The organism is Salipiger bermudensis HTCC2601, assembly GCF_000153725.1.
Lineage (GTDB): Bacteria > Pseudomonadota > Alphaproteobacteria > Rhodobacterales > Rhodobacteraceae > Salipiger > Salipiger bermudensis.
Window position 1 is genome coordinate 3,515,359 of sequence record NZ_DS022276.1, and the last position, 55,236, is coordinate 3,570,594.

53 protein-coding genes, 1 tRNA gene and 1 pseudogene (1 of these 55 only partly in view) are annotated in these 55,236 nt (G+C 65.7%); 24 read left to right on the forward strand and 31 right to left on the reverse strand.

Annotation, left to right across the window (positions count from 1 at the left end):
* A partial coding sequence (locus R2601_RS16610) for a uracil-xanthine permease family protein (RefSeq protein WP_007800409.1) occupies positions 1-808 on the forward strand: 808 nt, incomplete at its 5' end.
* Between the two features lie 178 nt (positions 809-986).
* Here the strand turns inward: R2601_RS16610 and R2601_RS16615 are convergent.
* On the reverse strand, positions 987-2,846 hold the full coding sequence (locus R2601_RS16615) for an ABC-F family ATP-binding cassette domain-containing protein (protein ID WP_007800410.1): 1,860 nt from the start codon (positions 2,844-2,846) through the stop codon (positions 987-989).
* Positions 2,847-3,063: 217 nt separating this feature from the next.
* Between R2601_RS16615 and ndk the strand changes: the two genes are divergently transcribed.
* Entirely contained in the window at positions 3,064-3,486 is a 423-nt protein-coding gene (gene ndk / locus R2601_RS16620) for a nucleoside-diphosphate kinase (RefSeq protein WP_007800411.1), read from the forward strand.
* A gap of 90 nt (positions 3,487-3,576) precedes the next feature.
* Here ndk and R2601_RS16625 read toward each other — a convergent pair whose 3' ends face one another.
* From R2601_RS16625 to R2601_RS16635, 3 genes are all read right to left on the reverse strand, one after another.
* Complete coding sequence (locus tag R2601_RS16625; protein ID WP_050768459.1) at positions 3,577-3,984, reverse strand: DUF4112 domain-containing protein; 408 nt, start codon at positions 3,982-3,984, stop codon at positions 3,577-3,579.
* Positions 3,985-3,989: 5 nt separating this feature from the next.
* Positions 3,990-4,160 (reverse strand): YqaE/Pmp3 family membrane protein, encoded by a 171-nt coding sequence (locus R2601_RS26065; protein ID WP_007800413.1) that lies wholly within the window; start codon positions 4,158-4,160, stop codon positions 3,990-3,992.
* A 110-nt stretch (positions 4,161-4,270) separates the two neighbouring features.
* A complete protein-coding gene (locus tag R2601_RS16635; protein ID WP_007800414.1) occupies positions 4,271-4,615 on the reverse strand; it encodes a TfoX/Sxy family protein in 345 nt (114 codons plus the stop codon).
* A 260-nt stretch (positions 4,616-4,875) separates the two neighbouring features.
* On the opposite strand from R2601_RS16635, the gene R2601_RS16640 reads away from it, so the two are divergent.
* Entirely contained in the window at positions 4,876-5,475 is a 600-nt protein-coding gene (locus R2601_RS16640) for a biotin transporter BioY (protein WP_040544839.1), read from the forward strand.
* Between the two features lie 116 nt (positions 5,476-5,591).
* On the forward strand, positions 5,592-6,338 hold the full coding sequence (locus R2601_RS16645; protein ID WP_007800418.1) for a heme-dependent oxidative N-demethylase family protein: 747 nt from the start codon (positions 5,592-5,594) through the stop codon (positions 6,336-6,338).
* Here R2601_RS16645 and R2601_RS16650 read toward each other — a convergent pair.
* The 5 genes from R2601_RS16650 to R2601_RS16670 form a co-directional block, all read right to left on the reverse strand.
* Complete coding sequence (locus R2601_RS16650) at positions 6,328-7,089, reverse strand: hypothetical protein (protein WP_007800420.1); 762 nt, start codon at positions 7,087-7,089, stop codon at positions 6,328-6,330. The two genes, R2601_RS16645 and R2601_RS16650, sit on opposite strands and share 11 nt — an antisense overlap.
* Positions 7,090-7,239: 150 nt before the next feature.
* On the reverse strand, positions 7,240-8,052 hold the full coding sequence (locus tag R2601_RS16655) for a lytic murein transglycosylase (RefSeq protein ID WP_007800421.1): 813 nt from the start codon (positions 8,050-8,052) through the stop codon (positions 7,240-7,242).
* Between the two features lie 163 nt (positions 8,053-8,215).
* A complete protein-coding gene (locus R2601_RS16660; RefSeq protein ID WP_007800423.1) occupies positions 8,216-9,067 on the reverse strand; it encodes a hypothetical protein in 852 nt (283 codons plus the stop codon).
* A 559-nt stretch (positions 9,068-9,626) separates the two neighbouring features.
* Complete coding sequence (glnA, locus tag R2601_RS16665; protein WP_007800424.1) at positions 9,627-11,033, reverse strand: type I glutamate--ammonia ligase; 1,407 nt, start codon at positions 11,031-11,033, stop codon at positions 9,627-9,629.
* A gap of 65 nt (positions 11,034-11,098) precedes the next feature.
* The gene (locus R2601_RS16670; protein WP_007800427.1) at positions 11,099-11,437 is read right to left on the reverse strand and encodes a P-II family nitrogen regulator; all 339 of its coding nucleotides are present in this window, start codon (positions 11,435-11,437) and stop codon (positions 11,099-11,101) included.
* Between the two features lie 173 nt (positions 11,438-11,610).
* Between R2601_RS16670 and R2601_RS16675 the strand changes: the two genes are divergently transcribed.
* A complete protein-coding gene (locus R2601_RS16675) occupies positions 11,611-13,212 on the forward strand; it encodes a bifunctional ADP-dependent NAD(P)H-hydrate dehydratase/NAD(P)H-hydrate epimerase (RefSeq protein WP_040545464.1) in 1,602 nt (533 codons plus the stop codon).
* A 316-nt stretch (positions 13,213-13,528) separates the two neighbouring features.
* Here R2601_RS16675 and trpE read toward each other — a convergent pair whose 3' ends face one another.
* The 4 genes from trpE to R2601_RS16695 form a co-directional block, all read right to left on the reverse strand.
* Positions 13,529-15,043, reverse strand: a complete 1,515-nt coding sequence (gene trpE, locus R2601_RS16680) for an anthranilate synthase component I (protein ID WP_007800430.1) — start codon at positions 15,041-15,043, stop codon at positions 13,529-13,531.
* 8 nt (positions 15,044-15,051) lie between these two features.
* Positions 15,052-16,899: a peptidyl-prolyl cis-trans isomerase gene (locus R2601_RS16685; RefSeq protein WP_007800432.1), complete on the reverse strand. Its 1,848-nt coding sequence runs from the start codon at positions 16,897-16,899 to the stop codon at positions 15,052-15,054.
* 36 nt (positions 16,900-16,935) lie between these two features.
* Complete coding sequence (locus R2601_RS16690; RefSeq protein ID WP_007800434.1) at positions 16,936-18,138, reverse strand: aminotransferase; 1,203 nt, start codon at positions 18,136-18,138, stop codon at positions 16,936-16,938.
* An 81-nt stretch (positions 18,139-18,219) separates the two neighbouring features.
* Positions 18,220-18,642 (reverse strand): winged helix-turn-helix transcriptional regulator, encoded by a 423-nt coding sequence (locus R2601_RS16695; protein ID WP_007800436.1) that lies wholly within the window; start codon positions 18,640-18,642, stop codon positions 18,220-18,222.
* A gap of 92 nt (positions 18,643-18,734) precedes the next feature.
* On the opposite strand from R2601_RS16695, the gene R2601_RS16700 reads away from it, so the two are divergent.
* Complete coding sequence (locus R2601_RS16700; protein WP_007800437.1) at positions 18,735-19,604, forward strand: SDR family oxidoreductase; 870 nt, start codon at positions 18,735-18,737, stop codon at positions 19,602-19,604.
* A 67-nt stretch (positions 19,605-19,671) separates the two neighbouring features.
* Here R2601_RS16700 and gpt read toward each other — a convergent pair whose 3' ends face one another.
* Entirely contained in the window at positions 19,672-20,196 is a 525-nt protein-coding gene (gene gpt / locus R2601_RS16705; protein WP_007800438.1) for a xanthine phosphoribosyltransferase, read from the reverse strand.
* Between the two features lie 12 nt (positions 20,197-20,208).
* A pseudogene (fabI, locus tag R2601_RS16710) lies at positions 20,209-21,014 on the reverse strand (enoyl-ACP reductase FabI).
* Positions 21,015-21,115: 101 nt separating this feature from the next.
* Here fabI and pdxH point away from each other — a divergent pair.
* The 5 genes from pdxH to R2601_RS16735 all read left to right on the forward strand — a co-directional run bounded on the left by pdxH (position 21,116) and on the right by R2601_RS16735 (position 27,139).
* Positions 21,116-21,721: a pyridoxamine 5'-phosphate oxidase gene (pdxH, locus tag R2601_RS16715; protein WP_007800440.1), complete on the forward strand. Its 606-nt coding sequence runs from the start codon at positions 21,116-21,118 to the stop codon at positions 21,719-21,721.
* Between the two features lie 106 nt (positions 21,722-21,827).
* Positions 21,828-22,370, forward strand: coding sequence for a cold-shock protein (locus tag R2601_RS16720; protein WP_007800441.1), 543 nt, complete (start codon positions 21,828-21,830; stop codon positions 22,368-22,370).
* Positions 22,343-22,819, forward strand: coding sequence for a DUF192 domain-containing protein (locus tag R2601_RS16725; protein ID WP_007800442.1), 477 nt, complete (start codon positions 22,343-22,345; stop codon positions 22,817-22,819). The genes R2601_RS16720 and R2601_RS16725 overlap by 28 nt, the downstream gene beginning before the upstream one ends.
* A gap of 57 nt (positions 22,820-22,876) precedes the next feature.
* A tRNA-Pro gene (locus R2601_RS16730) sits at positions 22,877-22,953 on the forward strand.
* 538 nt (positions 22,954-23,491) lie between these two features.
* On the forward strand, positions 23,492-27,139 hold the full coding sequence (locus R2601_RS16735) for a vitamin B12-dependent ribonucleotide reductase (protein ID WP_007800443.1): 3,648 nt from the start codon (positions 23,492-23,494) through the stop codon (positions 27,137-27,139).
* Between the two features lie 172 nt (positions 27,140-27,311).
* On the opposite strand, the gene R2601_RS16740 is transcribed toward R2601_RS16735, so the two are convergent.
* Positions 27,312-27,662: a hypothetical protein gene (locus tag R2601_RS16740; protein ID WP_007800444.1), complete on the reverse strand. Its 351-nt coding sequence runs from the start codon at positions 27,660-27,662 to the stop codon at positions 27,312-27,314.
* Positions 27,663-27,848: 186 nt separating this feature from the next.
* On the opposite strand from R2601_RS16740, the gene R2601_RS16745 reads away from it, so the two are divergent.
* Positions 27,849-28,784 (forward strand): AEC family transporter, encoded by a 936-nt coding sequence (locus tag R2601_RS16745; protein ID WP_007800446.1) that lies wholly within the window; start codon positions 27,849-27,851, stop codon positions 28,782-28,784.
* A gap of 10 nt (positions 28,785-28,794) precedes the next feature.
* On the opposite strand, the gene R2601_RS16750 is transcribed toward R2601_RS16745, so the two are convergent.
* Positions 28,795-30,306: a class I adenylate-forming enzyme family protein gene (locus R2601_RS16750; RefSeq protein ID WP_007800447.1), complete on the reverse strand. Its 1,512-nt coding sequence runs from the start codon at positions 30,304-30,306 to the stop codon at positions 28,795-28,797.
* A gap of 65 nt (positions 30,307-30,371) precedes the next feature.
* Between R2601_RS16750 and R2601_RS16755 the strand changes: the two genes are divergently transcribed.
* Positions 30,372-30,992 carry a helix-turn-helix domain-containing protein gene (locus R2601_RS16755; RefSeq protein ID WP_007800449.1) on the forward strand — a complete coding sequence of 207 codons (621 nt, stop codon included), beginning with the start codon at positions 30,372-30,374 and terminating at the stop codon, positions 30,990-30,992.
* Positions 30,993-31,035: 43 nt separating this feature from the next.
* Here the strand turns inward: R2601_RS16755 and R2601_RS26685 are convergent, their stop codons facing one another.
* The 7 genes from R2601_RS26685 to R2601_RS16785 all read right to left on the reverse strand — a co-directional run bounded on the left by R2601_RS26685 (position 31,036) and on the right by R2601_RS16785 (position 37,016).
* On the reverse strand, positions 31,036-31,224 hold the full coding sequence (locus R2601_RS26685) for a hypothetical protein (RefSeq protein WP_144266924.1): 189 nt from the start codon (positions 31,222-31,224) through the stop codon (positions 31,036-31,038).
* Positions 31,225-31,310: 86 nt separating this feature from the next.
* Positions 31,311-31,550: a hypothetical protein gene (locus R2601_RS16760; RefSeq protein WP_144266925.1), complete on the reverse strand. Its 240-nt coding sequence runs from the start codon at positions 31,548-31,550 to the stop codon at positions 31,311-31,313.
* Positions 31,551-31,701: 151 nt separating this feature from the next.
* Positions 31,702-32,991, reverse strand: a complete 1,290-nt coding sequence (locus tag R2601_RS16765) for a branched-chain amino acid ABC transporter permease (RefSeq protein ID WP_007800451.1) — start codon at positions 32,989-32,991, stop codon at positions 31,702-31,704.
* Entirely contained in the window at positions 32,988-33,998 is a 1,011-nt protein-coding gene (locus tag R2601_RS16770) for a branched-chain amino acid ABC transporter permease (protein WP_007800452.1), read from the reverse strand. The genes R2601_RS16765 and R2601_RS16770 overlap by 4 nt, the downstream gene beginning before the upstream one ends.
* 50 nt (positions 33,999-34,048) lie before the next feature.
* Positions 34,049-34,873, reverse strand: coding sequence for an ABC transporter ATP-binding protein (locus R2601_RS16775; protein WP_007800453.1), 825 nt, complete (start codon positions 34,871-34,873; stop codon positions 34,049-34,051).
* A 76-nt stretch (positions 34,874-34,949) separates the two neighbouring features.
* The gene (locus R2601_RS16780; protein ID WP_040544842.1) at positions 34,950-35,729 is read right to left on the reverse strand and encodes an ABC transporter ATP-binding protein; all 780 of its coding nucleotides are present in this window, start codon (positions 35,727-35,729) and stop codon (positions 34,950-34,952) included.
* Between the two features lie 99 nt (positions 35,730-35,828).
* Complete coding sequence (locus R2601_RS16785; protein ID WP_007800455.1) at positions 35,829-37,016, reverse strand: ABC transporter substrate-binding protein; 1,188 nt, start codon at positions 37,014-37,016, stop codon at positions 35,829-35,831.
* A 153-nt stretch (positions 37,017-37,169) separates the two neighbouring features.
* On the opposite strand from R2601_RS16785, the gene R2601_RS16790 reads away from it, so the two are divergent.
* The gene (locus R2601_RS16790) at positions 37,170-38,258 is read left to right on the forward strand and encodes a PQQ-dependent sugar dehydrogenase (protein ID WP_040544844.1); all 1,089 of its coding nucleotides are present in this window, start codon (positions 37,170-37,172) and stop codon (positions 38,256-38,258) included.
* A 6-nt stretch (positions 38,259-38,264) separates the two neighbouring features.
* On the opposite strand, the gene R2601_RS16795 is transcribed toward R2601_RS16790, so the two are convergent.
* Entirely contained in the window at positions 38,265-39,275 is a 1,011-nt protein-coding gene (locus tag R2601_RS16795) for a GlxA family transcriptional regulator (RefSeq protein ID WP_007800457.1), read from the reverse strand.
* A 205-nt stretch (positions 39,276-39,480) separates the two neighbouring features.
* Here R2601_RS16795 and R2601_RS16800 point away from each other — a divergent pair, with 205 nt between their 5' ends.
* On the forward strand, positions 39,481-40,851 hold the full coding sequence (locus R2601_RS16800; protein ID WP_040544846.1) for a class II 3-deoxy-7-phosphoheptulonate synthase: 1,371 nt from the start codon (positions 39,481-39,483) through the stop codon (positions 40,849-40,851).
* A gap of 160 nt (positions 40,852-41,011) precedes the next feature.
* A complete protein-coding gene (locus tag R2601_RS16805; RefSeq protein WP_007800461.1) occupies positions 41,012-41,449 on the forward strand; it encodes a DUF4174 domain-containing protein in 438 nt (145 codons plus the stop codon).
* Positions 41,450-41,572: 123 nt separating this feature from the next.
* On the opposite strand, the gene ggpS is transcribed toward R2601_RS16805, so the two are convergent.
* From ggpS to R2601_RS16820, 3 genes are read right to left on the reverse strand one after another with little or no spacing between them, the layout of a single operon-like run.
* Entirely contained in the window at positions 41,573-43,087 is a 1,515-nt protein-coding gene (ggpS, locus tag R2601_RS16810; RefSeq protein ID WP_007800463.1) for a glucosylglycerol-phosphate synthase, read from the reverse strand.
* Positions 43,088-43,092: 5 nt separating this feature from the next.
* Entirely contained in the window at positions 43,093-43,869 is a 777-nt protein-coding gene (locus R2601_RS16815) for an HAD-IIB family hydrolase (protein ID WP_007800466.1), read from the reverse strand.
* The gene (locus R2601_RS16820) at positions 43,866-44,999 is read right to left on the reverse strand and encodes an NAD(P)H-dependent glycerol-3-phosphate dehydrogenase (RefSeq protein WP_083793946.1); all 1,134 of its coding nucleotides are present in this window, start codon (positions 44,997-44,999) and stop codon (positions 43,866-43,868) included. Before R2601_RS16820 ends, R2601_RS16815 begins: the two co-directional genes overlap by 4 nt.
* Positions 45,000-45,437: 438 nt before the next feature.
* Here R2601_RS16820 and R2601_RS16825 point away from each other — a divergent pair, with 438 nt between their 5' ends.
* Positions 45,438-46,349, forward strand: a complete 912-nt coding sequence (locus R2601_RS16825; protein WP_007800470.1) for a UTP--glucose-1-phosphate uridylyltransferase — start codon at positions 45,438-45,440, stop codon at positions 46,347-46,349.
* Between the two features lie 137 nt (positions 46,350-46,486).
* Here the strand turns inward: R2601_RS16825 and R2601_RS16830 are convergent, their stop codons facing one another.
* Positions 46,487-47,194, reverse strand: coding sequence for a PAS domain-containing protein (locus R2601_RS16830; protein ID WP_007800471.1), 708 nt, complete (start codon positions 47,192-47,194; stop codon positions 46,487-46,489).
* A 244-nt stretch (positions 47,195-47,438) separates the two neighbouring features.
* Between R2601_RS16830 and R2601_RS16835 the strand changes: the two genes are divergently transcribed.
* From R2601_RS16835 to R2601_RS16845, 3 genes are read left to right on the forward strand one after another with little or no spacing between them, the layout of a single operon-like run.
* The gene (locus R2601_RS16835; RefSeq protein WP_007800473.1) at positions 47,439-48,329 is read left to right on the forward strand and encodes a YicC/YloC family endoribonuclease; all 891 of its coding nucleotides are present in this window, start codon (positions 47,439-47,441) and stop codon (positions 48,327-48,329) included.
* Positions 48,330-48,333: 4 nt separating this feature from the next.
* On the forward strand, positions 48,334-48,975 hold the full coding sequence (gmk, locus tag R2601_RS16840) for a guanylate kinase (RefSeq protein ID WP_007800476.1): 642 nt from the start codon (positions 48,334-48,336) through the stop codon (positions 48,973-48,975).
* Positions 48,972-49,493 (forward strand): gamma carbonic anhydrase family protein, encoded by a 522-nt coding sequence (locus tag R2601_RS16845; RefSeq protein WP_007800478.1) that lies wholly within the window; start codon positions 48,972-48,974, stop codon positions 49,491-49,493. The genes gmk and R2601_RS16845 overlap by 4 nt, the downstream gene beginning before the upstream one ends.
* A gap of 21 nt (positions 49,494-49,514) precedes the next feature.
* Here R2601_RS16845 and R2601_RS26070 read toward each other — a convergent pair whose 3' ends face one another.
* Positions 49,515-50,027 (reverse strand): hypothetical protein, encoded by a 513-nt coding sequence (locus tag R2601_RS26070; RefSeq protein WP_224886302.1) that lies wholly within the window; start codon positions 50,025-50,027, stop codon positions 49,515-49,517.
* Positions 50,028-50,391: 364 nt separating this feature from the next.
* Here R2601_RS26070 and R2601_RS16855 point away from each other — a divergent pair, with 364 nt between their 5' ends.
* Positions 50,392-51,432 (forward strand): ATP-binding protein, encoded by a 1,041-nt coding sequence (locus R2601_RS16855; protein ID WP_007800482.1) that lies wholly within the window; start codon positions 50,392-50,394, stop codon positions 51,430-51,432.
* Here the strand turns inward: R2601_RS16855 and R2601_RS16860 are convergent.
* Positions 51,415-52,086 carry a hypothetical protein gene (locus tag R2601_RS16860; protein WP_144266926.1) on the reverse strand — a complete coding sequence of 224 codons (672 nt, stop codon included), beginning with the start codon at positions 52,084-52,086 and terminating at the stop codon, positions 51,415-51,417. The genes R2601_RS16855 and R2601_RS16860 overlap by 18 nt on opposite strands.
* A gap of 276 nt (positions 52,087-52,362) precedes the next feature.
* Between R2601_RS16860 and R2601_RS16865 the strand changes: the two genes are divergently transcribed.
* From R2601_RS16865 to pstA, 3 genes are all read left to right on the forward strand, one after another.
* Positions 52,363-53,403, forward strand: a complete 1,041-nt coding sequence (locus tag R2601_RS16865; RefSeq protein ID WP_007800485.1) for a substrate-binding domain-containing protein — start codon at positions 52,363-52,365, stop codon at positions 53,401-53,403.
* Between the two features lie 97 nt (positions 53,404-53,500).
* Positions 53,501-54,955, forward strand: a complete 1,455-nt coding sequence (pstC, locus tag R2601_RS16870; RefSeq protein ID WP_007800487.1) for a phosphate ABC transporter permease subunit PstC — start codon at positions 53,501-53,503, stop codon at positions 54,953-54,955.
* Positions 54,952-55,236, forward strand: partial view of a phosphate ABC transporter permease PstA gene (gene pstA, locus R2601_RS16875; protein ID WP_007800490.1) — the 5' end (the start) only. The gene runs 1,074 nt beyond the window's last position; 285 of the gene's 1,359 nt are visible here — the first part of the coding sequence; the start codon lies at positions 54,952-54,954; the stop codon falls past the right edge of the window. The genes pstC and pstA overlap by 4 nt, the downstream gene beginning before the upstream one ends.

Sequence of the window (55,236 nt, forward strand, 5' to 3'; positions counted from 1 at the left end):
TCTCGTTCTGACCTTCACCGGCAGCCCGATGCTGCGCATCTCGGCGATCATGGTCGGACTCGTGGTCGGCACCATCGTGTCGATGGTCTTCGGCATGGTGGATTTCTCGAGGGCCGGGGAGGGCGAGCTGATCGCCATCCCGCAACCGTTGAAATACGGGCTCGATTTCGACATCGGCCTGTTCCTCCCCATCGCCTTCATCTTCCTCGTGACGGCGATCGAGACCTCGGGCGACCTGACGGCCAACTCGGTGATCGCGGGCCAACCGGTCAAGGGGCCTCTCTACCTGCGCCGGATCAAGGGCGGCATTCTCGCCGACGGGGTCAACTCGGCGCTGGCGGCGCTTTTCAATACTTTCCCCAATACGACGTTTTCGCAGAACAACGGCGTCATCCAGATGACCGGTGTCGCGTCACGGCACGTGGGGATGTATATCGGCGGATTCCTCGTGCTGCTCGGGTTCTTTCCCTTCGTGGGCCAGCTCTTCCTGCTGATCCCGAAGCCGGTGCTGGGCGGCGCGACGCTGGTGCTCTTCGGCACCATCGCGGTGGCCGGCATCCGCATCCTCGCCACCCAGGAGATCGACCGTCGCAAGGTCTACATCATGGCGGTAAGCTTCGGTCTTGGCCTCGGGGTGACGCTGGTGCCGGAGGCAACGCAGAACCTGCCGGCCTTCCTCAAACAGGTGGTGGCAACGCCGATCACACTGGCCGGGCTCTCGGCAATCCTCCTGTCGTTGGCGATCCCCGAGACCAAGGAGACCACCGAGGCGGTCGATGAGCCCTCGGAGGACGGCGCCACCGCCTGACGCGGCACCTGGCGACGGGGGCAACAGGGGGCGCTGCCCCCTCTTGGCCTGCGGCCAATTCACCCCCGAGGTATTTTTGAACCAAAGAAGCCAGGGGCGCAGCGCTCTTGGCTTCTCTTCGTCAAAAATACTCCCGCCGGAGGCATCCGAGGTCTGCCCGAAGGCGACGCGGTCGGGCTCAGGCGGTTTCGGCGGTCTCGAGCTTCTGCAGCGCCGCTTCCCAGAGCGCCTCGGCGCGATGCAAGCCGTCCATGACCTCGGCGTATTTCTTGTTCCAGGTATCGAGCTCGCCGGCGCGGGCAGCCTCGTAGAGCGCCGGGTCGGCGAGCTTCTTGGCGAGCTTCTCGCGCATCTCCTCGATCTTCTCCACCCGCGCCTCGCATTTGCGTACCTCCGAGCGCAGCGCCAGGATCTGGTCCCGCGAGGGCTTCGGTGCCTTGGGCGCGGCGGCTTTCGCCTTCTCGGGCTTCGCGGGCTTGTCCTGCGTCAGCAGCAGCGCCCGGTAGGCGTCGAGATCGTCCTCGTAGGGCTTCACCGTGCCGTCCTTCACCAGCCACAGCCGGTCGGCCACAAGGCTCAGGAGGTGCATGTCGTGGCTGACCAGGATCACCGCGCCGGAGTATTCCGTCAGCGCCTCGACCAGCGCCTCACGGCTCTCGATGTCGAGGTGGTTGGTCGGCTCGTCGAGGATCAGCATGTGCGGCGCGTCGAGCGTGGCGAGAAGCAGCGACAGGCGCGCCTTCTGCCCGCCCGAGAGCCGGCCCACCTCAGTCTCTGCCTGCGCTGCCATCAGCCCGAAGCCCGCGAGCTGGGCGCGGAGCTTTGGCGGCGCGGCCTCGGGGCGCTCGCGCTGCAGGTGCTGCAGAGGCGTCTCGTCGAGATGCAGCTCGTCGACCTGGTGCTGGGCGAAATAGCCGATGCGCAGCTTTGAGCTGCGGACCATCTTGCCGTCCATCAGAACCAGCCGATCTGCGAGAAGCTTCGATAGCGTCGACTTGCCCTGGCCGTTGCGGCCCAAGAGCGCGATGCGGTCGTCCTGGTCTATGCGCAGGTTCAGCCGCGACAGCACCTGCCGATCGCCATAGCCCGTGGCGCCGCCTTCAAGCGCCACGATGGGCGGTGAGAGCTGGTCGGGCTGCGGGAAGCTGAACACCCGCTTGGCGGCCTCCTCGGGCGCGGTGATGGTGTCCATCCGCGCGATCATCTTGAGACGCGCCTGCGCCTGCTTGGCCTTCGAGGCCTTGGCGCGGAACCGGTCGACGAAGCTCTGCAGGTGGGCCTTGCGCTCCTCCTGCTTCTTCGCTGCGGCCGCCTGCACCGCGCGGCGCTCTGCCCGGGTGCGGGCGAAGGTGTCGTAGCCGCCCTGGTACAGCGTCAGCTGCCGGTCCTCGAGATGCAGGATCGCGCCCACCGCCCGGTTCAGCAGCCCGCGGTCGTGCGAGATCACGATCACCGTATGCGGATAGCGGGTGAGATAGCTCTCGAGCCACAACGCGCCTTCGAGATCGAGATAGTTCGTCGGCTCGTCGAGCAGGAGCAGGTCGGGCTGTGCAAAAAGCACCCCGGCCAGCGCCAGCCGCATCCGCCAGCCGCCGGAAAAATCCGAGCTCGGGCGTTGCTGGTCGGCCTCGTCGAAGCCCAGACCCTTGAGGATCGAGGCCGCGCGGCCCTCTGCCGACCAGGCATCGATATCGGCCAGCCGGGTCTGCACCTCGGCGATGCGATGCGCGTCGGTGGCGGTCTCGGCCTCGGCCATCAGAGCCGCACGCTCGACATCGGCGGCCAGCACCGTCTCGATCAGCGACATGTCCGAGGCCGGCGCCTCCTGCGCCACTCCGCCGATGCGGGCGCGCTCGGGCATGCCGATCTCGCCGCCGTCGAGCGTCAGCTCGCCGCGGATCAGCCGGAACAGCGTGGTCTTGCCGGCGCCATTAGGGCCAACGAGGCCGACCTTGTGGCCGGCGGGAATCACCGCGGAGGCGCCCTCGAACAGGGGCCGCCCCTCGACGGAATAGGAAATGTCATCGATCCTGAGCATGCCCGCGCTCTAGCAGAGGCGCAGCGGCACGGAAATCCCCCATGATCTTCTCTTGGCTTGAAATATCCCGGGGAGCGCGAGGGGCTGGCCCCTCGCAGGCCGAAACCTGCCGCCGCACGGGGTGGCTCGGGTCTTTCCAAGACCTCGCGTGCATGGTAACGCCCACATCAGAAAATACCGGCCGGGCCAGATGCCCGGCCTTTCAATGGAGACAGACATGGCCCTCGAACGGACCTTTTCGATCATCAAGCCCGATGCCACCCGCCGCAACCTGACCGGCAAGATCAATGCCAAGTTCGAGGAGGCGGGCCTCCGCATCGTCGCACAGAAGCGCATCCACCTGACCAAGGCGCAGGCCGGCGAGTTCTACAAGGTGCACGCCGAGCGTCCGTTCTACGACGAACTCTGCGAGTTCATGGCTTCCGAGCCGGTCGTGGTGCAGGTGCTGGAAGGGGAAGGCGCGATCGCCAAGAACCGCGAAGTGATGGGCGCCACCAACCCGGCGGACGCCGCAGAAGGCACCATCCGCGCAGAGTTCGCCGAGTCGGTCGGGGAGAACTCGGTGCACGGCTCCGACGCGCCGGAGACCGCCGCGGAAGAGATCGCCTACTTCTTCTCGGGCCTCGAACTGGTCGGCTAAGCCGTCCTTTCGGATCCGTCACAAGACGCGAAACGGGCGCCCAGAGGGGCGCCCGTTTTCTTTTTGCCTTCCGGCAGAGTCCGGCAGATCTCAGGCCAGCTCGGCCCCTTGATAGTCGGGTGCCTCGGCCCGGCCTTCTCCGGCGGTTCGGTGGTATTCCTCCGCCCAGCGGCGCAGCAGCGCTGCGTTGCGCATATTGGCCTTGTAGCCGATGTCCATAATGTCGCCGATCAGCGGCAACAGGCCAATGGCCCAGTCCACGGCCACGTTCCACCCCATCTGCACAACCAGCGACTTGGGCGCACCGAGCTCTCGGGCCTCGTTGACGATCCAGACCGCCGGTGCCAGCGCCAGCGTGTCGCCGATGCCCGGAACGAGGCCGATGATCGAATCCCATCCCAGCCGGATCCCGGTGAAGGGCAGGCGGAAAGCCCGGTCGAGGCGGCGTGCATAGCGCTCGACGCGCTCGACCCGTTCAAAGGTGTCACGACGCGACATGGCGATCACGCGTGCTCGGGCGTCCGGGCGATGATCCAGACGGCGTGGACGATGCCGGGGATATAGCCCAGAAGCGTAAGCAGGATGTTGATCCAGAAGTGCTTGCCAAGACCCACCTGCAGGAAGACGCCGAGCGGCGGCAGGAGGATGGCGACGATGATGCGGATAAGGTCCATGGGGACGGGCCTCCGTTGCGTGTTACGTTTGGCCAATTAACGTGAATACCCCGTCGCGGGTTCCGCCCCGGGCCGGCAGCAGCGTCCGCTTGGGCGGACGAGAGGCCGCCTCAGCCGTCCTTGCGCCGCGCAATGACGCCGATCTCGTCAAGCACCGCCTCGATCCCCAAAAGCGCCTCGCTACGGCCCGAAACCTCGGCGCAGAGCGCATCGAACCGCGCCCTCAGATCGTCTTTCTCCTTGCCCCGGCAATCGTTCCAGGGCCGGCCCTGAAGCGCCATGTGCAGCACGTAGTAGCTGATGAAATGCGGCCTGGTGCCGGTGCGCAGCATCCGGCCGTAGGCGTCATGCGCCCCGAGCTCGCGCAGCGTTTCGGCATCGGGAATGCCAGCGCGGGCGCAGGCCGCCTCGACGGCGGGGCCGAGATTGCGGATGGAGGAAACCGGCGTGGACATCTGCGCCTCGCGCTGAGCTATGGACCGCACAAGACCTGACACCGCGAGACGTCCGGGGCAAGCCCGGCCGGGACGACAGACGCAGGGCCCGGGCGCAAAGATCGAACGCAGAGATCGGGCGCCGGGCAGGGCAGGCGCTTTGCGGCTGCAAAGCACGAGTTTGCAAATTAAGCGTGCATGACGGCTTCGTGACGGCTTGCGGTGTGCATCACCTTGGTGCAAAACCTGAGGCAATGGAGATGAAACAAGGGGGACACCCGATGACCATCGCACAGAACCGCTCCGTTCTGGTGGAAAGCTTCGGTGCCACGGAAGGCACCGCCCTGCGCCTCAAGCAGGCCGCCCTCGTGGTGGCCGGCATCGCCTTCCTGGCGATCATGGCCAAGATCAAGGTGCCGATGTGGCCGGTGCCGATCACCATGGGCACCTTCGGCGTGCTGACCCTCGGCGCCGCCTACGGCGCGCGGCTCGGCCTGGTGACCATCCTCGGCTACATGCTGGTGGGCGCGCTCGGCTTCGACGTTTTCGCCGGGAGCACGGCCGAGCTCAACGGCTTTGCCTACATGATGGGCGGCACCGGCGGCTACCTCGTGGGCTATGTCATGGCGGTGCTGCTGCTCGGCACGCTGGCGCGCGCCGGCTGGGACCGCTCGGCCCCCAAGATGGCGGGTGCAATGCTGCTCGGCAACGCCCTGATCTACGTGCCCGGCCTGATCTGGCTCGGCATGCTCTACGGCTGGGACAAGCCGATCCTCGAGTGGGGCCTGACCCCGTTCCTCGTCGGTGACGCGGTGAAGCTGGCGCTGGCCGCGCTGATCCTGCCGCTGGCCTGGAAGGCCATGGGCCGCGCCCGCGGCTGAGCCTTCGCCTCAGAGGAAAGCAAATCAAGCGGCGCGGGGGCTTCCCGCGCCGCTTTTCGTTGACCGCGACGCTGCCGCATCTTGCGGTGCCCTTGCGGTGGCGCTAGCCCTTTGCCATGACCCTGCAAGAGCGCGTTCCCTTCGATCTCTCCACCTCGCGGCCGCTGCCCAATATCGGCCCGGTCGCCATGTCCGACTGGCTGCTCGTCGACGAAGCCTACGCCGGGCAGATGGCGACCCGCGAGCATCTGCTCGACACCAATCGCGACGCGGTGCTCGCACTTTCGGAACGCGCCCGCCCGGCGGCGGACGAGCTGCTGGGTTTCGTGCTCTCGCATCTGCCGGAGGGCTTTTGCCGCGACGGCGAGCGCGTCACGCGCCCGGACGGAGGCCAGGTGACGCTTGATCGTGCTGACCCGATGGGGACGCTGGGACGACTGGTGCAGGAGGATCTCTGCCTGCTCGAGAAGGCAGAGGGCGAGGCCGAGCACGTGCTGACCGGGGCGGTGCTGTGCTTTCCCGCCGGCTGGCGGCTGGCGCAGAAGGTGATGCGCCCGCTGGTCGAGATCCACGTGCCGATCCCCGAGTATGACGACGCCATTGCCGCGCGGGTGCAGCGCCTGTTCGACGGGGTGCAGCCCGGACGCCCGTTGATGCGTTTCAACCGCCTCTGGTATGACGATCCGACGCTGTTCCAGCCGGGGCCCCGACGCGACAACGACGATCGCTCGGACCCGAGCACCGCTGCCTACTTCCGTTCCGAGCGCCAGTGCCTCGTCCGCCTGCCCGAAACGCGCGCCGTGGTGTTCTCGATCCACACCTATGTGATGGAGCGCGCGCGGGCGCTCGCGCTCAGCGCATGACCTGATAGAGGATGTCGCGCAGGAACTCGGTGTTCTGAAGGGCGACCAGCAGCGCCACGACCGCCGTGACCTGTGCGATGATACGCAGATCCATGCGACGCCACAGGCTCCAGAGCAGACGCGGCGCGCGCAGCGGTACAAGCACGACCCCAAGCCCGAGCTTGCGCCGTTTGGACGGCGAGCGGGTCGAGGCTCTTTCGGGTGCCTGCCTGCGTTCGACGACAGGAGCGACGACAGCGGCGGGTTGCGGTTCAACGGGTTCGGGCGCGTCGTCGAGCTCCATCATGTCGCGCAGGTGCTCGGACAGGGCGAAGTCCATGTGGGGCGGCTGAGACGGGCTGTAGGCGCTCTCGGCCACCTGAGGGGCGAACATCTCGCGAAAGTCATCGGGTTCGATCAGGGTCTCGCAATCGTACCAGTCGATTGTCTCGACCGGGATATGCGAGAGCATGCCGCGGACGGTTTGCGCCAAGATCCGGCGGGCGAGCGTGTCGTCGCCTCTCTCGTCCTTGCGATGCAGAATGCGGACCGACAGGTAGGGCGCGTCGTCGGGAATGCGCTGGACCCTTACCGCCACGCCGAAATGGTCGGCCATCAGCGCCGCCCGTTTCTTGGACCGCCGGATCGCTCGGCCAGATGCGGAATCGAGACGTCGCAACACCTGCGCCGCATCGCTGAGCAACTGCCGGTCGTTCAGCGCGATGTCGTGGGTCAGAAAAATGCCCGCGTGCGGTGTCTCGATGTGGTCCAAACCGTCGGACTCCCTGAACTCGTTCAGTGATTACGATTTGGAAATTATATAGCAAATCTGGCATATCGGGGACGGGGCGATGGCGTTAATACGACATTAACCATCGTCACCCCGTCCGCCGATCTTCCTCTGGTTGCAGCTCGTCGCTGCTCAGCGGTCGATCCGCTCGGCCGCGAGGGCGATTGCCTGCTGGTAGACCGTCGCCGCGTTCCACTCGTTCAGCACGCGGAAGTTTGCGGTGCCCTGCTGGTAGGGCTGGCCTGGGCGCCAGCCTTTCTGGCGCAGGAAGTTGGCGGTCGAGGCCAGCGCGTCCCACTCGTTGTAGAAATCGACACGGCCGTCGCCATTGCCGTCGACGCCGTAGCGCATGGCATTGCCCGGCAGGAACTGGGTGTGGCCGAGCTCGCCATGGGCGGCGCCTTTCTGGGTCGGCGACAGCATTCCTCGATCGACCATCTGAAGCGCCGCGAGTGCGTGCGGGGTGAAGAACGAGGACCGGCGGCAATCATAGGCCACGGTGCTGATCGACGAGACCACCGGCACGTTGCCCATGGTGCGGCCAAAGCCGGTCTCCATGCCGTGGATCGCCACGAGGATGCCCGCAGGGACGCCGTAGCGCTGCTCGACCGCGGCGTAGAATTGCGGGTTGCGCTGGATCCGTTTGCGCCCGGTGGCGGCAAACCCGTCGAGCGAGCCGAGGCGGATCCGGATGAAATCGTTGAGCGCGTATTTCACACCCTTCTGATTGCGGTCCGCCGAGATGGTGGTGGTGGAATACTGCGCGTTCATCAGCGCCTGGATGCCGCGTTGGCCAACGCCGGCGCGCTGCGCCTCGGCCGCGAACGCCTGCTTCCACGCGTTGAAGCCACTGGCGTTGTTGCCGCATGTGGCGGCCTGCACCGTGCCTGCCGTGGCGAGCCCGAGGGTGACGGCTGCGGCAAGTCTGAATACCCGGCGGAACATTCTAGGTTCTCCAATTCTCTCTGAGTTGGAGATGACGGTAGCTCAGCCCCGAAAAGGGGCAAACAGAAATGTCCCAGCGCCATGCCTATGCCGGAAAACCGCCGATAGGACGGCCTCCTTGGGCCGAGCCCCAAACCAGGGGCCCGGCGCCGCAAGACGGGGATCAGTAGGTGCCAAGCAGGCCGGCCGCGACGCCGGTGGCGTCGAGGGCCACGAAGAGACCGGCGATCCCGGTGGCCAGCATGCGGCGCTGCTGCGGGAAGGCGCTGGTGGCATTGTAGGCGAGAAGCGGCACGGCCAGAGGCAGCGAGATCGTGGCAACGCCCACCGAAAGCGCCCAGCTCGAGGCACTGGCAGCCTCCGCGGTTTCCGGCACTTCGCGCGGCAGATCGGCCATCTCGGCCTTCTGCACCGGTGCCAGCAATGCGCTGCGCAGGCGGCGGTCATAGGCCTGGTAGTGCGCCTCCTTCCGCTTGTGCTGCGTGGTGGGCTGGCGGCGGGATTTCTTGGCCACGGGCAAGGTGCGGGCCAGCACGTCCTTCTGGGTCAGGCGCTCGGTGCGAGCGTGGCCATGCTCGAGGCGGACGCGGCGCGGACGCAGGCGCTCGGGCTCGGCGGGCGCCACCGGTCCCTGCGCGGCGCAGGCGGGCTTGAGTTCGGTGATGAAGCGGTCACGCGGCAGGCGGAGGTCGGTGCCGGCCCAGATCACGTGCGACACCGGAAGTGCTTCGACAAGCGCGAAGAGCACGTGGGCCAGCGGCGTGAGCACAGCTTGCTCGTCGCTCGGGGCCGAGACATGCAGCATGGCCTCGTCAGCCTCGTGATGGACGCTGACCGTCCAGTCGCCTGTGCAGGTGGCAAAGCGCAGCGTGACGGTATCTGTACGGTCGCAATCGGCGACGGAAAAATCGTTATGTGTCAGGGCATCGCGCATGATCTGCTGGATCTCGTCGAGAACCACGATCGAACGGGCGGCGAAGACAAGACGGGCTGTACTCGTGAAACCTTGGGTCATCTTGAACTCCTGAACAGTGTTTTTCTTGGTATTCCATTTCCCTACGACACTCACTCTTGGTCCCGATTGGGGTGAGAATCTGGCCCGTCTGAGGAGGCGAATGGCCCGGCCTGCCCAGATTGCGTCCGAGTTCAGGGCGAAACCGCCGCAATCTCAATGAACTGAGGCGCTTCAGCCATGATTTGATGCGTCTGCGAGATTTTAGTCCGAAATTGTCTCAACCTATCCATAAGGGGTGACGCTAACGCGCGTCAGCCTGACCGTATTTGGAACATCAATTTGAGAGGTTTTCTTTGGGAACCCGCTGCAGTCACGGCGATCACTTTGGACAATCCTGGGAATTTTCATTCGCTGACGCCCTATCGGAAACGGTAGGGCCAAATGCGGACCACGAATCGCGGTGGACCGTCAACATTCTGACCACCTAAGGGTCATTGGGCCGCATATTCGACCACCTCAGAGAGGCGCTCTCGTCAGACTGCTTGGGTCGCGAAAGCCGGCCACCGCACAACGAAAAAGGGCGCCCGAAGGCGCCCTTTCCCGAATACGTCCGCGAGGATCAGCAGCTGTAGTACAGCTTGAACTCGACCGGGTGCGGGGTCATTTCGTACTGCTCGAGCTCTTCCATCTTCAGGTCGATGTAGCCTTCGATCTGGTCCTTGGTGAACACGTCACCGGCCAGCAGGAAGTCCATGTCGGCCTTCAGCTCGTCCAGAGCCTCACGCAGCGAGCCGCAGACGGTCGGGATGCCCTCGAGCTCCTCCGGCGGCAGGTCGTAGAGGTTCTTGTCCATGGCTTCGCCCGGATCGATCTTGTTCTTGATGCCGTCGAGGCCGGCCATCAGGAGCGCTGCGAAGCACAGGTAGGGGTTCGACGACGGGTCGGGGAAGCGGGCTTCCACACGCTTTGCCTTCGGCGATTCCGCCCACGGAATACGAACGCAGCCCGAGCGGTTGCGGGCCGAGTAGGCGCGCAGGACGGGGGCCTCGAAGCCCGGGACCAGACGCTTGTAGGAGTTGGTCGACGGGTTGGTGAAGGCGTTGAGCGCCTTGGCGTGCTTGAGCAGGCCACCGATGTACCACAGGGCTTCCTGCGACAGGTCGGCGTACTTGTCACCTGCGAAGAGCGGCTTGCCGTCCTTCCAGATCGACATGTTCACGTGCATGCCGGTGCCGTTGTCGCCGGCGATCGGCTTCGGCATGAAGGTTGCCGACTTGCCGTAGGCCTGAGCCACGTTGTGGATGATGTACTTGTACTTCTGAAGCTCGTCAGCCTGCTTGGTGACAGTGCCGAAGATCAGGCCAAGCTCGTGCTGGCACGACGCCACCTCGTGGTGGTGCTTGTCGACCTTCATGCCGATGCGCTTCATGGTCGAGAGCATCTCGGAGCGCAGGTCCTGCGCGTCGTCGATCGGGTTGACCGGGAAGTAGCCGCCCTTGACGCCCGGACGGTGACCGGTGTTGCCCATCTCGTAGTCGGTGTCGGTGTTCCACGATGCGTCGAGCGCGTCGACCTCGTAGGAGACCTTGTTCATCGCAACCGAGAATTTCACGTCGTCGAACAGGAAGAATTCCGCTTCCGGGCCCATGAACGCGGTGTCGCCGATGCCGGATGCCTTGAGGTAGGCCTCGGCCTTCTGGGCGGTGCCGCGCGGGTCACGATCGTAGGCTTCGCCGGTGTCGGGCTCGACCACCGAGCAGTGCACGCAGAGGGTCTTCTCGGCGTAGAACGGATCGATGTAGACGCTGTCCGGGTCGGGCATCAGCTTCATGTCGGATGCTTCGATCGACTTCCAGCCTGCGATGGAGGAACCGTCGAACATGAAGCCTTCTTCGAGGAAATCCTCGTCGACCTCATCGGCAATCACCGTCACGTGCTGCAGCTTGCCGCGCGGATCGGTGAAGCGGATGTCGACGTAAGCGACCTCCTCGTCCTTCATCAGCTTGAGAACGTCTTTGATGCTCATTCCCTTCTTCCCTTTCTGTGACTTTTGGGTCCGGTATGATTATTGTTCGGCCGCTCGTGCCGCGCTCAGAGCGCGTCGGAGCCGGATTCGCCGGTGCGGATCCGGATGGCCTGTTCGATCGGGCTCACGAAGATCTTGCCGTCGCCGATCTTGTCGGTCTTGGCGGCAGAGATGATTGCCTCGATGGCGGCGTCGACGAGCTCGTCGTCCAGGACGACCTCGATCTTCACCTTGGGCAGAAAATCGACCACATATTCCGCGCCGCGATACAGCTCGGTATGGCCTTTCTGGCGGCCAAAGCCCTTCACTTCGAGAACCGAGAGGCCCTGGATGCCAGCATCCTGAAGCGCCTCCTTGACCTCGTCGAGCTTGAACGGCTTGATGATCGCCTCGACCTTTTTCATGGTCTATCTCTCCTCGTAATCCCGTGTCGGACCCTGCCAGATCATTTCTGCCCGGCGGCCACAATCGGATAGCCTACGGGGGCAGGGGGTGCATAGAGCGATTTGTATCGACCGCGCGAATTTTGCGCAACATGCCTTCAGAATGGGCGAAATGAAAACTTGAGGTGGAAGACATGGCAGATCTCCTGACGGCAGCGCAGATGCGCGCGGTGGAGACGGCGGCAATGAACTCGGGCGAGGTGTCCGGTCTGGAGCTGATGGAACGGGCCGGAACGGGCGTGGTGGAGGCAGTTTTCAAGCACTGGCCCGAGCTTGCACGACGCGCGCACCGGGCCGTGGTGCTGTGCGGGCCGGGAAACAATGGCGGCGACGGATTCGTCATCGCGCGGCTGCTGGTCGCGCGCGGGTGGGAGGTAGAGCTCTACCTCTACGGCGTGCTCGATCGGCTGCCGCCCGATGCGCGGCGCAACGCCGAACGCTGGCAGGAAATCGGCCAGATCCTGCCGCTTGAGCCCGGTTTCGAGGCCTCGAGCCGGCGCGCGGCGCTGGTGGTCGATGCGCTGTTCGGCACCGGCCTGAGCCGCCCCATCGCTGATCTTGGCGCGACGCTTCTGGATCTTGCGGAACTGCGCGGCGAGGGAGCGGCGCTGAGCGCCGGCGAACGCCCGGACTGGACCCCGCTGATCGTCGCCGTCGATCTGCCGAGCGGGCTTTGCAGCGACAGCGGCCGGGTGCTGCGCGATGAGCATTTCGTGGGCCTGCCGGAGGTGCTCGAGGCGGCCTCCGCGGCGGCGGACCTGACCGTGACCTTCCACGCCCGCAAGCTTGGCCACGTGCTGGACGAAGGGCCCGAGCTCTGCGGCACCGTGGTCGTGGTGCCGATCGGCCTGGAGCCGCGCCGCTCGCGCGCGCCGCGTAGCGAGCGGGTGGCCGAGGTGACGGCGCCCGCGGGGCTGGCCAAGGCGGGTGGGCACAAGTTCAGCCACGGCCATGCGCTGGTTCTGTCGGGTGGCTTCGGGCGCACCGGTGCCGCCCGGCTCTCGGCACGCGCGGCGCTGCGCGCGGGCGCAGGGCTGGTGACGCTTGGCGCGCCGGGCGCGGCGCAGATGGAGATCGCGGCGCAGATCACAGCGCTGATGCTGCGCCGGATCGAAGGCGCGGAAGAGCTCTCGGAACTGCTCGAGGATGACCGGCTCAACGCGCTCTGTCTCGGGCCGGGGCTGGGGCTCGAGCGTTCGCTCGAACTGGCGCCGGTGGCACTTGAGGCAGAACGTCCGACGCTGCTCGATGCCGATGCGCTCTCCGCCTTTGCCGACGACCCGGCAGAGCTTTTCGGGCTGCTGCACAAGGGCTGCGTACTGACCCCGCATGGCGGCGAGTTCGCGCGATTGTTTCCCGATCTCGCGGCGCGGCTGCGCGAGGTCGCCGAGGCCGGCCCGGCGTACAGCCGGGTCGATGCGGCACGCGAGGCGGCACGGCGGGCGGGCTGCGTGGTGCTGCTCAAGGGGCCAGATACGGTGATCGCGGCGCCGGATGGGCGCTGCGCGGTCAATGCCGGTGTCGGTGCGCGCGCGGCGCCATGGCTGGCGACGGCGGGCGCGGGCGACGTGCTGGCGGGGCTGATCTGCGGGCTGATGGCGCGCGGTCTGGCGCCCTTCGAGGCGGCCGGTGCGGGGGCGTGGCTGCATGTCGAGGCGGCGCGGGCCTTCGGGCCGGGGCTGATCGCCGAGGATCTGCCAGAAGCGCTGCCGGGGGTTCTCGCAGACTTGCTCTGAGGGTTGGGGAGACGCTGTCTGTCTCGCCTCGCGGTCGACCTTAAGAGTACAAAGCGGGGCGGTCGAACACGCCCCAGCGCGGAATCAAGGCCGCAGGCCGCCGCGCCATCGTCGGCCCGCCCGGACGGGCCGGCGATCTGGGGCCGCAGGCGCTTCGCTGCGAGGTCCTTCGGATATGGCTGGGATAAAACGAGGGATTCTGAGCAAGGATCGCCATCCCGCGGGCCGCCGATGGCGCGGCGGGCGTCGAGGGACGGATTTGGCAGAGGGATCGGAGGGGGCGCTGAAGGAAAACGGGCCCAAGCGGGCCCGTGTCTCAGCTGTTGCCGGAGGAGGTGAACCGCGCCGCGTCCGCCGCCGCGCGGCGAATGGCGTTGGATTTGTGCACCGTCTCCATGTACTCGGCCTCGGGGTCGCTGTCATAGACCACGCCGCCGCCAGCCTGGATGTAGAGCTTCTCATCCTTCACGATCGCGGTGCGCAGCGCGATGCACATATCCATGTCGCCGCCGGCGCTGAAATACCCCACGCCGCCGCCATAGACGCCGCGCTTCTCGGGCTCGAGCTCGTCGATGATCTCCATCGCGCGGACCTTGGGCGCGCCCGAGACGGTGCCCGCAGGCATCCCGGCGAAAAAGGCCGACAGCGCGTCCTGATCATCGGCCAGCTCGCCCACGACATTGGAGACGATGTGCATCACGTGGCTGTAGCGCTCGATGATGAACTTCTCGGTGGGGCGGACGGTGCCGATCTTCGACACCTTGCCGGTGTCGTTGCGGCCCAGGTCGAGCAGCATGAGGTGCTCGGCCAGCTCCTTCTTGTCGGCCAGAAGATCGGCTTCGAGTGCGCGATCCTCCTCGGGCGTGGCGCCGCGCGGACGGGTGCCGGCGATGGGCCGGATCGTCACCTCTCGACCAAAGACCCGAACGAGGATCTCGGGAGAGGCACCGATCACCTGGAAGCCGCCGAAGTTGAAATAGAACATGAAGGGCGACGGGTTGGTCCGCCGCAGCGAGCGGTAGAGTGCGAAGGGCGGCAGCGGGAAGGTCTGGGTCCAGCGCTGCGCCGGCACGACCTGGAAGATGTCGCCCTTGCGGATGTAATCCTTGGCGGTCTCGACCGCGGCCTTGTAGCTATCGCGGGTGAAGTTCGACACCGGCTCGCCGGCCTCGTGCGCCTCGCCGAGATCGCGGCTCGCTTGCGGCAGCGCGCGTTCGAGATCGCGCACCGCATCCATCACGCGCTCGGCGGCACGGGCATAGGCGGCGCGGGCGGACACCCCGTCCTGCACCCAAGCCGGCGCCACCACGGTGACCTCGCCCTTGACCCCGTCGAGCACGGCGACGACCGAAGGGCGCAGCATCAATGCGTCGGGCAGGCCGAGCGGATCGGGATTGACGTTCGGCAGGTGCTCGACCAGCCGGATCATGTCATAGCCGAGATAGCCGAACAGCCCGGCGGAGGCCTGCGGCAGATCCTCGGGGAGCTCGATCCGGCTTTCCGCGATGAGCTCGCGCAGCGCGGTGAGCGGATCGCTCTCGACCGGCGCGAAGGCCTCTGGGTCGAAGCGCGCCTGCCGGTTGATCTGCGACGTCTCGCCGTGACACTTCCACACCACGTCGGGCTTCATGCCGATGATCGAGTAGCGCCCGCGCACCTCGCCGCCGGTCACCGACTCGAGCATGAAGGCATCCTTGGCGGCGCCGGTCAGCTTGAGCATCAGCGAGACCGGCGTGTCGAGATCGGCGGCAAGGCGCGCGTAGACCACCTGGTTCCTGCCGCCCTCGTAGGCCGGCGCGAAGTCTTCGAAAGCGGGAATGAGCGTCGCCATGATGGGCCTTACTGCAGGGTGCTGAGCACGGAGTTCACCGCGGACTGGTCGATGCTGATGCCGGCACGCGACTGGATGTCGGCATTGAGTGCGCGGAACAGGTCCTGCGAGACGCTGCCCGCTGCCTGGTCGCGCAGCGCGTTGCCAAGCTGCTGGATCTGCGGGTCTTCCATGTTGACCGGGGTGACGTCATCGAGCCGCACGATCAGCGCCGCACCGTCGCCGCGCACCGCGCGGGCCTCGCCTGCGGCCATGTCGAACACCGCCTCGAGCACCGCCGCCGGCAGACCCTGAATGCGCGACTCGCGGGTCAGGCCGCTCTCTGCGCTGGCATCGAGCCCGTTCTCTCCAAAGCTCTGGTCCTCGGAGATACGGGTCGCGATCTCTTCGGCCTGTGTCAGCAGCGCGTCGGTGGCCTGCTCCTGCTCCCAGAGCTGCTCGACCCGGTCGCGCACATCCTCGAACGGGGCAGGCGCTGGGGCGCGAAGCTCGTCGAGGCGGAGCGCGAAGATGCCGCCGTCGCCAAGCTCGGCGATTGCCGGGTAGTCTCCCTCGGCCACGGCGGAGGCCGCCTCGCGGAAGGACTGGTAGCCGGCGATGCCGGTGTCGGTGCTGGCGGTCCAGTCGATCTGGCCAAGCTCCATGTCGGTGTCCTGCGCCAGCTCTTCCAGCGTCGCGCCGCCGGCAAGCTCGTCGTCGATGCTCGAGGCCATGCCCTCGATCACCCGGCGGGCCCGGTCGAGCACCAGTGCGTCACGCAGATCCGGCACCGCCTCTTCATAGGGGGTTTCCTGCGCCGGCAGCACGCCGTTGACGCGGTAGAGTGCCGGGCCGAAGGAGGAGGGCGCCGGGCCCACGACATCGCCGACCTCGGCCGAGAACACCGGCTCGGCGGCGTCGCCCAGCGTGTCGCGGGTCACATCGCCCATGTCGGTGTCGATCAGCGCCAGGCCGCGCTCGTCGACCACGGTCTCGAAATCCGCCTCGACCGAGGCGATGCGGTCGGCGGCGGCCTGGGCCTCGGCCTCGGTGCTGAACACCAGCCGCTCGATCAGGCGCCGCTCGGGCAGGTTGAACTCCTCGGCGCGCTCGTCATAGGCGGCGCGCAGGGCGTCTTCCTCGACCTCGACGGTGTCGACGATCATGTCCGGCGTCAGCCAGGCGAAGGTGATGACCTTGGTCTCGGGCAGGGTGAAGAGGTCGATATTGTCATCGTACCACGCCTGCAACTCGTCCTCTGACGGCACCGGCAGGCCTGTGTTGAGCGCGTCGCGCTCAAGCGTGGCCCAGGTGAAGGCGCGGCTCTCGCCGATATACTCGAGCAGCGTGTCGACATAGGCGTCGGGCAGGGTGGTGCCCGAGATCACCGCGGCGCTGAGGATCGAGCGCGCGGCGTCGCGGCGCAGGTTTTCCTCGAACTCGCCTTCGTTGAGGCCGGCATTCTGCAGCGCGTAGGCATAGGCGCTGCGGTCGAAATTGCCGTCCGGGCCGTTGAAGGCCTCGACATTGCTCAGATCCTCGGCAACGCGCTCGTCCCCGACCGAAAGGCCGATCCGGGTGGTCTCGTCCTCGAGTGCGGCATTGGTCACGACCTGCGCCAGCACCTGATCGGTGAGGCCGGACTGGCGCGCCTGCTCGACCGTGATCGCCCGGCCGGTCTGGGCCTGCTGGGCGCGCAGCTCGGATTGCAGCGCGCGGGCATAGTCGCTGGTCGAGATCGTGGTGTCGCCGACCGAGCCGATATTGCCGACCCCGCCGGAGAAATTCACCGTGCCGAAGGCGCCGAAACCGACGAACGAGGCGATCAGGATCGCCCAGACGATGTACTTGGTGATGCCGGCTTTTCCGCGCGCCATGACTGCCTCTTCCCCTTATGGTTCTGGCGCCCGTGTCTATGACGGGCTGTCGGTCCCCGCAAGGGGCCAGTCCAGCGCGTCGAGCCGGTCGAACAGCACCGTGATCGCGTCCGCGTCGAGATTGGCGAAGGCGAAGCGGAAATGCCGCGCGCCGGCAGGGTCCTCTGGCGGCACGAACATGGTGCCGGGCAGGGCGAGGATGCCGGCCTCGTGCACCAGCTTGCGCCCCAATACGTCGGAGCCTTCGGCGAAGGGATGTTCGACATACGCGAAATAGGCGCCCAGGCCCTTGAGGCGCCAGCCACGCGCCTCGAGCCGCGGGAACTGCGCGGTGATCGCCTCGCGGCGCGCGAGGATCTCGTCACGCTCGCCGGCGACCCACTGGCTCAGGTTCTCGAGCCCCCAGAGCGCCGCGATCTGGCCGAGCTGCGGTGCGCAGATCGCCACCGTGTCCTGGAACTTCTCGACCTCCTCGAGCAGGCCCGGCGCTGCGATGATCGCGCCCACGCGATGGCCGGTGAGACGGTAGGCCTTGGAGAAGCTGTAGAGCTGGATCAGCGTGTCCTCGTGGCCCGGCTGGCGCAGCAGATCGTGCGGCGCACCGGAGCGGCTGTCGAAGTCTTTGTAGGTTTCGTCGACGATCAGCTTGATGCCATACTCACGGGCAAGGTCGTAGAGCGCCCGCAGGGTCTCGGCCGGATACTCGACGCCGCCGGGATTGTTGGGCGAGACCAGCACGATGGCGCGGGTCTTCGGGCTGATCAGGGCGCGGGCATCCTCGGCCCCGGGCAGCAGGTCGTCGCCAGTGGGCAGCGGCACGGTGCGCACGCCCTGCATGTCGAGCCACATCTTGTGATTGAAGTACCACGGCGTCGGCAGCAGCACCTCGTCGCCCTCGCCGGCGATGGCGGCCATGGTGGCGGCGAAGGCCTGGTTGCAGCCCGCGGTGATCGCGACCTGATCGGCGCTCACCTCGGCGTCGTAATGCGCGCTCCAGTCGCGGGCCAGCGCGATGCGCAGCGCCGGCAGGCCGAGGACCGGGCCGTAGAGATGGGTCTCGGGCTGCTCCATCGCCTCGGCCATGGCGCGGCGCAGGGCGGCGGGCGGCGGATCCACGGGCGCGGCCTGGCTCACGTTGATCAGCGGTCGGTCGGCGGGAAAGGACACGCCCTCGATCCAGCGCTTGGCCTCGGGGACCGGCGGTGTGAAGGTGGATTGCGTGCGGCTGAGTTGGGTCATTTTGTCGGATCCGGCGTGATTTCGGCGCACGCTATCAGGCCGCTCCGGGCGGGGAAAGGCCCGCCGTGGCGGGCGCTTCGCTCAGGCGTCCGCGGTGTCGAAGGACGCGCGCGCGGCGCGGATGCGGCCGTGGTTGCGGTCGGCCCAGTCGGTCAGGATGGCAATGGGCTCGAGCGCGGAATGACCAAGCTCGGTCAGGGCGTATTCTACCGATGGCGGCTTGGTCGGAAAGACCTGCCGCGAGATCAGCCCGTCGCGCTCGAGCTGGCGCAGGCTCTGGGTCAGCATCCGCTTGGAGATGTCGCCGACCTGACGTTGTAGCGCCGAAAAGCGCTTCGGACCGGTGGTGAGGGCGATCAGCAGCAGCAGCGTCCACTTCTGGCCCACCCGGTCGAGCACATCGCGCACCGGGCAGACGCCGGGATCGTCCGGCGCGCCGTCGAAGGACGCAAGCTGGCGCAGGATCTCGATGCCGTCCGGGTTACCCGCATGTTCCCTGGTCATGATAAAGTGCCTCCTTCACAGCGCCCTACATTCGGTCTACATCCGAGACCATATCACGGTTATAGACCAAATTCGCACGAAAGGAAAATCCCATGTCTGACACGCTCAAATACCTTGTCACCGGCGCCTCCGGACAGCTTGGCGGCCTCGTCATCGACGCGCTTCTGGCCCGCGTGCCGGCAGGCGAGGTCGGCGCGCTGGTGCGCCGCCCCGAGGCGGTGGCCCCGCTGGAAGCCAAGGGCGTGAGCGTCCGCGTGGCCTCCTATGACGATCCGGCGGCGCTGACCGCAGCCTTCGCGGGCGTCGAGCGCCTGCTGCTGGTGTCGTCGAGCGAGGTGGGCAAGCGCGCGGCGCAGCATGGCAACGTGATCGACTCCGCCAAGAGCGCGGGCGTCGGGTTCATCGCCTACACCTCCATCCTCGGCGCCGACAGCTCGCCGCTGACCGTGCTGCCGGCGGAGCACATGGCGACAGAGCAGGCGCTGGCGGCCTCGGGCCTACCTCACGCGCTGCTGCGCAATGGCTGGTACACCGAGAACTACACCATGGGCGTGCCGACGGCGCTGGAGCATGGCGGCATGATCGGCACCATCGGAGACGGCCGGGTCTCGAGCGCCACGCGCGCCGACTATGCCGAAGCGGCGGCCATCGTGCTGAGCGGCGATCTGCCGGCCTCGGGCACGGTCTACGAGCTGGCCGGTGACACCTCCTACAGCCTGCCGGACTTCGCAGCTGCGCTCTCGGAGCTCTCGGGCAAGGAGATCGGCTACACCGACATGCCCCCCGAGGCCTACCAGGCGGCGCTGATCGGAGCGGGCCTGCCGGCACCGGTGGCCGAGATGCTGGCCGACAGCGAGAAGGGCGCCGCGCAGGGCGGTCTCTACAGCGAGGACAAGACGCTCTCGACCCTGCTCGGTCGCCCGACGACGCCGTGGCGCGACACGCTGGCCGCGGCGCTCTAAACGTAAGACGCCCCGCGCCTTGATCCGGCGCGGGGCGGCAAATTTTTCGTACGAAAAATTTTGGCGCTCAGTCGGAATCGCCGCGATAGGGCTTTACGTATTGCAGCGCCATGTCCCACGGGAAGAAGATCCAGGTGTCCTGGCTGACTTCCGTGATGTAGCTGTCGACCATCGGCTTTCCCATCGGCTTGGCATAGACCGTCGCCACATGGGCCTTGGGGTAGAGGCTGCGCACCAGTTCGAGCGTCTTGCCGCTGTCGACCAGGTCGTCGATGATCAGGATGCCGTCGCCATCGCCGACAAGCTCTGCGTCGGGCGATTTCAGCACCTGCGCCTCACGCCGCTGGTCGGCCTTTCCGCCGCCCGAGTGGTAGCTCTTGACGCTGATCGTGTCGACGGTGCGGATGTCGAGCTCGCGGGCGATGATCATCGCCGGGGCCATGCCGCCCCGGGTGATTGCCACCACTGCCTTCCAGCCGCCATCTTCGGGCCCGTGGCCCTGAAGCCGCCAGGCCAGCGCCCGCGCGTCGCGGTGCAGCTGGTCCCAGCTGACGTGAAAGCCCTTTTCATGCGGCAGAAGGTCGTTGGTCATGCGAGCTCCTCCTCAGCCCTTGGTGATATCAGGCGCGTCAGGCGCCTTCATGCCGACGATGTGATAGCCTGCATCGACGTGATGGGTCTCGCCGGTGACGCCCGCGCCGAGATCCGACAGCAGGTAGAGCGCCGAGCCGCCGACATCGTCGATGGTCACGTTGCGGCGCAGAGGCGAGTTGTACTCGTTCCACTTCATGATGTAGCGGAAATCGCCGATGCCCGAGGCGGCCAGCGTCTTGATCGGACCGGCGGAGATCGCGTTCACGCGGATGCCGTCGCGGCCGAGATCCTCGGCGAGATAGCGCACCGACGCCTCGAGCGCCGCCTTGGCCACGCCCATGACGTTGTAATGCGGCATGATGCGCTCGGCACCGTAATAGGTGAGGGTGAGGGCGGAGCCGCCCTTGGTCATCATCTTCTCGGCCCGCTGCATGACGGCGGTGAACGAGTAGACCGAGATGTCCATGGTCAGCTTGAAGTTGTCGCGGCTGGTATCGACATAGCGGCCCCGCAGCTCGCTCTTGTCCGAAAAGCCGATGGCGTGGACGATGAAGTCGAGGTTGTCCCAGCGCTCTTTCAGCCCGTCGAACAGCCCGTCGATCGAGGCCTCGTCGCCCACGTCGCAGGGCAGCACGATGTCGCTTCCAAGTTGAGCGGCCAGCGGATCGACGCGCTTCTTCAGGGCGTCGCCCTGATAGGAGAAGGCGAGCTCGGCGCCGGCGTCGCGAAGTGCCTTGGCGATGCCCCAGGCGATTGATTTGTCGTTGGCGAGGCCCATGATCAGGCCGCGCTGCCCGCCATCAGAGTGTTTGACATTTCCTATCTCCGCCCGGCATTTCTGTGTTCGAAACCCTTTAGGGCAAGCCCGGAACGGCTTCAAGGGTTTGCGCTGTCATCGCAGGTGAAGGAGAACCGATATGTCCGACCGCACAGGCATCTTCGCGGGGGACGACCCGTTCGCGATCGCCCGCAGCTGGCTGGCCGAGGCCGAGAAGACCGAGATCAACGATCCCAACGCCATCGCGCTGGCCACGGTCGACCCGGATGGTCTGCCCAATGTGCGCATGGTGCTGCTCAAGGAGATCGAGCCGGATGCCTTCGTGTTCTACACCAATTACGAGAGTGCGAAGGGGCAGGAACTTTCAGAAAGCGGCAAGGCCGGCTTCGTGATGCATTGGAAATCGTTACGCCGTCAGGTGCGGGTGCGCGGAACGGTGACCCGCGAAGACGGACCGCAAGCCGACGCCTATTACAACAGCCGCTCTCTGAAATCCCGTCTCGGAGCATGGGCGTCGCGGCAGTCGCAACCCCTGTCTTCGCGCGCGTCTTTGATGGCTGACGTGGCGAAAATCACCGCAACCCATGGCGCGACGCCGAAACGTCCGCCATTCTGGGGTGGGTTTCGGATCGCCCCATTGGAGATCGAGTTCTGGGCGGATGGCGCCTTCCGGTTGCATGACCGTTTCGTGTGGCGTCGGCGGTCCATTGCCGACCCATGGAACGTGGACCGGCTGAACCCGTGAATTTCACGTCACGTGAACTGCACAGGCTTGCAAATATAAGTTGAGTGGGCTTGCATTTGCTGCCCTGCCTGTCGCAAGAGGGAAGCGGGGATACGCATGACGACCAATGGAAGCACAGTTGACACAGCATGACGAAGAGACGTTCGACGTTCTCGGGAAGGTAAAGTGGTTCGATCCCGTAAAGGGATTTGGCTTTGTAATCGCCGATGAAGGTGGGCCCGATATCCTGCTTCATGCCAATGTCCTGCGCAATTTCGGCCAGAGCTCAGTGGCCGACGGGGCCCGAATCGAGGTCAGCGCGCAACGGACAGAACGTGGAATTCAGGCGACAGAAGTGCGCAGGATCGAACCGCCCGAAGCGCCGTCCGGCGCTCCGCTGGCAGATTTCGAGGATGTCGATCCCGAGATCATGCGATCGGCTCCGCTCGAGCCCGCACGGGTCAAATGGTTCGACAAGGCCAAGGGCTTCGGCTTTGCCAACGTGTTCGGCCGCTCGGATGACGTGTTCATTCACATCGAAGTGTTGCGGCGCTCCGGCCTCGCGGACCTTCAGCCCGGGGAAGCGCTTGCAATCCGCGTGATTAACGGCAAGCGTGGGCAGATGGCCACCGAGGTAAATGCATGGGAAGCTGCAATTTCTCCCTCCTGACACTGCTGGCTGCCGCCCTCGCGGGCGGCCCGCTTGCTGCACAGTCCTGCCGCGATGATGCCATCTGGCTCCGCGGCGACTGGGGCAGTGTGCGCCTGAGCGTCGAGGTGGCCGACGATGCGGCGGAACGCGCACAAGGGCTGATGCATGTCGAGCAGATGCCGCCGGGCGCTGGGATGCTTTTCGTCTACGAGGCAGAGCGCCCGACCGCGTTCTGGATGAAGAACACACTCATTCCGCTCGACATGATTTTTGCCGATGCGCAGGGACGGGTGGTCAAGGTTCACCCGATGGCGATCCCGCATGACGAAACGCCGATCCCGAGCGGCGAGCCGGTGCAATACGTGCTCGAAATCAATGGCGGCATGGCGGCACAGCTTGGCATCGCTGAAGGCAGCGAAATGATGCATCCGGCCATTTCCGGCGATCCGGTCTGGCCCTGCGAGTAGCACGCCGCGCGGATTGGCCCTTTTCAATCCTCCGGCTTCGCTTTATGCGGAGCCTGTCGGGGCGTAGCGCAGCCTGGTAGCGCGTCTGTTTTGGGTACAGAAGGTCGTGAGTTCGAATCTCGCCGCCCCGACCACTTTCCTCACATCGTCATCAATGCCGCGTGATTCCAGGCCCTTGCCGTCCTGGTCGCGCGAGTGATCGCGTCATCAGCACGTGCTGCCCGGTTTTTCGGCAGACATTCGCTGTCGCTTCCGGAAACACCGCTGTTGCAGGAATGTCATGACACTCTGGGAGATATGCTCAGGGCAGTTCTCAACAGCTGTGGATAAACCGCCTCGCAGGCGGGGATTTCCCTTGTCCAGCGGCCCGAGGCGGTTTTGGCTCCGGGTGTGGATGACTTTGGAACAACCCATAGCCCTAGTATGGGGCCCGGCGCACAACGCAAAATATATGTGACAGTCCAGAAAAACCCGTTGACCCAGTCCGGTCACTTGCGTCAGTTTGTGGGGGCCGGAGGCAAGATCACAACATGTTGTGGTTCCCGGCGGGGACAGACCGAGACAGCAGTTAGACAGGAATACCTGACAGGGACGGCTTTGCTTCCGTCGCTGCCCGGAGAGGCTGTCTCTGCCGACCGGCAAAAGATTTGGGCAGCTGAGGGCAGAACAGCGATGAAGATCGAGAGAAAGTACACGCAGGCCGGCCAGGACGCATATGCGGGCATCGAGTTCGTCACCACGACCTCGGAGATCCGCAACCCTGACGGCTCCACCGTTTTCAAGCTCGACGAACTCGAAGTTCCCGCAAAGTGGAGCCAAGTGGCCTCTGACGTCATCGCGCAGAAATATTTTCGCAAGGCCGGCGTGCCCGCGACCCTGAAGAAGGTCGCAGAAAAGGACGTGCCCGAGTTCCTGTGGCGCTCGGTGCCTGCCGACAAGGACGCGCCGCGTGGCGGAGAGACCTCGGCCAAGCAGGTCTTCGACCGGCTCGCCGGCGCCTGGGCCTACTGGGGCTGGAAGGGCGGCTACTTCACCTCTGAGGACGACGCGCAGGCCTATTACGACGAGATGCGCCACATGCTGGCGAGCCAGACCGCGGCGCCGAACAGCCCGCAATGGTTCAACACCGGCCTGCACTGGGCTTATGGCATCGATGGTCCGGGGCAGGGCCATTACTATGTCGATCACAAGTCCGGCAAGCTGACCAAGTCGAAATCGGCCTATGAGCACCCGCAGCCGCATGCCTGCTTCATCCAGTCCGTGGCCGACGATCTGGTGGGCGATGGCGGCATCATGGATCTCTGGGTGCGCGAGGCGCGCCTGTTCAAGTACGGCTCCGGCACCGGCACCAACTTCTCGAGCCTGCGCGCCGAGAACGAGCGTCTCTCGGGCGGCGGCAAGTCCTCGGGCCTGATGGGCTTTCTCAAGATCGGCGACCGCGCTGCCGGCGCGATCAAGTCGGGCGGCACCACGCGCCGCGCGGCCAAGATGGTCATCGTCGATGCCGATCACCCCGATATCGAGGATTTCATCAACTGGAAGGTCAAGGAAGAGCAGAAGGTCGCGAGCATCGTCGCCGGCTCGAAGATGCACGAGAAGATGCTCAACGCCATCTTCGACGCGATCCGCGCGTGGGACGGGCTCGAGAGCGATGCCTATGAGGCCAACGCCAACACCGCGCTGAAGACCGCGATCCGCGAGGCCAAGAAGGTCGCGATCCCCGAAACCTATATCAAGCGCGTGCTCGATTACGCGCGGCAGGGCTATGCCTCGATCGAGTTCCCGACCTATGACACCGACTGGGACAGCGAGGCCTATGCCACCGTCTCGGGCCAGAACTCGAACAACTCGATCCGCGTCACCGATGCCTTCCTCGAGGCGGTCCGCGAGGGCCGGCCGTGGGAGCTGATCCGCCGCACAGACGGCTCGGTCGCCAAGACCGTCGACGCCAAGGAGCTGTGGGAACAGATCGGCCACGCCGCCTGGGCCTGCGCCGATCCGGGCATCCAGTTCCACGACACCGTGAACGCCTGGCACACCTGCCCGGCGGATGGCGAGATCCGCGGCTCGAACCCGTGCTCGGAATACATGTTCCTCGACGACACTGCTTGCAACCTTGCCTCGATGAACCTGCTGACCTTCCTCAAGGACGGCCAGTTCGATGCCGAGAGCTACATGCACGCCACGCGCCTGTGGACGCTGACGCTGGAAATCTCGGTGCTGATGGCGCAGTTCCCCTCGAAGGAAATTGCCCAGCTTTCCTATGACTTCCGCACCCTCGGCCTCGGCTACGCCAATATCGGCGGCCTGCTGATGAACATGGGGTTCAGCTATGACAGCGACGAGGGCCGCGCGCTCTGCGGTGCGCTGACCGCGCTGATGACTGGCGTGAGCTATGCCACTTCGGCCGAGATCGCCGGCGAGCTTGGCGCCTTCCCGGGCTACGAGCGCAACGCCGAGCACATGCTGCGAGTCATCCGCAACCATCGCACCGCCGCCTATGGCAGGACGGACGGATACGAGGGGCTCTCGGTCAAGCCGGTGGCCCTCGATCACGGCAACTGCCCCGATCAGGCGCTCGTGGCACTGGCGAAATCTGCCTGGGACGAGGCACTGCGTCTGGGCGAGCAGCATGGCTACCGCAACGCGCAGGTCTCGGTGATCGCGCCCACCGGCACCATCGGCCTCGTGATGGATTGCGACACCACCGGCATCGAGCCCGACTTCGCGCTGGTGAAGTTCAAGAAGCTCGCCGGTGGCGGCTACTTCAAGATCATCAACCGCTCGGTGCCCTCGGCGCTCGAGAAGCTGGGCTACAGCTCGAGCCAGATCGAGGAGATCGTGGGCTACGCGGTCGGTCACGGCACGCTGGGCAATGCCCCCGGCATCAACCACACCGCGCTGATCGGCATGGGCTTCGGCCCTGCGCAGATCGAGAAGGTCGAGCGCGCCCTCGGCACTGCCTTCGACATCCGCTTCGTGTTCAACCAGTGGACGCTGGGCGAGGCGTTCTGCCGCGACGGTCTGAACATTCCGGCCGACAAGCTTTCGGACCCGACCTTTGACCTGCTGAAGCATCTCGGCTTCACCAAGGCCGACATCGAGGCTGCCAACGACCATGTCTGCGGCACCATGACCCTTGAGGGCGCGCCGCATCTGAAATCCGAGCACCTGTCGATCTTCGACTGTGCAAATCCCTGTGGAAAAAAGGGCAAGCGCTACCTCTCGGTCAACAGCCACATCCACATGATGGCCGCCGCGCAAAGCTTTATTTCCGGGGCGATTTCCAAGACCATCAACATGCCCAACGCGGCCACGGTCGAGGATTGCCAGAAGGCCTATGAACTGTCCTGGTCGCTGGGGGTAAAAGCCAATGCGCTCTACCGCGACGGCTCCAAGCTGAGCCAGCCGCTGGCCTCGGCGCTGGTCGAGGATGACGACGACGCGCTCGAAACCCTCGAGAGCGGCACGCCGCAGGAGAAGGCGCAGGTTATCGCCGAGAAGATCGTCGAGAAGGTGGTGGTCAAGGAGGTCATCCGCGCCGGGCGCACCAAGATGCCCGAGCGCCGCAAGGGCTATACCCAGAAGGCCATCGTCGGCGGCCACAAGGTCTATCTCCGCACCGGGGAATACGAGGACGGCAACCTCGGCGAGATCTTCATCGACATGCACAAGGAAGGCGCCGGCTTCCGCGCCATGATGAACAACTTCGCCATCGCGGTCTCGGTCGGCCTGCAATACGGGGTGCCGCTGGAGGAGTTCGTCGACGCCTTCACCTTCACCAAGTTCGAGCCCGCTGGTATGGTGCAGGGCAATGACAGCATCAAGAACGCCACCTCGATCCTCGACTACATCTTCCGCGAACTGGCGGTCTCCTATCTCGACCGCACCGATCTGGCGCATGTGAAGCCCTCTGGCGCGACCTTCGACGATCTCGGCCGCGGCGAGGAAGAGAGCGTGTCGAATGTCGAGGAATTGTCCGAGAACACCGCGGCGCGCTCGCTGGAGATGCTCAAGCAGATCTCCTCGACCGGCTATCTCCGCAAGCGCCTGCCGCAGGAACTGGTGGTGCTGCAGGGCGGCCAGCGGACCGGGACCGGCCCGGTGGCCTCGCACGGAGCGATGAACGCAGAGGCGGTGCAGAGCACGGTTGCGACGCTCAGCACCTCGACCTCCGCCGTGGCGATGGACGCCCGCGCCAAGGCCCGGATGCAGGGTTACGAGGGCGATCCGTGCGGCGAATGCGGCAACTACACGCTGGTGCGCAACGGCACCTGCATGAAGTGCAACACCTGCGGCTCGACCAGCGGCTGCAGCTGAGAGATCAGGGCAGGGCGCGCATGTGCCCTGCCGGATATCCGGGGGGGCCGAGGTCACCCTGCGCGGTCGGGGCCGCAGGCAGAAGACAACGAGCGGTAAGAATACCGAGCCCCGTCAGCGAACCTTTGAAGGGCCTCCTCGCGGGGCCCTTTTTTCTTGGCGCACAGGTTGCTTAGCGGATCGTGAGCCGCAGGGTGAACTGCTCGTAGGCAGGGGCCCGGAACAGCTGGAAGACATTGACGCGGTAGGTTCCGGCGCTGGTGCGGAAGCTGAAATCGTCCTGGCAGTCGGTCACGCCGGGAATGGTGAAGCAGGTGTTGTCGCTGCCAAGCAGCTGCAGCCGGGCGCTTTGGCCCGCGCCGGTGCCGAAGACAAAGCAGAGCGGTGCATTGTCGGTGACGCGCCCCGAGACCTCGCCCGACGAGGCTCCGCTGGCGAAGCGGATCTCGGAGCAGGATTGGGCGGAGGCGCTGCCCCCGGCGGCGCAAAGGCACAAGGCGAGCACGGTCAGAACGTGTTTCATGGCAATTCCTCAGATTGAAAGCACTGGTTGCGCGCGAAGGGTGCTCCGCAGCGTGGGTAATATCCATCGAGCCTAAGCTCTGGGCGCGGCCTGCGTCCAGCCTGCCATTTGGCTGCCCTCGCGGCGGCCGCGTCTTTGCAAGGCGCCTCACAGTGGTTAGAAAGTGCACATACAAAAAGGCATCCCATGCTCGCACCCCTTCTTACGCTGTTGCCGATCTACCTTCTGATCCTGCTGGGGTTCGGCGTCATCAAGAGCAAGCTCGTTGCGCCGGACGCCCTGCCGCAGCTCAGCCGCTTCATGCTGATCGTGTGCGTCCCGGTGCTGATCTTCTCGGCCGTGTCCAGTGCCGGCGACCTGAGCCAGTTCAACTGGCGGTTCATCCTTGTCTACGCGCTGGCCTCGCTTGCCACGCTGACGCTGGTACGGTTCGCGCTGAACAAGCTCTTTGGGTACGGGCCGGGGCAGAGCTGGGTGGCCGCGCTCGGCTCGTCGGTGCCGAACTCGGTGTTTCTCGGCTACCCCATCACGATGATCGTCCTGCCGGACGTGGCAGACCGGCTGTTCGCGTGGATCATGGTCGTGGAGAACATGGTCGTCATCCCGCTGGCCCTGACGCTTGGCGACGTGCTGAGCCGGCAGCGTGGGCTACCGGCCTCGCAGGCGATGCTGCACACCGCGAAGACGACGCTGCAGAACCCGACCGTGCTCGGCCTCTTGGCGGGGCTCGCCTTCGGGGCAACCGGGCTGGTGCTGGCCGAGCCGCTGGACAAGACCCGGAGCATGATCGTCGCGGCGGCGCCGCTGATCTCGCTGTTCCTCGTCGGCGGCAACGTCGCGCGCTCGCGGCTCGACGAGGTCGACCCGCCGGTCTTCCTTGTTGCCGGGGCGAAGCTTCTGCTGCATCCCGTGCTGGTCTTCGTGGCCCTGTCGCTGTTCACCGCGATGAGCGAGGACGAAATCCGCGGCGCCACGCTGTTCGCGGCAATGCCGATGTTCACCCTCTACGTCATCTTCGCCGCCCGGCACCGGGCCGAGCGGCTGGCCTCCTCGTCGGTGGTGCTGTCGACGGTAATCGGCGCGGCGACCGTGGGGATCCTGGTGGTGCTGTTCGCGGCTTGACCGGCCCGGCTCAGGAAATCGCGTGGTCCTTCAGCGCCTTGCGGATGAGCTTGCCGTTTGCATTGCGCGGCAGGGCATCGATCCGCAGATAGGCGCGAGGCTGCTTGTAGCGCGCAAGACGCTCGGCAGCGCGGGCGGCGAGCATGGTCTCGTCGAGCTCTTCCTCGGCCACGTAGAAGGCCGCGATCACGCTGACGCCCTCTTTCACCGCCACGTCCGTGACGCCGATTTCGGTGATGCCCGGCAAGTCGGCCAGCGCCGCCTCGACCTCGATCGGTGAGACCCGGTAGCCACCGGCGTTCATCATGTCGTCGCCGCGCCCGAGATAGCGGATCTGGCCATCCTCATCCATGCAGCCCTGATCGCCGGTGAGGAACCAGTCGCCGATAAACCGCTGCGCGGTATCCTCCGGCGCGCCGACATAGCCCAGCATCAGTCCCGGATCGGAGCGATGCACGGCGATGGTGCCGGGCTCGTTCAACGGCACGGGCGCGCCATCCTCGCCAAGGATTGCCACGCGGCGCCCGGCCTGCGGACGGCCCAGCATGTCGGCATCGCAAGGATGCGCGGGGGCGGATGAGATGAAGGTCGAGCATTCGGACATGCCGAAGGCCTCGTAGATCTCGTTGCCGGTAGCCTCGCGCCAGGCGTCGCGGGTGGTGGCGGTGAGCTTTTCACCTGCGGCCAGTCCGTGGCGCAGCTTTGGCATCGGCGGCAGCGGGTATTTCAGCAGCTTGCGATAGACGCCCGGGGCGGCGGCGAAGATCGTCGCATCGTTGCGCTTGAGCAGCAGCGGCAGCTGCGCCGGATCGATGCCCGCCGCCGGGATCAGCGCTGTCGCCCCCATCGTCCACGGATCCATGAGCCCCGTGCCCAGCGTGTAGGTCCAGTTGAAGGCACCGGCATGCAGCAGCCGGTCGCTCGGATGCAGGCCGTACCAGCCCTCCATCATCATCTGACGCGCCCAGATCGCCCGATGGGCATGGCCCACGGCACGCGGAAAGCCGGAGGTGCCGGAGGTGTAGATGATATAGGCCAGCCGCTCGGGATCGCCCACGTGCCAGGGCGCGGGCGGCAGCGCGTGCCACGCCTCGAAACTCTCGGGGCCAAAGACCGGGATCTCGGTGTCGGGGCTGGCGACGCCCTCGCCCCGCAGGATGGCAGCGGGCTTCAGGTGGTCCAGCATCGGCGCCACCTCGCGTGCGGTGAGCTGCGACGACGTCGGCACCGGCACAAGCCCGGCGGCGATGGCACCGAGATAGGCGATCGGGAAATCGACGGTGTTTCCGAGCCGCATGAGCACGATGTCCCCCGGCGCGAGCCCCGCCTCGAGCAGGCCGGTGGCGGTGCCTCGGACCGCGGCGATCAGCCGGTGATAGGACCAGCGCTCCGCGCCAGTGGGCTTGACGATGGCCAGCGCGATCTTGTCGGGCGTGGCGTGGCCTGCCTCCAGCACGTGGGCGGCGAGGTTGAACGGCGCGGGGCAGGGCGCATAGGCGCCTTCATCGAAAAGCGAGACCATGCCATTGGCTTAGGGCCGCTCCGGATTTGTTGCAAGGCTCCCGTGGCGGCCCTATAGGAAGAGCCATGACCCGCGACCCGAAGACCTTGATCCGCCTGGCGCGGGAAACCGGCGAAGAGGCCTCTGCCGAACCGCTCGACCTCGGGGCGCGCGTGCGCGAGCTGCGCAAGGCCCGCGACTGGACTCTGGAGCAGGCGGCCCGCGAGGCCGGGCTGGCACGCTCGACGCTGTCGAAGATCGAGAACGGGCAGATGTCGCCAACCTATGACGCGCTGAAGAAGCTTGCGGTCGGTCTCGGGATCGGAGTGCCGCAGCTTTTTACGCCGCCGAAGAAGGAGCAGGTCTCGGGCCGGATGGTGCACACGCGCGAGGGACTGGGCCTGCACCAGGCCACGGTGACCTATGAGCACGAGCTGCTGCCGAAAGCCATGACCAAGAAGAAGATGCTGCCCTACCGCGCCCGCGTGCGCGCCCGGAACATGGACGAGTTCGATGGCTGGGTGCGCCACGACGGCGAGGAGTTCCTCTACGTGCTCACCGGTGTGGTCACGCTCTACACCGAGTTCTACGAGCCGATCGAGATGCGCCGCGGCGACAGCGCCTATTACGATGCCAGCATGGGCCACAACGTGGTTTCGGTAAGCCCGGAGGATGCGACGATCCTCTGGATTACCTCGCTGGGCTGAGCGTCGCGCCTGACGGCCGGGCCTCTGCAACAGCGTTACCGCGTCAGATCAGCTTCCGCGAGCCAGCGCGGCGAGCTTGGCAAGCTCGTCCTCGGCACGCCAGATCCTCGGGCTGTGCCGTGTTGATCTGCGGTGCGGCGTCTTTCGGCACCTCGCGTGCCGGCACCGTTACGGGCCGGGAGGGCGTTCCGGGGGCGATGGGACGTTTCGGGCGGAAGAAGAAATCGAGCATCGGCGCAGCCTCCTATACCTGTTCGAGAAACGCCGCCTGAGCTGTCCGGGTTCCGCCCCCGGAGGATGAATTCGCGCCTGCCGGGATCAGCCCGCCGCGCGCTGCAGCGGTTCCGGCAAGCGGACCGGGAACAGCAGATCCTCGACCTCGCGCCGCGCCTCGTGCAGCGTCAGATCGTGCCGATCGGCCACGTGGCGCGCGACCTCGTCGACCTGCGGCGGCGCATCGCTGAGCGCTGCGTCATCGACATGCGGAAAGCGCTGCCGAAGGCGGCCTGCGGCCTGGTTCCAGTTCCGGGTGATGCGGGTCCATTCCATCTGTCTCATACCGGGGCAACGTCCACTCATGCTCTGCGTTCCAAGGGCTGTCGTGGTGCACCGCGCCGTCGGCGGATCCTTGCGAAACACCCTCGCAAGAAAAAGGCCCCGGCGCGGTCACCGGGGCCATCTTGCGGCACCAGAGATTAAGCGTCTGTTATCAGCGCTCGGGCAACAACCCGCGCGGGGCAAAGCGCAGCACCAGCAGCAGGATCACCCCCATGGTCAGAAGCCGCATGTGCTGCACGCTGCCCAGCAGGTGCGCCTTGAGCGCCGAGCCATCCGCCATGCCAGCGGTGATCACGCCCATCAGCCATTGGCCCATCGGCTCCACCTGGACCCAGAGGAACCAGATCAGGAACCCGCCCAGCACCGCGCCGAGGTTGTTGCCCGAGCCGCCGACGATCACCATCACCCAGATCAGGAAGGTGTAGCGCAGCGGCTGGTAGCTCGAGGGCGTGAGCTGACCGTCGAGCGTGGTCATCATGGCACCGGCAATGCCGCAGAGCGCCGAGCCGAGGATGAAGATCTGCAGGTGCCGCGCGGTGACATCCTTGCCCATCGCCTCGGCGGCTTCCTCGTTGTCGCGGACCGCGCGCATCATCCGCCCCCAGGGCGAGTTCAGCGCCAGCTGTGCCAGCACCAGAAGCACCACCAGCACCACGGCGAAAAGCACCGAGTAGCCGAGTTTGACGTAGATCGTCGAGGCGGTGGTCGGGTCGAGCCCGATGCCCGCGGCGGTCTCGACGAAGCCCGCGTCATTCTGCAGGTCGATCTCGTAGGGAACGGGGCGCGGCAGGCCGATGACGTTCTTGACGCCGCGGGTCAGCCAGTCCTCGTTTTTCAAGAGCGCGATGATGATCTCGGCGATGCCCAACGTTGCGATGGCGAGGTAGTCCGAGCGCAGCCCGAGCGCGGTCTTGCCGATGACCCACGCAACGCCCGCGGCGAGCAGACCGCCCACAGGCCAAGCCAGCAGCACCGGCAGACCGAGCCCGCCGAGGAAGCCGGTGGCGGCCGGGTCGACCGACTCGATGGCCGACACCGCCGGGTCGAGGATGGCGCGATAGAGGAAGAACCCAACCACGGCGATGGCGGCAACGGCCCAGCCACGGGTCTTGCGGGGCAGGGTCTTCCAGGCGAAGACGGCGCCCGCGATGGCGGCAAGCGCAAAGGCGATGGCCCCGAGCACACGCCAGCCACCCGCGGCCCAGGCCTCGGGCACGGGCGTCACCGAGGTCAGCACCACGGCCAGCCCGCCAAGCGCGACGAAGCCCATGACACCGACGTTGAACAGCCCGGCAAGCCCCCATTGCAGGTTGACCCCAAGCGCCATGATGGCGCTCACCAGTCCCATGTTGAGGATGATCAGGGCGGAGTTCCAGCTCTGCAGGACTCCGGTGCCAAGGATCAGCGCCGCGACGAGCGCGAAGAGAGCGAGCGTCCTCATACCGATTTCCCCTTGAACAGACCTGTCGGCCGGAACAGCAGCACGATGATCAGGATCACGAAGCTGACGGCGAACTTGTAGTCGGTGGACAGGAGCTGCACGAGCCCCGATGGCTCGAGGCTTTCGGGCAGCATGTAGGTGAGCACCTTTTTCCAGGCATAGGTGATGCCGACCTCGGAGAAGGCGATGATGAAGCCGCCTGCGATGGCCCCCAGCGGCGAGCCAAGCCCGCCGACGATGGCGCTGGCGAAGATCGGCAGCAGGATCTGGAAGTAGGTGAAAGGCTTGAAGCTCTTGTCGAGCCCGTAGAGCGTGCCCGCCACCACCGCCAGCGCCGCGACGATGATCCAGGTGACCATCACCACGCGCTCGGGGTTGATGCCCGATAGCAGCGCCAGATCCTCGTTGTCGGAATAGGCGCGCATCGATTTTCCGGTGCGGGTGTGGTTGAGGAACCAGAACAGCAGCGCCACGACGAGGATCGCCACAACTACCGTGATCGCCTGCGTCGATTTCAGCGCCAGCCCCTCGTCGAGCCCGGTCATCGTCTTGAAGTCGCGCGCCGAGATCAGGAAGCGCTCACCATCGGCGAAGTTCTGGTCGCCGGGGCCGATGATCAGGCGCGTGAGGCCGTTATAGATGAACATCACCCCCATCGACACGATCACGAGGATCACCGGCTTGGCCTTCTGCTCCCGGTAGAAACGATAGACCAGCCGGTCGGTGCCCAGCACCAGGAGCGAGGTCAGCACGATGCCGAAGGGAATGGCCAGCAGCGCCGTGGGCAGCGGGCCGAAGCTCACACCCAGCGCCTGCAACCCCCAGGTCACCAGGATGGTGAACATGGTGCCGATCGCCATGGTGTCGCCATGGGCGAAGTTGGAGAACCGCAGGATGCCGTAGATCAGCGTCACGCCCAGCGCCCCCAGCGCCAGCTGGCTGCCATAGGCAATGGCCGGAATGAAAACGAAATTGGCCAGCGCGACCAATGCGTTGAGGAAATCCATCACGGGTGCTCCCCGGTTATTCTTGGTCTTGTGTGAAAACGGGTCATGTCTCAGCCCCCCAGGAAGCTGCGGCGGACCTCGTCATCCGCGAGCAACGCCTTGCCGGTGCCGGTATGGGCGTTGCGGCCCTGAACAAGCACGTAGCCCTTGTCGGCGATGGCCAGCGCCTGGCGGGCGTTCTGCTCGACCATCAGCACCGGCAGCCCGGTGCGGGCGACCTCGATGATGCGGTCGAAGAGCTCGTCCATGACGATCGGGCTGACGCCGGCGGTGGGCTCGTCGAGCATCAGCACCTTGGGCTTGGTCATCAGCGCACGGCCCACGGCCACCTGCTGGCGCTGGCCGCCCGAGAGCTCGCCCGCGGCCTGGCGGCGCTTGTCCTTGAGGATCGGGAACAGATCAAAGACCTGCTCCATGGTGCCCGAGATGTCGTCGCGCCGGATGAAGGCACCCATCTCGAGGTTTTCCTCGACCGTCATCGAGGTGAAGATGTTGTGGGTCTGCGGCACGAAGCCCATGCCCTTGCGCACCCGCGCCTGCGGAGACAGCTCGGTGATGTCCTCGCCGTCGAGCCGCACCATGCCCTCGCGCAGGCTCAGCATGCCGAACACCGCCTTCATCGCCGTCGACTTGCCGGCACCGTTGGGCCCGACGATGACGGCGATCTCGCCGCGATCCACCGCGATGGTGCAGCTGTGCAGGATATCCGCGCCTCGGCCATAGCCGCCGGTCATCGCCTCGCCGATCAGGAACGGCCCGCCGGGGGCAGGGTGCTCGTGGCCGCCCGCGTGCACGGGATCGTCCTCGGCCATGCCGCACGGGTTGGTGATGCTGGCGTCGTGGTTGCCACGGTCGTCATAGGGGCCGCCGCTCATGACCAGGCCCCCTCTTCTTTGGTTCGAAAATACCTCGGGGGTGTGGGGGCAGCGCCCCCACCGCGCAGCGCCGATCTCATCCCGCCGCCTCCTTGTTCTTGAGCCCGGTGCCGAGATAGGCCTCGATCACGGCGTCGTTGGCCTTGATCTCGTCGAGCGTGCCCTGGGCCAGCTTCTTGCCCTCGGCCATGACGATGACCGGGTCGCAGATGCGGCCGATGAAATCCATGTCGTGCTCGATCACGCAGAAGGTGTAGCCGCGCTCGCGGTTGAGCTTCACGATGGTGTCGGCGATGGTGTTCAGAAGCGTGCGGTTCACGCCCGCACCGACCTCGTCGAGGAACACGATCTTGGCATCCACCATCATCGTGCGGCCGAGCTCGAGCAGCTTCTTCTGCCCGCCGGAAAGATTGCCGGCCTTCTCGTCCTTCAGATGCGAGATGGTGAGGAAGTCGAGCACCTCGTCGGCCTTCTTCAGAAGTGCGGCCTCTTCCTGGGCGATGCGGCCGCGCCCGAACCAGGCGTTCCACAGGCTCTCGCCGGCCTGTTCGCCCGGCACCATCATCAGGTTCTCGCGGCAGCTCATCGACGAGAACTCGTGCGCGATCTGGAAGGTGCGCAGCAGGCCCTTGTGGAAAAGCGCGTGCGGCGGCAGGCCGGTGATGTCCTCGCCATCCATCCAGACCGTTCCGGAGGTCGGCGGCAGGGCGCCGGCGATGACGTTGAAGAGCGTCGACTTGCCGGCCCCGTTCGGGCCCACCAGCCCGGTGATCGAGCCGTCGGCAATCTCGAGCGAGGCGCCGTCAACGGCGCGGAAGCCGCCGAAATGGCGGTGCAGGTTGTCCACCCGGATCAATGCTTCGTCCCCTCCGGCGCGGTTTGCTGCGCCTGTCTTGTTATTGGAAACAGCCCGGGAACTGACCCCGGGCTGTCCGTATTCGCCAGTGCGGCGAGATTACTTGAACGAAACGGTGCTGAAGTCACCGTCCTTGATCTCGTAATAGCGGTAGGTGCCCGCGGCTTCGCCCGGTCCGACGAGTTCCACGTTTGTGGCGCCGACGTAATCCACCTCGCCGCCCTCGGCAAGGATTTCCATCGCCTTGCCAAGCTCGCCCGGCAGGATCGGCTCGCCCGGTGCGTTGGCCACATCGAGCACGTTGGCCGCAACCGCCGCGGAGGAGACCTCGCCACCCTTCATCATCGCCAGAGCGATCAGGGCTGCCGCGTCATAGCTCTCGCGGGTGTAGGAACTCTCGGCGTTGATGCCGGCCTCGGTTGCGAGCGTGGTGAAGGCCTCGGTGCCTTCGCCCTCGGCCCACGGCACCGAGCCGAAGCTGCCTTCGATGTCGCCGCCAAGATCGGCCAGCAGCGCGTCGGAGTACATGCCGTCGCCCATGGCGAAGGTGTCGAAGGCGCCGGTGTCGAGCGCGGCCTGGATCATGCCCTTGCCGCCCTGGTCGGAGTAGCCCAGGACCACGAGCACGTCACCGCCGGCCGAGGCCAGGGCCCCGATTTCAGCGGAGTAGTCGCCCTTGCCGTCCTCGTGCGGCGTGGAAAGCGTGATCTCCCCGCCCTCGGCTTCGAAGGCCGCCGCGAAGCTGTCGGCAAAGCCCTTGCCGTAGTCGTTGTTGGTGTAGGTCACCGCGACCGAGGACACGTCGCGCTCGGCCAGGATGCTGGCCAGCACTTCGCCCTGGCGCGCGTCTGACGGCGAGGTGCGGAAGAACAGGCCGTTGTCTTCGGCGTTCGACAGCGCCGGCGAAGTGGCGGAGGGCGAGATCATCGGCACGCCGTTGGGCACCGCGACGTTCGACAGGATGGCGCCCGTCACGCCCGAACAGTCGGCGCCCATGATGGCGACCACGCCGTCGGTGGTGATGAGACGTTCCGCGGCGGCCGTCGCGGCGGCGCTGTCGATGCAGGTCGAGTCGGCGCGCACCGGGCTCAGCGTGACGCCCTCGAGGAACTTGCCGCTGTCGTTGACCTCGGTCAGGGCAAGCTCGGCGCTCGCGCCCATGGAGGGGGTCAGCGATTCAATCGGGCCGGTGAAGCCGAGAATGACGCCGACCTTGGCGTCTTGGGCCTGCGCGGCGCCTGCGGCAAGCAGCGTGGTGGCGGCGGAGGCCAGAAGCCACTTTTTCATATCAGGATCTCCCTTGCTGGAACGCATTGTCCGGGCGGGAGCCTATGCAAGCCCTTGACAAAAGAAAAGGGGCCACGGGCGTGGCTGCCGCACGGGCAACCGGCTTGTCCGCGCGCGGCCTGGCCCCATATCGACGGGCTGGAGGTGCCCGACATGAAACACGCGATTTTCGCAGCAGTACTTGCGCTTGTCCCCGCAGGATCAGCGCTGGCGCAGGACATTCCGAGCAGCGCCGGGACCCTTTTGGTCAGCCCGGTGGTGCGGGGGCTCGACACGCCGTGGAGCTTTGATTTCCTGCCTGACGGCACCATCCTGATCACCGAGCGCGGCGGCGATTTGCTGGCAGTGCGCGACGGCCGCGCGCAGCGGCTCTCGGGCCTGCCCGAGATCTACACACGCGGGCAGGGCGGTCTGCTCGACGTGATTGTGCCACGCGATTTCGCCACCAGCCGCGAGATCTTCCTGACCTATTCCAAGCGCCAGCAGGGCGGCGCCGGCACGGCGGTGCTGAAGGCGCGACTGTCGCAGGATGGCAGCCGCCTGGAGCAGGCCGAGACGATCTTCGAGATGGCGCCGGGCTCGAGCGGCGGGCGGCATTTCGGCTCGCGCATCGTGGAGGCGCCGGACGGGCATCTCTTCGTCACCATCGGCGAACGCGGCGACCGGCCGTCGGCACAGGATCTCGCGCGCCACAATGGTTCTGTGATCCGCATCACCCGCGACGGCGCGGTGCCGCGTGACAATCCTTTTGTCGGGCAGGATGGCGCGCAGCCCGAGATCTGGAGCTACGGCCACCGCAACCCGCAGGGGCTCGGCTTCGACGGGCGCGGCCGGCTCTGGGCCGTCGAGCACGGCGCGCAGGGCGGGGACGAGGTCAACCGGATCGAGAAGGGCGCCAATTACGGCTGGCCGGTGATCTCCTACGGTGAGCACTATTCCGGCGCCAGGATCGGCGAAGGCACGTCAAAGCCGGGCATGGAGCAACCGGTCTTCTATTGGGATCCATCCAATGCGCCATCTGACATCGTGTTTCTCGAGGGCGGGCGCTGGGACGGCGACGCGCTCGTGGGCTCGCTCAAGTTCAACTACATCGCCCGGCTGTCCGGCACTCCGATGCGCGAGGTCGAACAGCTCGAGAGCGAGGCAACGCTGCGGGTGCGCGATGTCGATCAAGGGCCTGATGGCGCGATCTGGTTCCTCAGCGAGGTCAACGGCACGCTCTACCGCGGATCGCGGCCCTGACGGGGCTCAGGCGTCCTCGCGCCCGGGTTTGGCGGCGAGGGTGCCGCGTTCGCGATAGGGCGTGGTCTGGTAGTGCGCACGGTAGCATTTCGAGAAATGCGAGGGGCTGGCGAAGCCGCAGGCCAGCGCGACGTTGATCACGCTCATGTCGGTCTGCATCAGCAGATTGCGGGCCTTCTGGAGGCGCAGTTCCATGTAGTAGCGCTTGGGCGAGCGGTTGAGGTAGCGCCGGAACAACCGTTCGAGCTGGCGCGTCGACATGCCGACATCCTTGGCCAGAAGTGCCGGCGAGATCGGCTCCTCGATATTGGCTTCCATCATCTTGATGACCTGCGCCAGCTTGGGATGGCGCACACCGATGCGGGTCGGCGTCGAGAGCCGCTGGGTGTCCTGATCGGTGCGGATCGAGGAATAGATCAGCTGGTCGGCCACCGCGTTGGCGAGGTCTTCGCCGTGATCGTCGGCGATCAGCTTGAGCATCAGGTCGATCGAGGCCGTGCCGCCGGCGGTCGAAAGCCGGTTGCCGTCGACCACGAAGACCGACTTGGTCAGCTCTACCTCGGGGAACTCCTCTTCGAACCCGTCCTGGTTTTCCCAGTGGATCGTGGCGCGCTTGCCGTCGAGCAGCCCGGCCTCGGCCAGCGTCCAGCTGGCGGTGCAGAGCCCGCCCATGGAAAGCCCGCGCCGGGCCTCGCGCCGCAGCCAGTTCATCAGCCGCTTGGTGGTCGCCTCGGCGATGTCGAGCCCACCGCAGAGCAGCACGACATCGTCGCGGGTCAGCTCGGGCAGATCGCAATCGAGCTTGAACTCGGTGCCCGCCGAACAGCGCGCGGTTTCGCCGCCCTCGGAGGTCAGAACCCAGCTGTAGATCGGCGCGCCGGCCATGCGGTTGGCGATGCGCAGCGCCTCGAGCGCGGCGGCAAAACTCAGCAGGGTGAACTCCGGCAGAAGGACAAACACAAACCGGCGCGGCTTCGCCTGCGTATCGGCTTCGAAAGCTTTGTTCTGCACCGGCATCTATCCCTCGCGGCGATTTAGGTCGTGCAACCATTACGGGTCGCATCCTCAAGAACGCGTTTACGGCGCTCTGGCGGATCAGGTCACATGGGCAGAAAGGCAAAAACCCGTCAAGAGATCACCTGCATTTCCTATGGCCTTCTTTCGCTCGCTTTGGTAGAGCCTCCAGACGTTTTCGCTAACGGAGACCGCGTGGGAGATAGCCATGAGTGAGTGGACCAAATCGAGCTGGAGAACCAAGCCCCGGATCCAGATGCCTGAGTATCAGGATCAGGCCGAGCTGGAGGCCGTCGAGGCGCAGCTGTCGAACTATCCGCCGCTGGTATTTGCAGGCGAGGCCCGCCGTCTTCGCGACGAGCTGGGCAAGGCATCGCGCGGCGAGGCCTTCCTGCTGCAGGGCGGCGATTGCGCCGAGGCCTTCGACCAGTTCTCGGCCAACGCGATCCGCGACACCTTCAAGGTGATGCTGCAGATGGCGATGATCCTCACCTACGGCGCCAAGGTGCCGGTGGTGAAGGTGGGCCGCATGGCCGGCCAGTTCGCCAAGCCGCGCTCGGCCCCGACCGAGACCGTGGATGGCATCGAGCTGCCGAGCTTCCGCGGCGACATCATCAACGAGCTTGCCTTCACCCCCGAGGCGCGCAAGCCGAACCCGCAGAAGATGCTGCAGGCCTACACCCAGGCGGCGGCAACGCTGAACCTGCTGCGTGCCTTCTCGACCGGCGGCTATGCCGACGTGCACCAGGTGCACCAGTGGACGCTGGGCTTCACCGAGGGCGAGAAGGCCGCGCGCTACCGCGACATGGCCAACCGCATCGGCGATACGCTCGATTTCATGAAGGCGGCGGGCGTCGACAGCCACCGCTCGGCGGCGCTGCACCAGGTGAACTTCTACACCTCTCACGAGTCGCTGCTGCTTGAGTACGAAGAGGCGCTGACCCGGATCGACTCGACCTCCGGCAAGTGGCTCGCAGGCTCCGGCCACATGATCTGGATCGGTGACCGCACCCGTCAGCCTGACGGCGCGCATGTGGAATTCGCCAGCGGTGTGATGAACCCGATCGGTCTCAAGTGCGGCCCGTCGATGACCTCCGAGGATCTCAAGGTCCTGATGGCCAAGCTGAACCCCGAGAACGAGGCCGGCCGCCTGACCCTGATCACCCGCTTCGGTGCCGGCAAGGCCGCCGAGCACCTGCCGCGCCTGATCGAGACGGTGCGCAGCGAAGGGGCGAACGTGGTCTGGGTCTGCGACCCGATGCACGGCAACACCATCAAGTCGGCCAGCGGCTACAAGACGCGTCCGTTCGACTCGGTGCTGCGCGAGGTGCGCGATTTCTTCGCCGTGCATCGCGACCAGGGCACCGTCCCGGGTGGTGTGCATTTCGAGATGACCGGCCAGGACGTGACCGAATGCACTGGCGGCGTCTTCGCGGTCTCGGACGAGAACCTCAGCGACCGTTACCACACCGCGTGCGATCCGCGTCTGAACGCGTCGCAATCGCTCGAGTTGGCCTTCCTCGTGGCCGAGGAGCTGACCTCGCTGCGCGATGACCAGCCGCAGGTTGCGCACGGCTGATCCAGGTCAGTCCGGATCTTGCAAACGGCCGTCCTTAGGGGCGGCCGTTTTGCGTTCGCGGCAGCATGAATCGACCGATCATCGTGCGCTGCGACATTCTCGCGGAACCCATCGGGGCGCTCATGCGTAGGGATCAAACCCATTCAGACAGGAGATCCCAATGGGCCGCATTCGCATGAAGACCAAGCTTGGTGTTGCTGTCATTGCGGGGGCGATTGCCGCCACGCAGGCGGTCGGCGCGCCCGACCTGTTCCAGAGCCTGCCCGCGGACGCCCGTGACCTCGACGGGATGCGCTGGGACAAGCGACCGGTGCTGCTCTTTGCACCGTCGAAGGATCATCCCGACTATGCCCGCCAGATCGAAATGCTGCGCGAGGCGCAGGCGGCGCTCGCCGAGCGCGACATCGTGGTGCTGAGCGATCTCGACGACCGCACGCCGTCGCCGCTCCGGCAGGGCTTTCAGCCCGGCGGGTTCAAGCTGGTGCTGGTGGGCAAGGATGGTGGCGTGAAGCTCGAGCAGGACGCGGTGCTGGCGCCCGAAGAGCTTTTCGCAGTGATCGATCGCATGCCCATGCGCCGCAACGAGATGCGCGACTGAGGGCGTCCAGGACGCCATGCCACTGACCAACCGAACAAAAAAAAAAGGGGCAAGCAGCGCTGCTTGCCCCTTGTCTGCGTGACCCGGACCTGAGCATCAGATCCGGGTCAAACCAAGCCTTCCTCAGGCCAGTTCGGTTTCTTCGCTCTGGCTCGCGTCCCCGAAATCCTTCGGCGAGAGCAGGGCGAGCTGATCCTCGGCCCAATGCTGCGTGTCGCGCTTTTCGACCGAGGCGCGCAGCAGCTCCATGCGCGCTTTGCGTTCGTCCTCCGGCATGTCCAGCGCCATGTCGATGGCGAAATCCATGGCGCGGCTGGAGAACGGGTTGGCCAGAACGGCAGCCCCCATCTCGACCGCCGCACCGGCGAATTCCGACAGCACCAGCACGCCGTCGCCATCCTTGCGGGCGGCCACGTATTCCTTGCAGACGAGGTTCATGCCGTCTGCAAGCGGGGTGATCCACGCCACATCGGCCACTTGGTACCACGCCACCAGTTCCTCAAAGGGAATGGCGCGCGAGATCAGCGCAACGGGCTGGAAGGTGAAGGTGCCGAAGCGCCCGTTGATGCGGCCGGCGATCTCTTCCAGCTCTTTCTGGATCGGCTCGTAAACCGTCATGTTGCGGTTGGCGGGCACCGAGACGTGCAGCAGGCGCACCACGCCGCGCAGGTCCGGCCGGCGCTCGAGCAGGCGCTCGAAGGCCAGAAGCTGGTCGGCCCCGCCCTTGGTGTAGTCGGTGCGTCCCACCGAAAGCAGAACGCGGCTGTCGCCGATCTCTTCGCGGAACCGCGCGGCGAGGGTGTCGGTCTTCTCGGAGGCGGCCAGCGACTTGATGTACTCGACATCCACGCCCACCGGCGTCACGCCAAGCTGCACGACGCGGTCGTCGGTGTGGATCTCGGTTGGCACGGTGCGGTCCGAGAGCGCAGAGCCTTCCGACATCATGTCGTTCTCGACCTTGATCCGCGGCACGTTGCCCACGTCGCGCAGCGAGCGCACGCAGGAGACGAAGTTCGAGGCGTAACGCGGGATGTGGAAGCCGACCACGTCGCAGCACAGCAGCGAGTCGATGATCTCGCCGCGCCACGGCAGCACGTTGAACATGTCCGCCGCAGGGAAGGGCGTGTGGTGGTAGAACGAGATCCGCACATCGGGGCGCATCTGGCGCAGGTAGCCGGGCACGAGCCAGAGGTTGTAGTCGTGCACCCAGACGCTCGCGCCCTCGGCGGCCTCCGATGCGGCGGCCTCCGCGAAGGCCCAGTTGACCTCCTTGAAAGTCGGCCAGTCGACGGGATCGTAGTTATACTTTTCCTTGAACCCGTGCAGGATCGGCCAGAACGCCTCTTTCGAGGTGACGTGGTAGAAGCTCTTCACCTGCGCCGCGGTCAACGGCAGACGCGAGACGGTGTACTTGCCGAACGTGTCCTCGATATGGACCACGCGCTCGAAGCCCGGATCAGACGTGTCCTCCGCCTCTTTCCAGGCCACCCAGGCGCCGTTGTCGACCTTGCCGAAGAAGCTCTTCAGGGTCGGGACGATGCCATTGGGGCTCTTGTTGGCGCGGTACTCGATCTTGCCATCGACCTCGACCTCTTCGTAGGGCTGGCGGTGATAGACAATTACCAGATCGCTGGACATGAGAGTTACGCTCCTTTCGGGAGGGGATGCAGGTTGAAGGCCTCGACCGCCTCGAGAATGCCCGCCGCGCCGATCGCTTCGGCGGTATGGACATGGGGCAGGCGGGAGACCCGATCGAGCAGGGCCTGCTCGGCGCCGCCCACGGCGACGGCCTGAAGCCCGCATTCCAGCATCGACAAGTCGTTCAGCGTGTCACCGGCGGCGAGCACGCGGCTCTCCTCGATGCCAAGATGGGTCACGAGGCGGCGCAGGGACGGACCTTTCGAGATGCCGCGCGGCAGCACGTCGAAGTAGCGGTTGTCCGAGACCAGCGGATCGTGGCCCATGTCGCGCACGATGTCATGCGCGCTGTCGTCAAAATTCTCCGCGTCGAGATCATAGCTCACCCTGTAGCGGAACTCGGTCGCCTGCAGCGTCAGCCCGGGATGGCCCTCAAGCGCCGAGCGCACCGTGTCTCCGGCGTTGCCCCATGTCTCGGCGATCTCGACCTCAAGCGGCTCGATCGGGTGGATCTTGCCATCCTCGACCCGGGCGATGGTGGTGCCCACGTCACCGACCACGTATTCCGGCCACGGCACGCCGCCATCGCAGAGCTCGCCGATGAACTTGGGATCGCGACCGGTGACGAAGATCAGGCCGATGGTGTCACGGTTGTCCTCGATCCACTGGTAAAGCTTCGCGCGGTCCTCTTCCGAGCCGCCAAGGAAGGTGCCGTCGAGATCGGTCGCCAGTACGAAGCGGCAGCCGGCGATGTCACGGTTGTGGGGGTGATCAAAGCTCATGCGGGGTCTCCCTCGTAGGGGTGAAGCGTGATGTCGAGCGCACGCGGCTCGCCCTCGATCGGGCGGGACCACAGCGCCTGAAAGGTCTCTGCCAGAGGGGCGCCCTCGTGCAGGATGGCGTGAACCGCCTCGCAGATCGGCATCTCGACACCGACCCGGCGGGCAAGATCGACCACCGAGATCGCGTTGACCTCACCCTCGACCACGGTGGGCTTGCCGTCGAAACATGCTTCTCGCGGGATCCCCTGGCCAAGCTGCGTACCCAGCGACATGTTTCGCGAGGTTGTGGACGAGCAGGTCAGCGTCAGATCTCCGGCGCCGGCAAGGCCGGTCACCGTCTCGCGCTTGCCGCCGAGTGCCTCGGCCAACGCCTTCATCTCGTCCATGCCGCGGGTGATCAGCGCGGCGCGGGTGTTCTCGGCAAAGCCGGCGCCAGTCATCATGCCGCAGGCAATAGCGACCACGTTCTTCACCGCGCCACCGACCTCGACGCCGATCAGGTCGTCGGAGACGTAGGGCCGGAAGGCCTGTGTCTGCATCGTCAGCGCGAGGCGCGCGGCGGGCGCACGCTCGGGGGCGATGCGGTCGTGGTGGCGGAAATTGAACGCCACGGTGGCAGCGGTCGGATGACCGAGCGCCGTCTCGCGAGCGAAGGTCGGGCCCGAGAGTGCACCGACCGGGTGGCCCGGGAGCTCTTCCTCGACGACGTGGCTGAGCAGAAACCCGGTCCCGCGCTCGATGCCTTTGCAGCAGAGTGCAATCGGGACGCCCTCGGGCAGGTGCGGCTTCATCTTGCGCGCCATGTCGCGCAGCGTGTGCGATGGCGTCACGAGAAGCACGGCCTCGACGCCGTTCAGGGCAGTGGCGAGGTCCGAGGTCGGTGTCAGGGTTGCGGGAAGATCGATACCGGGAAGATGCTCGGGGTTCTGCCGGGTCTCGGCCATCGCTTGCGCGAGGGCGTCGCGGCGGCCCCAGAGCCGGGTGTCGCATCCGGCCGATGCCGCGACTGCGGCGAGGGCGGTGCCCCAGCTTCCCATACCGATAACGGCGAGGCGGGCGTAAGGTTCAGCGCGTCTTGGCATGTCGCCGGTGTCGCGCGCGGGCGGGATGTTCAATGTCAGTCCGTCCATAATGCTGTGCCTGAAATCACCCTCAACGTTGGGAACCTCAGGCCGATTTGGCTCACTCCATTCTGTCCTAAGCTGATAACGCTAGACTAGGCGCTGGGTTCCATCGAACCAAGCGCAGGGGGCGTTTTTTCTGCAGGAGCGAAGCGCAGTCGCGGTTTGCCCGGTTTTTGCGCACAAAAAGCCGCTTGATGCGCTCCGGCTGGGCGGCATTGATTCAATTTCGACGCGATTACTGCATTTTCTCGCGGTCGCAGGCGCAGCGCCCCGCAACAGATTGAAAAAACGGGCCTTTGCCGATCGCCAATAAAATCAGGCAATTCTCTGCCGGAACTTTTCTTCCCGGATGACGTTAGTTGGTCGTAACATCAAAAGGGCATAGGCTCTTACGCAATTGCCGCGATGCGGCGACAGCGATCAGCGACACAAGGAGATACCGACGTGACCAACACCAGCCCGACTGCCCGCCAGAAAGTGCGCACCGCGATCTTCCCGGTGGCAGGGCTCGGAACGCGGTTCCTTCCGGCGACCAAGGCCACGCCCAAGGAGCTTCTGCCCGTGCTCGACCGTCCTCTTCTTCAGTTTGCCATGGACGAAGCCCGGGCTGCGGGCATCGAGCGCATGGTTTTCGTGTCGCACCCCTCCAAGGGCGCGATCGAGCGCTACGTCCATCAGGACGAGAAGCTCTGCAAGCAGCTGCGCGAGAAGGGCAAGCACGGCATCGCCGACGCGCTCGACGAGAATGCCATCGATCCCGAAGAGGAACAGGCGCATTTCGTGATGCAGCCCGAGCCCCTCGGTCTGGGCCACGCGGTGCTTTGCGCCGTCGACGAGTGCCTGCCGGGACCGGTTGCCGTCATCCTGCCCGATGACCTGATCATGGGCCAGAAAGGCTGTCTCAGCGAGATGATCGAAGCCTACGAGACGGGTGCCGCGGGCCACATGGTGGCGACGATGGAGGTCGCCCGTGACGAGGTGAAAGCCTATGGCGTGCTCGACCCGAAGGGCACTCCGGTTGGCCAGATGGTGCCGGCCTCCGGCATGGTCGAAAAGCCCGAGCCGGAAGAGGCCCCTTCGCTGCACGCGGTGGTTGGCCGCTACGTGCTCGACGCCTCGATCTTTGATGACCTGCGCAACCAGAAGCCGGGCCTTGGCGGCGAGATCCAGCTCACCGACGCCATCGCCAAGGGTGTCGAGCGTGTGGGGCTGTCGGGCTTCCGGTTCAGCGGCCAGCGTTTCGACTGTGGCTCGAAGGCGGGCATGCTGCGCGCCACGCTGGCCTATGCGGGTCAGAACGAGGAGTTTCATCCGGTGCTGGAAGAGCACGGCAGCATGCAACTCGCAGCCGAGTAAGCCTTCCTATCAGAAGGTTGGAGACAAGAAAGCCCCCGCGCGAGCCTATCGCGCGGGGGCTCTTACTTTGCGTGATCAGCTTTGATCAGAACATCAAGTTCGCCGGTTAAAAAGCTATCTTTGCTTGAATAAATCCCTCAATCATTCGACACGATCAGGCGCAGATAGGGCGGCCTCTTGGCGTCTGACGACGGCGTCGCCTCGAAAGGTGCGGCCTCTTCGGCGAGGCCCGGGACCGGTGGCGTTTCAGGCGCGGTCCGGGTGGGCGCGGTCTCTGCATCAGGCGTAGTCCGGGTCAGGGTCGCCGCCTGCACCGAGACGCTTTCGATGTTGAACCGGCGCGGAGTGCGGCCGATCCGACCCGTGGTGACCAGAGCGCCGATCATCCGCGTCATGTCGCCCATGTCAGAGCGCAGGGGAAGAAGCAGAAGATCGCCCTGCAAGCCATTGCGTCCAAACCCTTCTTCGCCCGTGAGGCGGATCTTGACCATGACACCTTCGGCAAACACCCGGGTCACCGCATCGGCCAGCACATCGCGTGCGGCGGGGGTGAACAGGGTCGACAGAGGCATGCCGGAGGTCTCCATCCCCATCAGGTCGTTAAGATGGGCCCCAGCGACCCGCAGCTTTGCGAGCCCTGGCGCGATCCGTTCGGCAAGAAAGGCATATTCGAGCGCGTTTTCGATGCTGCGCGGGTCGATCTCGCTGCGTAGGGGAACTTCGCCCCGCGTGGTTGCGAGGTCGTGCCAATAGCTCTCCACAACCCGCAGAGGCTCCAGCCTTTTTTCTCTTTCACGATCGGTCATCGAGACGATGCCCCTGCCTTTGCCGCCATTGCCGAACATGTTTCGGGCTCCTTCCAGTCCAGTCGCCAGCAACGTCGGAGCCCCCGTTCCATGTTGCCGGCCATTTGTGTCATCTTGAGTCTCAACTTATCTCAAATCGGGCAGATTTCCGCCCCAATTCTGGCTGAAAGGTTAACGCTTTGGCCCTCAACGCACCGCTTGCCATGCCCGGACTCAGAGGGTAGGCCGATGAAACCCCGCAATTTCCCTGCGGGCAACCCGGCCTTAACATGGAGCGGCGAGAATGCGGCAATCGATGACCGGCTTTGCCTCCCGCAGCGGCGAACTCGACGGGCTCCGCTGGGGCTGGGAGTTGCGTGGCGTCAACGGCAAGGGTCTCGAGCTGCGGCTTCGACTGCCCGACTGGATCGAGGGGCTCGAGCCGCTGGTCCGCAAGGCCGCGCAGGCGAAGCTCGCGCGTGGCAATGTGCAGATCTCGCTCCGCGTCATCGGTGGCAGCGACGAAGAGGCGGCCGAGCTTGACGAGGCGGCGCTGGCGCGGGTGCTCGACGCCATCGCGCGCATCGAGGATGCCGCCGGCGGGCGTGATCTGCCGCTCGAGCGCTCCAGCGCCGCGCAGATCATAGCCCTCCGCGGCGTCATGGCGACCGGCCAGAGCCAGCGCGACATTCCGGCACTGCGTGCGGCGCTGATGACGGAATTCGACGCTGCTCTGGCGGAGTTTGCCGAGATGCGCAGTCGCGAGGGACAGGCCCTGATGGCCGTCCTGAGCGGCCAGCTCGACGAAATCGAGACGCTGGTTGCGCAGGCCGCCGATGCGGTCGAGAGCCGCCGGGACGAGCAGGCCGAGAAGCTGCGCGCGGCGCTGGCGCGCGTCATGGAGGCCACCGAGGGTGCCGACGAGGCCCGCGTGGCGCAGGAGCTCGCGCTGATCGCCGTCAAATCCGATATCACCGAAGAGCTCGACCGGCTGAGCGCGCATGTTGCCGCGGCGCGGGCTCTGCTGCAGGACGAGGGCGCCGTTGGGCGCAAGCTCGACTTCCTGATGCAGGAATTCAATCGCGAGGCCAACACGCTCTGCTCGAAATCCGGATCTTCTGCGTTGACCCAGATCGGTCTGACGCTCAAGACGGTGATCGACCAGATGCGCGAGCAGGTCCAGAACGTGGAGTGATCCGATGAACCGAAGAGGTCTTCTCATCATCCTGTCCTCGCCCTCGGGCGCGGGCAAATCGACACTGGCCAAGCGGCTGCGGGAATGGGATCCGTCAGTGATCTTCTCGGTCTCGGCGACCACCCGGGCGCCGCGCACCGGCGAGGTCGATGGCGAGGATTACCATTTCATGACCGAGGCGGCGTTCAAGAAGGCCGTCGCCAATGGCGAGATGCTCGAGCACGCGCATGTGTTCGGCAATTTCTACGGCTCGCCCAAGGGCCCGGTGCGCGATGCCATCATTGACGGCAAGGACGTGCTCTTCGACATCGACTGGCAGGGCGCCCAGCAGATGACCAACTCCGAGCTGGCGCTGCACACGCTGTCGATCTTCCTGCTGCCGCCCTCGATCGCCGAGCTCAAGCGTCGGCTTGAATCGCGCGGGCAGGACGGGCCGGAGGTCATCGACCGGCGGATGCAGAAGAGCTGGGACGAGATCTCGCACTGGGGCTCGTATGATTTCGTGCTGGTGAACGAGGATCTCGACGCCACGGAGGCGCGGCTCAAGAGCATTGTCACCGCCGCACGCCTGCGACGCACCCAGCAGCCGCACCTGCTTGATCACGTGCGCAAGCTTCAGGCGGAATTCGAGGAGGGAGAGGAATGACGCTCTACGCATTGGACGGCCACGCGCCGCAGCTCGCCGACAGCGCCTGGGCGGCGCCGGATGCCAACCTGATCGGCAAGGTCGTTCTCGAGGGGGACGCCTCGGTCTGGTTTGGCTGCACCCTGCGCGGCGACAACGAGGAGATCCGCGTCGGAGCCGGCAGCAACGTGCAGGAGAACGTCGTCTGTCATACCGACATGGGCTATCCGCTGGTGATCGGGCAGGGCTGCACCATCGGTCACAAGGTCATGCTGCACGGCTGCACGATCGGAGACAACAGCCTCATCGGCATGGGCGCCACCATCCTCAACGGCGCCAAGATCGGCCGCAACTGCCTTATCGGCGCGGGCGCGCTGATCACCGAGGGCAAGGAGATCCCCGACGGCAGCCTCGTGATGGGCATGCCGGGCAAGGTCGTGCGCGCGCTTGACGCGGCCGCGATCGAAGGATTGAGAAAATCGGCGCTTGGCTACCAGGCCAATGCGCGCCGGTTCAAGTCGGGTCTGACGGCGCTCTGACGCGTCAGACCCTGTTTCCGCTCAAGAGGCGTGCTCGAGCGCGTATTCGACCTTGGACTGCACCACCGGCGCCATCTGACGGGTCAGCATGACGGTCGGGATGTTGCGCAGCGCCGGCTTGCGGTTCGGGGCCCGCTTGCGCTCGCGCAGATAAGAGAGGATCTGCCGCGCATGGTCGCGGTTGCGTGCGACCAGGTCATGGCCGTCGATGCTCCACTTCCAGTAGGCGTCCTCCGGCCACGAGATCGTCGCGGCTTCCAACGTCTTGCAAGTGGCACACTCTACCATCCCGCGATGATTGAGGCGATAGCCGGGCCCTTCCGCGCCGTCCTGATGAAACGTCGGTTTCTTGGCCTCGGGTTGTGTCCAGCCAAACTGTTCCGGGTACAATTCTTCAACCACGACACGCCCCCAAAGGTGCGCGTTTTCAGGCACTTCGGAGTAACGGATCACACAAGTAAAACGGAACGGCTCGTGGAACTGAGCGACCTGCCCACAATGCGGGCAGTGAATGTCGATCGGATCGTTCTGCATGGCACGAGTTCCTGTGGTTGTAAGCGCCCCCACCTACACAGCCATAAAAGGACAAAACCAAGGCGAACGCAATCGATTATCGCAAAAGTATACACCCATAGGTGGTATATTGCCGATCGCCGTACCGAAACTCCGCCACATTCTGCTATTTGAAGGCGTCATTCGGACCGGAATGATATGAATTCCAATGCCTTAGAGGCGTTCACTTTGATGCCGCATTGCGGCACGCGCGGGTCCGGCACGCGGCAACCTGCGCGGGAGTACGCGCGCCGGTCGGTTCTTGCCCCCGTTGCCGTCGCGTGCAACACCGCAGAAAAGACAGCTCATCGCGGCTCGGCAGGCGATGTCGCAGGGAAGGATCCGGATGCAGACCGATTCGAGACATGTCGTCGCCGCAGTTCCGCTTCCGGCGATCCTGATCCGCTGGGATGAGCGCGTCGAGGCCGCCAATGCCGAGGCAAAGGCGCTTCTGGGCGAGGGGCTCGAGGGGCGGCACTTCATTACCGCGCTCCGGCAGCCGTCGCTGCTCGACGCCATCGAGGGCACGTTCCGTGACGCCGCGCCTCGGCTGACCCGCTACCTCGCCAGCGACGGCCGGCAGGATACCACCTACGAGGTGTCGGTCCGCCCCTTGCCGCTCGAAGGCAAGCCGGGTGTGCTGCTGACCTTCACCGACATCACCCATCTCGAGCAGGCCGGCCAAATGAGGCGGGATTTCGTCGCCAATGTCAGCCATGAGCTGCGCACGCCGCTGACCGCGCTTCTGGGATTCATCGAGACGCTGCGCGGGCCCGCGCGCGAGGACGCCGCGGCGCGCGACCGGTTTCTCGGCATCATGGAGGACGAGGCCGGGCGCATGGAGCGGTTGGTCGGCGATCTGCTGTCGCTGAGCCGGGTCGAGGCGGAAGAGCGTGTGCGCCCGACCGAGCCGGTCGATCTGGCCGGGCTCGTGCGCTCGGCGATCCGCGGGCTCGCACCTCTGGCCGAAGATGCTGGTGTCACGCTCGAGACCGACGCCCCCGAGGCGGTGCTCGAGGTGCCCGGCGACGCCGACCAGCTTCGGCAGGTGGTGGTGAACCTGATCGAGAACGGCGTGAAATATTCCGGCCGTGGCGCCGAGGTCCGGGTCCACCTGGCCGAGCCGGCCTACCAGCCGCGGCTGCGCGGGCAGGGCGTGGAGCTGGCGGTGACCGACACCGGGCCGGGCATCAACCCGATCCACATTCCCCGCCTCACCGAGCGCTTCTACCGGGTCGACAGCCACCGCGCGCGCGAGATGGGCGGCACCGGGCTCGGCCTCGCCATCGTCAAGCACATCATCAACCGACACCGCGGACGGCTCAAGATCGAGAGCGCTCCGGGCAAGGGCACCACCTTCCGCGTGCTGCTACCCCGAGAGGTGTAAGCGCGCGCTTGCGCCCTCTGGGCGCTGGTGGTGCGCTTCGACTGCGGGCAGCTGCGCGACGACCTTTTCGACATCGAGAGGGCCGTCGATGTTTCGGCGCACCCAATCCTCGTGCGCGCCAACGACCACCAAGGGAAACCGCGGCAGGTCGAGAAGCGCCGCGATGCAGAAGCGATGGTTGCCCGAGCCTGTCTTCATCAGGTTGCCCTCGGAGTCGATCACTGCCGTGGATTCGTAGCCGCTCTTCGAGGCGTCGAAGCCATTTTCGCGAATGCTCTCGATCAGGCCAAGCACGTAGGTGTCGAGGAACTCCAGGATCTCGGTTTCGCTGTGTAGTCTGCGACGCTTGTAGTTGGTCGCGCCCTTGGACCCGAGATCATCGGAGAGCTCGCGGAACCAGAGACTGGCGCGAAGATCGCTTCTGTGGGCCACGAGGTCCTCGAGAAGACGATACCGATGCGTGTCGGTTACGGCGGGCTTGCCGCCGAAGAACTGTATCGGAATTGTAAACGGCTCGGCCCGTTTGATCGCCGGTCGCACCAGGTCCACGGCGGGCCGGGGCAGAAAGCGGTGCAGTTTCCTGATCCGCGCTCTCCCGACAGGCCACTTCGTGCCGAATTGACGGGTGACCTTGCGAGGACTGATCCAGACCACCGCCCGCTCCCCGGCTTCGAGAACAAAATGTCTTTGTTTCATGCGCTTGCTTCATCCCAGATCAAACAACCGTGGCACGGGAGGGAACTTGGGCACCGCGCCGGTGCGATCACCGGCCGGCCGAATTCCACGGATCGCCGCTCGTGTATGCGATATTTCGCGCGCCGTCATCAAACTGTTACGTAAGCGTCACAAAAGCATCGCGCGGGACGCCTAGGGCTGCCCCCGAGGTTCCCCAGGGGAGGGGACCAGAACCAAAGTTACAGGAGCATGCATATGCAATCCGTCAAACTCGCCGCATCGGCTCTGGCCATCGCCGCCGTCTCGGCTTCCGCCGCTGCCGCCCGTGACAACGTGCAGGTCGCCGGCTCGTCCACCGTTCTGCCCTACGCCTCGATCGTGGCAGAAGCCTTCGGCGAAAACTTCGACTTCCCGACCCCGGTTGTGGAATCGGGCGGTTCCTCGGCTGGCCTCAAGCGCTTCTGTGAAGGCGTCGGCGAGAACACCATCGACATCGCCAACGCATCGCGCGCCATCCGCGCAGGCGAAGTCGAAACCTGTGCCGCCAACGGCGTGACCGACATCATCGAAGTCCGCATCGGCTATGACGGCATCGTGTTTGCCTCGCAGCAGACCGGCCCCGAGTTCACCGCGTTCGAGCCGTCGGATCTCTACAACGCGCTGGCCGAGCAGGTGCTGGTCGACGGCGAGCTGGTCGCCAACCCGCACACCACCTGGGCCGACTTCAACGGCGACCTGCCGGACGTCGAAATCGCCGCCTTCATCCCGGGCACCAAGCACGGCACCCGCGAAGTCTTTGAAGAGAAGGTCCTGCTGCAGGGCTGCGAAGACACCGGCGCGATGGAAGCGATGGTCGCGGGCGGCATGTCGGAAGACGACGCCGAGGACGCCTGCATGGCGGTCCGCACCGACGGCAAGTCCGTCGACATCGACGGCGATTACACCGAGACCCTCGCCCGCATCGACAGCAACCCGAACGGCATCGGCGTCTTCGGCCTGGCGTTCTACGAGAACAACACCGACAAGCTGAAGGTCGCGACCATGTCCGGCGTCCAGCCGACCACCGAGACCATCGCCGAAGGCGAGTACCCGGTGTCGCGTCCGCTGTTCTTCTACGTGAAGAAAGCCCACATCGGCGTGATCCCCGGCCTCAAGGAATACGCCGAGTTCTTCGTCGCCAACGAGATCGCAGGCCCGAACGGCCCGCTCGCCAACTACGGCCTCGTTTCCGACCCGGAGCTCGCCGACACCCAGTCCAAGGTTTCCAACGAAGAGACCATGGGCTCGAACATGTAATCGGATATTTCCCGATTGCTTCGGGGCGGTGCCGTTTGCGCGCCGCCCCGTCTTCTCTTAGGCCATTTGCAAATTCGAAACGACCTCTGGGGGCGACATGCCGGTACTCTGGCTCTTTCTGATCGTGCTCGCGCTCGCGGCCATCGGCTTCATCGCCGGCCGCATGCGCGTGACCTCTGCCGGCGGTAAGCGCCCGCATTCCCTTCCGAACTACTACGGCTGGAACGTCGCCATGAAGGTGATGGTCCCGGCCTACCTTGCGCTGGTTGTCTGGCTGCTGGCGCAACCTTTCCTGGTCAACAGCCAGGTCGTCGGCATGCTCGGCGACCGCGCCGTGCCCGAGGGCTCGACCATCGGGCTGGTGATGTCCGATGTACGCCGTGTCGCCGACGGGCTCGACGCGACGGTGGCGCAAGGCCTCATGACCAGCGAGGAGGCGAACTCGATCCGCACCGAGTTCACCGACGTGCGGGACCGCCTCGGCGAGGCCGGCGTGGCCTTGGGCTCGAACGTGAGCTCCGAGGTGCTGAGTGCCGCGCAGACCTACCGGACGCTCAACGCGACCGGCAATTTCTGGATGAGCACCGTCGTGATCCTGCTGGCCGTCGGAGGCCTTGCGTGGGGCATCACGCAGTCGCATGGCAGCTTCCGCGCCCGCAACTCCGTCGAAACCGGCGTCCGCATCATCCTGCTCTCGGCGGCGATGCTGGCGATCCTGACCACCATCGGTATCGTGCTCTCGCTGGTCGGCAACACCTGGCATTTCTTCCAGATCTATCCGGCCTCGAAGTTCTTCGGCTCGTTCACCTGGTCGCCCTCGTTCGGGGGCGGGTCCGAGCTTGGCATCTGGCCGCTGCTCTGGGGCACGCTCTACATCTCGATCATCGCCCTGATCGTCGCAGTGCCGATCGGCCTCTTCGCTGCGGTTTACCTGTCGGAATATGCCGGTCCGCGGATGCGCGCCTGGGCCAAGCCGCTGCTCGAGGTGCTCGCAGGCATCCCGACCATCGTCTACGGTCTGTTTGCGCTGCTCACCGTCGGCCCGCTGCTGCTCAGCGTGTTCGGCCGCGACGGGCTGGGCTGGATGCAGGCCGGCACCGCGGTGATGACCGCCGGTCTGGTGATGGGCATCATGCTGATCCCCTTCGTCAGCTCGCTGTCGGACGACATCATCAACTCGGTGCCGCAGTCGCTGCGTGACGGCTCCTACGGGCTGGGCGCGACGCAATCCGAGACCATCAAGCAGGTGATCCTGCCGGCAGCGCTGCCGGGCATCGTCGGCGCCGTGCTGCTGGCCGCCTCGCGCGCCATCGGCGAGACCATGATCGTGGTCTTCGGGGCAGGGGCCGCGGCGCGGCTCTCGCTCAACCCGTTCGACGCCATGACCACCGTCACCGCCAAGATCGTCAGCCAGCTGACCGGCGATGCCGACTTCGCCTCGCCCGAGGCGCTGGTGGCCTTCGCCCTTGGCATGACGCTCTTCATCATCACGCTGGGGCTGAACGTCTTCGCCCTCTACATCGTGCGCAAATACCGGGAGCAGTACGAATGACCGACGCGACCTCTCAGGGCGGCGCCCGTCCGTCCGGCCCGTCCACCCGCCTGACCGCCGCCGACAGCCGCACCAAGAAGCGCAACGCCTCCGAAAAGCGGTTCCGGGCCTACGGTCTCGCGGCCATCGGCACCGGCCTGTTCTTCCTTGTCGTGCTGCTGACCTCGATCATCTCGAATGGCAGCACAGCCTTCATGCAGACCTTCATCGAGGTGCCGGTCTATCTCGATCCCGAGGCTCTGGACCCGAACGGCAATCGTGACCCTGCGGACATTTCGAAG

Excerpts from the sequence above, each read along its gene's own strand:
- ndk (WP_007800411.1), top strand. The coding sequence starts at position 3,064 with ATGGCCCTCGAACGGACCTTTTCGATCATCAAGCCCGATGCCACCCGC.
- R2601_RS16765 (WP_007800451.1), bottom strand. The coding sequence starts at position 32,991 with ATGAGGACGCTCGCTCTCTTCGCGCTCGTCGCGGCGCTGATCCTTGGC.
- R2601_RS16675 (WP_040545464.1), top strand. The coding sequence starts at position 11,611 with ATGGCAGATCTCCTGACGGCAGCGCAGATGCGCGCGGTGGAGACGGCG.
- R2601_RS16750 (WP_007800447.1), bottom strand. The coding sequence starts at position 30,306 with ATGGTCTCGCTTTTCGATGAAGGCGCCTATGCGCCCTGCCCCGCGCCG.
- R2601_RS16645 (WP_007800418.1), top strand. The coding sequence starts at position 5,592 with ATGACCCTGCAAGAGCGCGTTCCCTTCGATCTCTCCACCTCGCGGCCG.
- R2601_RS16670 (WP_007800427.1), bottom strand. The coding sequence starts at position 11,437 with ATGAAAAAGGTCGAGGCGATCATCAAGCCGTTCAAGCTCGACGAGGTC.
- R2601_RS16855 (WP_007800482.1), top strand. The coding sequence starts at position 50,392 with ATGCAGACCGATTCGAGACATGTCGTCGCCGCAGTTCCGCTTCCGGCG.
- R2601_RS16820 (WP_083793946.1), bottom strand. The coding sequence starts at position 44,999 with ATGGACGGACTGACATTGAACATCCCGCCCGCGCGCGACACCGGCGAC.
- R2601_RS26065 (WP_007800413.1), bottom strand. The coding sequence starts at position 4,160 with ATGGACCTTATCCGCATCATCGTCGCCATCCTCCTGCCGCCGCTCGGC.
- R2601_RS16830 (WP_007800471.1), bottom strand. The coding sequence starts at position 47,194 with ATGTTCGGCAATGGCGGCAAAGGCAGGGGCATCGTCTCGATGACCGAT.
- R2601_RS16635 (WP_007800414.1), bottom strand. The coding sequence starts at position 4,615 with ATGTCCACGCCGGTTTCCTCCATCCGCAATCTCGGCCCCGCCGTCGAG.
- R2601_RS16800 (WP_040544846.1), top strand. The coding sequence starts at position 39,481 with ATGAGTGAGTGGACCAAATCGAGCTGGAGAACCAAGCCCCGGATCCAG.
- R2601_RS16735 (WP_007800443.1), top strand. The coding sequence starts at position 23,492 with ATGAAGATCGAGAGAAAGTACACGCAGGCCGGCCAGGACGCATATGCG.
- R2601_RS26685 (WP_144266924.1), bottom strand. The coding sequence starts at position 31,224 with ATGCTCGATTTCTTCTTCCGCCCGAAACGTCCCATCGCCCCCGGAACG.
- R2601_RS16690 (WP_007800434.1), bottom strand. The coding sequence starts at position 18,138 with ATGACCCAACTCAGCCGCACGCAATCCACCTTCACACCGCCGGTCCCC.
- R2601_RS16805 (WP_007800461.1), top strand. The coding sequence starts at position 41,012 with ATGGGCCGCATTCGCATGAAGACCAAGCTTGGTGTTGCTGTCATTGCG.
- R2601_RS16720 (WP_007800441.1), top strand. The coding sequence starts at position 21,828 with ATGGAAGCACAGTTGACACAGCATGACGAAGAGACGTTCGACGTTCTC.
- pstC (WP_007800487.1), top strand. The coding sequence starts at position 53,501 with ATGCCGGTACTCTGGCTCTTTCTGATCGTGCTCGCGCTCGCGGCCATC.
- R2601_RS16865 (WP_007800485.1), top strand. The coding sequence starts at position 52,363 with ATGCAATCCGTCAAACTCGCCGCATCGGCTCTGGCCATCGCCGCCGTC.
- ggpS (WP_007800463.1), bottom strand. The coding sequence starts at position 43,087 with ATGTCCAGCGATCTGGTAATTGTCTATCACCGCCAGCCCTACGAAGAG.
- R2601_RS16785 (WP_007800455.1), bottom strand. The coding sequence starts at position 37,016 with ATGAAAAAGTGGCTTCTGGCCTCCGCCGCCACCACGCTGCTTGCCGCA.
- R2601_RS16660 (WP_007800423.1), bottom strand. The coding sequence starts at position 9,067 with ATGACCCAAGGTTTCACGAGTACAGCCCGTCTTGTCTTCGCCGCCCGT.
- R2601_RS26070 (WP_224886302.1), bottom strand. The coding sequence starts at position 50,027 with ATGCAGAACGATCCGATCGACATTCACTGCCCGCATTGTGGGCAGGTC.
- R2601_RS16815 (WP_007800466.1), bottom strand. The coding sequence starts at position 43,869 with ATGAGCTTTGATCACCCCCACAACCGTGACATCGCCGGCTGCCGCTTC.
- trpE (WP_007800430.1), bottom strand. The coding sequence starts at position 15,043 with ATGGCGACGCTCATTCCCGCTTTCGAAGACTTCGCGCCGGCCTACGAG.
- glnA (WP_007800424.1), bottom strand. The coding sequence starts at position 11,033 with ATGAGCATCAAAGACGTTCTCAAGCTGATGAAGGACGAGGAGGTCGCT.
- R2601_RS16795 (WP_007800457.1), bottom strand. The coding sequence starts at position 39,275 with ATGCCGGTGCAGAACAAAGCTTTCGAAGCCGATACGCAGGCGAAGCCG.
- R2601_RS16640 (WP_040544839.1), top strand. The coding sequence starts at position 4,876 with ATGACCATCGCACAGAACCGCTCCGTTCTGGTGGAAAGCTTCGGTGCC.
- R2601_RS16775 (WP_007800453.1), bottom strand. The coding sequence starts at position 34,873 with ATGAGCGGCGGCCCCTATGACGACCGTGGCAACCACGACGCCAGCATC.
- gmk (WP_007800476.1), top strand. The coding sequence starts at position 48,334 with ATGAACCGAAGAGGTCTTCTCATCATCCTGTCCTCGCCCTCGGGCGCG.
- R2601_RS16845 (WP_007800478.1), top strand. The coding sequence starts at position 48,972 with ATGACGCTCTACGCATTGGACGGCCACGCGCCGCAGCTCGCCGACAGC.
- pdxH (WP_007800440.1), top strand. The coding sequence starts at position 21,116 with ATGTCCGACCGCACAGGCATCTTCGCGGGGGACGACCCGTTCGCGATC.
- R2601_RS16790 (WP_040544844.1), top strand. The coding sequence starts at position 37,170 with ATGAAACACGCGATTTTCGCAGCAGTACTTGCGCTTGTCCCCGCAGGA.
- R2601_RS16655 (WP_007800421.1), bottom strand. The coding sequence starts at position 8,052 with ATGTTCCGCCGGGTATTCAGACTTGCCGCAGCCGTCACCCTCGGGCTC.
- R2601_RS16740 (WP_007800444.1), bottom strand. The coding sequence starts at position 27,662 with ATGAAACACGTTCTGACCGTGCTCGCCTTGTGCCTTTGCGCCGCCGGG.
- R2601_RS16695 (WP_007800436.1), bottom strand. The coding sequence starts at position 18,642 with ATGACCAGGGAACATGCGGGTAACCCGGACGGCATCGAGATCCTGCGC.
- R2601_RS16760 (WP_144266925.1), bottom strand. The coding sequence starts at position 31,550 with ATGAGACAGATGGAATGGACCCGCATCACCCGGAACTGGAACCAGGCC.
- R2601_RS16625 (WP_050768459.1), bottom strand. The coding sequence starts at position 3,984 with ATGTCGCGTCGTGACACCTTTGAACGGGTCGAGCGCGTCGAGCGCTAT.
- R2601_RS16685 (WP_007800432.1), bottom strand. The coding sequence starts at position 16,899 with ATGGCGCGCGGAAAAGCCGGCATCACCAAGTACATCGTCTGGGCGATC.
- R2601_RS16615 (WP_007800410.1), bottom strand. The coding sequence starts at position 2,846 with ATGCTCAGGATCGATGACATTTCCTATTCCGTCGAGGGGCGGCCCCTG.
- R2601_RS16770 (WP_007800452.1), bottom strand. The coding sequence starts at position 33,998 with ATGGATTTCCTCAACGCATTGGTCGCGCTGGCCAATTTCGTTTTCATT.
- R2601_RS16835 (WP_007800473.1), top strand. The coding sequence starts at position 47,439 with ATGCGGCAATCGATGACCGGCTTTGCCTCCCGCAGCGGCGAACTCGAC.
- R2601_RS16755 (WP_007800449.1), top strand. The coding sequence starts at position 30,372 with ATGACCCGCGACCCGAAGACCTTGATCCGCCTGGCGCGGGAAACCGGC.
- gpt (WP_007800438.1), bottom strand. The coding sequence starts at position 20,196 with ATGACCAACGACCTTCTGCCGCATGAAAAGGGCTTTCACGTCAGCTGG.
- R2601_RS16700 (WP_007800437.1), top strand. The coding sequence starts at position 18,735 with ATGTCTGACACGCTCAAATACCTTGTCACCGGCGCCTCCGGACAGCTT.
- R2601_RS16725 (WP_007800442.1), top strand. The coding sequence starts at position 22,343 with ATGGGAAGCTGCAATTTCTCCCTCCTGACACTGCTGGCTGCCGCCCTC.
- R2601_RS16745 (WP_007800446.1), top strand. The coding sequence starts at position 27,849 with ATGCTCGCACCCCTTCTTACGCTGTTGCCGATCTACCTTCTGATCCTG.